Annotated in this window: 42 protein-coding genes; 31 read left to right on the forward strand and 11 right to left on the reverse strand. The window is 55.1% G+C overall.

Translation table 11 applies throughout. The annotated features are described in order from the left end of the window. Positions 1-255: 255 nt before the first annotated feature. Both RDV48_26065 and RDV48_26070 read right to left on the reverse strand, forming a co-directional pair. Positions 256-1416, reverse strand: a complete 1161-nt coding sequence (locus RDV48_26065) for a SpoIIE family protein phosphatase (protein MDQ7826295.1) — start codon at positions 1414-1416, stop codon at positions 256-258. Between the two features lie 143 nt (positions 1417-1559). Continuing rightward, positions 1560-1910: an STAS domain-containing protein gene (locus tag RDV48_26070; protein MDQ7826296.1), complete on the reverse strand. Its 351-nt coding sequence runs from the start codon at positions 1908-1910 to the stop codon at positions 1560-1562. A 274-nt stretch (positions 1911-2184) separates the two neighbouring features. On the opposite strand from RDV48_26070, the gene RDV48_26075 reads away from it, so the two are divergent. Together RDV48_26075 and efp are read left to right on the forward strand one after the other, a co-directional pair. Next, positions 2185-3183 (forward strand): ATP-binding protein, encoded by a 999-nt coding sequence (locus tag RDV48_26075; protein ID MDQ7826297.1) that lies wholly within the window; start codon positions 2185-2187, stop codon positions 3181-3183. Positions 3184-3303: 120 nt separating this feature from the next. Continuing rightward, entirely contained in the window at positions 3304-3861 is a 558-nt protein-coding gene (efp, locus tag RDV48_26080) for an elongation factor P (protein MDQ7826298.1), read from the forward strand. On the opposite strand, the gene RDV48_26085 is transcribed toward efp, so the two are convergent. After that, positions 3838-5850, reverse strand: a complete 2013-nt coding sequence (locus RDV48_26085; GenBank protein MDQ7826299.1) for a hypothetical protein — start codon at positions 5848-5850, stop codon at positions 3838-3840. The genes efp and RDV48_26085 overlap by 24 nt on opposite strands. 230 nt (positions 5851-6080) lie before the next feature. On the opposite strand from RDV48_26085, the gene RDV48_26090 reads away from it, so the two are divergent. From RDV48_26090 to RDV48_26100, 3 genes are all read left to right on the forward strand, one after another. Next, positions 6081-6296, forward strand: coding sequence for a hypothetical protein (locus tag RDV48_26090; GenBank protein MDQ7826300.1), 216 nt, complete (start codon positions 6081-6083; stop codon positions 6294-6296). A 186-nt stretch (positions 6297-6482) separates the two neighbouring features. Beyond that, complete coding sequence (locus tag RDV48_26095; protein ID MDQ7826301.1) at positions 6483-7610, forward strand: protein kinase; 1128 nt, start codon at positions 6483-6485, stop codon at positions 7608-7610. Positions 7611-7641: 31 nt separating this feature from the next. Continuing rightward, entirely contained in the window at positions 7642-8259 is a 618-nt protein-coding gene (locus RDV48_26100) for a hypothetical protein (GenBank protein MDQ7826302.1), read from the forward strand. Here the strand turns inward: RDV48_26100 and RDV48_26105 are convergent. After that, positions 8256-8894, reverse strand: coding sequence for a methyltransferase domain-containing protein (locus RDV48_26105; protein ID MDQ7826303.1), 639 nt, complete (start codon positions 8892-8894; stop codon positions 8256-8258). The two genes, RDV48_26100 and RDV48_26105, sit on opposite strands and share 4 nt — an antisense overlap. A gap of 128 nt (positions 8895-9022) precedes the next feature. Between RDV48_26105 and RDV48_26110 the strand changes: the two genes are divergently transcribed. Together RDV48_26110 and RDV48_26115 are read left to right on the forward strand one after the other, a co-directional pair. After that, positions 9023-9655, forward strand: coding sequence for a helix-hairpin-helix domain-containing protein (locus RDV48_26110; GenBank protein MDQ7826304.1), 633 nt, complete (start codon positions 9023-9025; stop codon positions 9653-9655). A gap of 83 nt (positions 9656-9738) precedes the next feature. Further along, on the forward strand, positions 9739-10452 hold the full coding sequence (locus tag RDV48_26115; protein ID MDQ7826305.1) for a hypothetical protein: 714 nt from the start codon (positions 9739-9741) through the stop codon (positions 10450-10452). Between the two features lie 7 nt (positions 10453-10459). On the opposite strand, the gene nrdD is transcribed toward RDV48_26115, so the two are convergent. Further along, the gene (nrdD, locus tag RDV48_26120) at positions 10460-12466 is read right to left on the reverse strand and encodes an anaerobic ribonucleoside-triphosphate reductase (GenBank protein MDQ7826306.1); all 2007 of its coding nucleotides are present in this window, start codon (positions 12464-12466) and stop codon (positions 10460-10462) included. A 162-nt stretch (positions 12467-12628) separates the two neighbouring features. Between nrdD and RDV48_26125 the strand changes: the two genes are divergently transcribed. After that, positions 12629-14239, forward strand: coding sequence for a peptide-binding protein (locus RDV48_26125; GenBank protein ID MDQ7826307.1), 1611 nt, complete (start codon positions 12629-12631; stop codon positions 14237-14239). 11 nt (positions 14240-14250) lie between these two features. Here RDV48_26125 and RDV48_26130 read toward each other — a convergent pair whose 3' ends face one another. After that, complete coding sequence (locus RDV48_26130) at positions 14251-15234, reverse strand: alpha/beta hydrolase-fold protein (GenBank protein ID MDQ7826308.1); 984 nt, start codon at positions 15232-15234, stop codon at positions 14251-14253. A 175-nt stretch (positions 15235-15409) separates the two neighbouring features. On the opposite strand from RDV48_26130, the gene RDV48_26135 reads away from it, so the two are divergent. The 19 genes from RDV48_26135 to RDV48_26225 all read left to right on the forward strand — a co-directional run bounded on the left by RDV48_26135 (position 15410) and on the right by RDV48_26225 (position 33383). Then, positions 15410-15628 (forward strand): hypothetical protein, encoded by a 219-nt coding sequence (locus tag RDV48_26135; protein ID MDQ7826309.1) that lies wholly within the window; start codon positions 15410-15412, stop codon positions 15626-15628. 4 nt (positions 15629-15632) lie between these two features. Next, positions 15633-16451: a site-specific DNA-methyltransferase gene (locus tag RDV48_26140; GenBank protein ID MDQ7826310.1), complete on the forward strand. Its 819-nt coding sequence runs from the start codon at positions 15633-15635 to the stop codon at positions 16449-16451. A gap of 137 nt (positions 16452-16588) precedes the next feature. Further along, positions 16589-16993 (forward strand): 4Fe-4S dicluster domain-containing protein, encoded by a 405-nt coding sequence (locus RDV48_26145; GenBank protein ID MDQ7826311.1) that lies wholly within the window; start codon positions 16589-16591, stop codon positions 16991-16993. A gap of 3 nt (positions 16994-16996) precedes the next feature. After that, positions 16997-18736 (forward strand): aldehyde ferredoxin oxidoreductase N-terminal domain-containing protein, encoded by a 1740-nt coding sequence (locus RDV48_26150; GenBank protein MDQ7826312.1) that lies wholly within the window; start codon positions 16997-16999, stop codon positions 18734-18736. A 59-nt stretch (positions 18737-18795) separates the two neighbouring features. After that, positions 18796-20103 carry a glutamate-1-semialdehyde 2,1-aminomutase gene (gene hemL, locus RDV48_26155; GenBank protein ID MDQ7826313.1) on the forward strand — a complete coding sequence of 436 codons (1308 nt, stop codon included), beginning with the start codon at positions 18796-18798 and terminating at the stop codon, positions 20101-20103. Then, positions 20094-21071, forward strand: a complete 978-nt coding sequence (locus tag RDV48_26160) for a polyprenyl synthetase family protein (GenBank protein ID MDQ7826314.1) — start codon at positions 20094-20096, stop codon at positions 21069-21071. The genes hemL and RDV48_26160 overlap by 10 nt, the downstream gene beginning before the upstream one ends. 8 nt (positions 21072-21079) lie before the next feature. Next, positions 21080-21445 carry an NADH-quinone oxidoreductase subunit A gene (locus RDV48_26165; protein MDQ7826315.1) on the forward strand — a complete coding sequence of 122 codons (366 nt, stop codon included), beginning with the start codon at positions 21080-21082 and terminating at the stop codon, positions 21443-21445. Further along, positions 21436-21963, forward strand: coding sequence for an NADH-quinone oxidoreductase subunit B family protein (locus RDV48_26170; protein ID MDQ7826316.1), 528 nt, complete (start codon positions 21436-21438; stop codon positions 21961-21963). Before RDV48_26165 ends, RDV48_26170 begins: the two co-directional genes overlap by 10 nt. Next, positions 21960-22421 carry an NADH-quinone oxidoreductase subunit C gene (locus tag RDV48_26175; GenBank protein MDQ7826317.1) on the forward strand — a complete coding sequence of 154 codons (462 nt, stop codon included), beginning with the start codon at positions 21960-21962 and terminating at the stop codon, positions 22419-22421. Before RDV48_26170 ends, RDV48_26175 begins: the two co-directional genes overlap by 4 nt. Further along, entirely contained in the window at positions 22421-23518 is a 1098-nt protein-coding gene (locus RDV48_26180) for an NADH-quinone oxidoreductase subunit D (protein ID MDQ7826318.1), read from the forward strand. The genes RDV48_26175 and RDV48_26180 overlap by 1 nt, the downstream gene beginning before the upstream one ends. Before the next feature lie 11 nt (positions 23519-23529). Further along, a complete protein-coding gene (gene nuoH, locus RDV48_26185; GenBank protein MDQ7826319.1) occupies positions 23530-24723 on the forward strand; it encodes an NADH-quinone oxidoreductase subunit NuoH in 1194 nt (397 codons plus the stop codon). 10 nt (positions 24724-24733) lie between these two features. Next, positions 24734-26164 (forward strand): FAD-dependent oxidoreductase, encoded by a 1431-nt coding sequence (locus tag RDV48_26190; protein ID MDQ7826320.1) that lies wholly within the window; start codon positions 24734-24736, stop codon positions 26162-26164. Between the two features lie 16 nt (positions 26165-26180). Continuing rightward, entirely contained in the window at positions 26181-26600 is a 420-nt protein-coding gene (locus RDV48_26195; protein ID MDQ7826321.1) for a 4Fe-4S dicluster domain-containing protein, read from the forward strand. Next, a complete protein-coding gene (locus tag RDV48_26200) occupies positions 26600-27124 on the forward strand; it encodes an NADH-quinone oxidoreductase subunit J (protein ID MDQ7826322.1) in 525 nt (174 codons plus the stop codon). Before RDV48_26195 ends, RDV48_26200 begins: the two co-directional genes overlap by 1 nt. Beyond that, on the forward strand, positions 27111-27413 hold the full coding sequence (gene nuoK, locus RDV48_26205) for an NADH-quinone oxidoreductase subunit NuoK (GenBank protein MDQ7826323.1): 303 nt from the start codon (positions 27111-27113) through the stop codon (positions 27411-27413). Before RDV48_26200 ends, nuoK begins: the two co-directional genes overlap by 14 nt. Positions 27414-27426: 13 nt before the next feature. Continuing rightward, positions 27427-29397 (forward strand): NADH-quinone oxidoreductase subunit L, encoded by a 1971-nt coding sequence (gene nuoL / locus RDV48_26210; GenBank protein MDQ7826324.1) that lies wholly within the window; start codon positions 27427-27429, stop codon positions 29395-29397. Between the two features lie 16 nt (positions 29398-29413). Then, complete coding sequence (locus RDV48_26215) at positions 29414-30931, forward strand: NADH-quinone oxidoreductase subunit M (GenBank protein MDQ7826325.1); 1518 nt, start codon at positions 29414-29416, stop codon at positions 30929-30931. A gap of 14 nt (positions 30932-30945) precedes the next feature. Next, a complete protein-coding gene (locus RDV48_26220; GenBank protein MDQ7826326.1) occupies positions 30946-32454 on the forward strand; it encodes an NADH-quinone oxidoreductase subunit N in 1509 nt (502 codons plus the stop codon). An 11-nt stretch (positions 32455-32465) separates the two neighbouring features. Further along, positions 32466-33383, forward strand: a complete 918-nt coding sequence (locus tag RDV48_26225; protein MDQ7826327.1) for an amidohydrolase family protein — start codon at positions 32466-32468, stop codon at positions 33381-33383. A 17-nt stretch (positions 33384-33400) separates the two neighbouring features. Here RDV48_26225 and RDV48_26230 read toward each other — a convergent pair whose 3' ends face one another. Beyond that, positions 33401-33583 carry a hypothetical protein gene (locus RDV48_26230; GenBank protein MDQ7826328.1) on the reverse strand — a complete coding sequence of 61 codons (183 nt, stop codon included), beginning with the start codon at positions 33581-33583 and terminating at the stop codon, positions 33401-33403. On the opposite strand from RDV48_26230, the gene RDV48_26235 reads away from it, so the two are divergent. Beyond that, a complete protein-coding gene (locus RDV48_26235; protein MDQ7826329.1) occupies positions 33572-34054 on the forward strand; it encodes a hypothetical protein in 483 nt (160 codons plus the stop codon). The genes RDV48_26230 and RDV48_26235 overlap by 12 nt on opposite strands. Before the next feature lie 59 nt (positions 34055-34113). Here the strand turns inward: RDV48_26235 and RDV48_26240 are convergent, their stop codons facing one another. Beyond that, positions 34114-34593, reverse strand: a complete 480-nt coding sequence (locus RDV48_26240) for a hypothetical protein (protein ID MDQ7826330.1) — start codon at positions 34591-34593, stop codon at positions 34114-34116. Continuing rightward, positions 34571-35056: a nucleotidyltransferase domain-containing protein gene (locus RDV48_26245; GenBank protein ID MDQ7826331.1), complete on the reverse strand. Its 486-nt coding sequence runs from the start codon at positions 35054-35056 to the stop codon at positions 34571-34573. Before RDV48_26245 ends, RDV48_26240 begins: the two co-directional genes overlap by 23 nt. Before the next feature lie 444 nt (positions 35057-35500). Between RDV48_26245 and RDV48_26250 the strand changes: the two genes are divergently transcribed. Then, entirely contained in the window at positions 35501-36340 is an 840-nt protein-coding gene (locus RDV48_26250; protein MDQ7826332.1) for an SUMF1/EgtB/PvdO family nonheme iron enzyme, read from the forward strand. 267 nt (positions 36341-36607) lie between these two features. Then, on the forward strand, positions 36608-37285 hold the full coding sequence (locus RDV48_26255; GenBank protein ID MDQ7826333.1) for an isoprenylcysteine carboxylmethyltransferase family protein: 678 nt from the start codon (positions 36608-36610) through the stop codon (positions 37283-37285). A 31-nt stretch (positions 37286-37316) separates the two neighbouring features. Here the strand turns inward: RDV48_26255 and RDV48_26260 are convergent, their stop codons facing one another. After that, positions 37317-38531, reverse strand: coding sequence for a pentapeptide repeat-containing protein (locus RDV48_26260; protein ID MDQ7826334.1), 1215 nt, complete (start codon positions 38529-38531; stop codon positions 37317-37319). 9 nt (positions 38532-38540) lie between these two features. Further along, a complete protein-coding gene (gene ccsB / locus RDV48_26265; protein ID MDQ7826335.1) occupies positions 38541-39371 on the reverse strand; it encodes a c-type cytochrome biogenesis protein CcsB in 831 nt (276 codons plus the stop codon). A 160-nt stretch (positions 39372-39531) separates the two neighbouring features. On the opposite strand from ccsB, the gene RDV48_26270 reads away from it, so the two are divergent. Further along, on the forward strand, positions 39532-41799 hold the full coding sequence (locus RDV48_26270) for a DUF3352 domain-containing protein (GenBank protein MDQ7826336.1): 2268 nt from the start codon (positions 39532-39534) through the stop codon (positions 41797-41799). Positions 41800-42179 lie beyond the last annotated feature (380 nt).

Below are 42179 nucleotides of genomic sequence, written 5' to 3' on the forward strand. Positions count from 1 at the left end.
CTGCCGAAGCGCCTGCTGCCGAAGCGCCTGCTGCCGAAGCGCCTGCTGCCGAAGCGCCTGCTGCCGAAGCACCACCTGTTGAAGCGCCTGCTGCCGAAACACCCGTGCCCGATACGCCTTCCCCGGAACCTGAGGAAGTCCCCGTGGAAAAGGCTGAAGGAACTGCATCTTCCTAGAGTGAAGAGGCTGCCAGATAGCCTGGAGATGAGGAAGGCGAGGTTTCATCCCGCAGGAAGAGTCGGGAAGGCAGGGATCCTAGAGGAACTCCAGGACAAGAAAGGTGAGATCGTCCAGCAAAAAGAAGTTACCGCCAAGGAAAGCTTCAACCTTGTGCATAAGAAGCGTTGACAGGTCCTTCACGGGGCATTCCATGTTTTTGAGGAGCAACCGGTAGAGGCGCTTGATGCCGAAATTCTTGCCCGCCTTGTTTTTCGCCTCGATGAGACCGTCGGTATAGAGGATAAGCCTGTCGCCTTCCTCATATTTTGCCACGTTCTCAGTGTATTCAGGCTCGGTGTACATGCCTATGAACACGCCCGTGGTCTTGAGAAGCTCATGCTTCCTGGTGTTCCGGTGGATAATGATGGGAGGGAAGCTTCCGGCGTTGCAGTAAGTGAATTCGCGCTTCTCCTTATCAATGACGCCGACAAATACGGTGACAAAGCCCTTCTGAACGCTTCTGAGGCTCTCCAGCATTATCCTGTTAGCCTCTGAGACTATCGTCATGGGGGAGTCATGCTCCCTGGCCAGCGTGTCAAGGATTCCAAAGGTAGATGCCATCAGGAGCGCCGCCTTCAATCCTTTGCCGACGGTATCGCCAAGTATGACCATTATCCTGTTCTGGTCCTTCTCGATGAGCTGGCAGAAGTCGCCGCCTATTTTGCCCGAAGGAATGAACTGGAATCCCACGTTGAAATGAGAGGCATCAAAGCTCGCAACACGGGGCTGGTTCTCCTCGAAAAGCCTGAATCCCTCGTTTATTTCGTCCCACTTATTGTCGATGATATGCTTTATCTGATCCTTTGTAGTCTCAACGCGCCTGAGCTGGGCACCGAGCCTGGCAAGAAGCTCTTCCATATCAAAAGGCTTGCAGACATAGTCATCGGCGCCGCACTCAAGACCCTCAACGCGGTCGTGTACCTGCGTCCTTGCCGTGAGCATGATTACAGGCATGGTAAATCCCTGGCTGCGGATTTTTTTGCAGACAGTGTAGCCGTCCATCTTGGGCATGCTCACGTCCAGAATCACCAGGTCCGGGTTCTCCGAGACTGCCTTTGCAAGGGCTTCTTCGCCGTCCTGGGCCGTAATCACGTTGAAGTTCTCAATCTCCAGGTTGATCTTGAGAATGTTCCTGAGGTGCATCTCGTCATCAGCGACAAGAATTCTGGGTCTTTCTGCTTCTTCACTGCCCGGCATACTTACCTCTCCAGCCCGCTATGGGGAGAATACAAAACAAAAATCCCCCACAGATCAAATCAATCCCGGAGCCCATGGAGCCGCCATGAGCCCCGGAGTTTTTTGTCAAAGAGAGAGTTCTCTCTCATCTGGAAGGATCGTATTTACTTTTCGCCAACCTGCTCAACGGCTTTTTCGCGCGTCTCAAAAATCTTGATGTATTCATCCAGGCCGGTGATATCAAAGATCTTTCTGATGTTCATATCAGAGCATATCAGATAGACATCGCCCTGGTGAAACCGGGCCTTGCTCTGCGTGGAAGTAAGCGCTTCCAGGCCTGAGCTGTCTATGTACCTGACCTTGCTGAGATCAATTATGAGCTTTGATTTCCCGCGGTTGACAAGCCCTATGAGCTCCTCTTTCAGTTTCTGGGAGATTGAAAAATCTATATCCCCTTCTACTTCTATGAGCGCAACCTTTGCCGAAATCTCTTTCATGTTAGAAACGATTCCCAACTAATTCACCCCCTCCTCCCGTCACACTGTGGAAATTTTCATCTTTCATTCACGAAATCCTCTTTTGATCAATCATACAGATGACAGAACAAATTCTTTTATTTAATTTTATACACTTTTTCCGAAATTCCTGCAAAGAGAAACGAGCCAATTTTCCCCCTTCAGCTTTTGAAATCCCTCAATCGGAAAATGGCTCATGAAGGTATTTTCCCTTTTATGGAAGAACTTTAATCTCCTTATATTCTGTAAGTCGCCGCAGAGAACCTGGACAACCATGGAAAGCACCAACGCCTCCTGCCCTGCAACGCAAGCATTTCTCCACGAGCGGGGAACGATTCTCCTCGCTGGAAGTGAATACTACGACATATCACCTATTATTGCAGCCATTGAGAGCGGGGGGTATCAACTTTTGCTGGTGAAAGACAATTCCGGGGCTGCTGTTGCTGCTGCAGAAACCTGCCCTGACTTGGTGCTCCTTGATTTCGCCACCGAACTCGGCGGGCATTTCACCTCCCTGAAGAAGCTGAAGCCCCCGGATACAGAAGAATACCTCCCTGTCATCCTCATCTCACACACCGAGGAGTTCATTGAAAGGCTCCTTGTATTCAATGAGGGCGCTGATGACCTTTTTTTTACACCGCTCCCTTTCGCGGCCTTTCTCTCCAGGATAGAGGTTCTGATCCACATCAGGAAGCTTATTCACCTCGTGGGAAAATGCGAGAACATCAGGTCCCCCAGGTGGTGCTCCGCCCAAGGGGATGCAAAAGTCACCTCTCTCCATGAAAAGATTTTTACCTGTGTAAGAAATGATCTTTCCGTGCTCTCGGGAAGGAAGCTGTCCCTTGTAATGGAGAGGGGCGAACTCGACAGCACGCTGAAAGGCACGGCGCTCACCAGGGAATACATCGGCGATCTTGCTGACATGAAAAAGATGAAGGCCCTCCTTTCCCACCTTTCGAAAGACCTCCGCATAGGAAGCGAGAAGTGGAACAGCATCATTGTGGCCACTTCGGAAGCCCTCTCGAACGTGATAAAATACGCGGGGAAAGGCTCCGTGGCGCTCTGGAAAAACAACAGCACGCTCAGCGTCAGGATTGATGACGAGGGGCCGGGAGTACGCCTCAAGGACATTCTCAGGTCCGTCTTTATAAAATGCCACTCGCGCCAGAGGATTCACAAGCTGGGATATCCTCTCATGATGGAGCTGGCCGACGAGCTGATCATCTATACCGGCACGGAAGGCACCTCTCTGGTGCTTCATTTCTCGCTCTAGAAAAAATGCCCGATTCCTATAAAAGGAAAAGCTCAGCTCTTGTCCAATAAAGTTATGGCATGCCAAGGCTTGAGAAAAGACAGGGAAGAGAGGGAGCCTTGAAAAGATAAGGAGGAAGCAATGATAACCTCAAACGACTTCAAGAACGGGATGACCATCGAGCTGGACGGCCAGCTCATGACCATCGTGGAGTTTCTCCATGTAAAGCCCGGCAAAGGCTCCGCCTTTGTGAGGACGAAGCTCAAGAATCTCAGGACAGGCTATACCGTTGAGAAAACCTTCAGGGCGGGGGAAAAGCTTATGAGGGCTCACATCGAGAAGCGCACCATGCAGTTTCTTTACTCCCAGGGCACTGATTACGTCTTCATGGATAGCGAAAATTACGAGCAGATAACTCTGCAGGGTGATCTCGTAGGTGACGGCACCAAGTGGCTCAAGGACGGCATGGAGGTCTCGATCCTTTTCCACGACACGACAGCACTGGGCGTAGAAGTGCCCAATTTTGTGGAGCTCGTCGTGACTGAGACTGAGCCTGGATTCAAGGGCGATACCGCCACCGGGGGAACAAAGCCGGCAACCCTTGAGACCGGCACCGTCATTCAGGTGCCCCTTTTCATTGAAGTGAACGACAAGCTCCAGATCGACACAAGGTCCTCACAGTACCTGAGAAGAGTATGAGAGCGGGGCCTTTTTACTTTTCCCTTCATCCTGCACAGGATAATCCGGATAATATTGATAGAGATCCCTTGTATTCCCTTCTGCCAGGAGAAAGAGAACCGTTTTGCCGTCGGGGCTCAGGACAGGGAAGACTTTTGCTCCCTCAAGAGGTAAGGGCATTTTCACCGGAGCGTCATCGCCGTCAATGGACCAGAGCTCATTGTTTCTTGTGAACACCAGCCTGCCGCCCCCTGCGCTCAGTGAGGGCGGCCTCTCCCCTGCCCTGCTGTTCGCCACCCTCTCTCTCTTCCCTGTCCTTATGTCAAGGCGCCAGATCTCCTCCCTGTCCTCAGGGCAGGCAGCATAGTAAAGCGTTGAAATGCCCTGAAAACAGAGGGAAGAGCACAGAAGCGCCTCAGAGCGTAGAAGGAGCGCCGCGCTTCCTTTCTTCACCTCAAAAAGCTTCAGCAGCCATTCTTTCCCCTTCCTGTCCACAAGGGCGATCTGCTCACCGTCAGGTGACCAGCAGGGGGCATGCAGGAGCTCATACTCGTCTGAATCAAGAATGAAGGAGCTGTCTTTCCCGCCATGCCATATATGGAGCGCCGTTCGCCCCTTTTCCTTGGCGATAAAAGCAAGGGACTCACCACGGGGTGCCCACACAGGCATTGCGGGAAGGGAATCGCCTCTGGTCAGCTCCACTGCCGCTCCTTTCTGGAAGTCCCCTTTCATGAGGGTCAGGATGTCTCCTTTTTTTGCCATGAATGCCAGCGACATCCCGTCGGGGCTGAAGGCCGGGCAGAACTGCTCGTCACCGGAGGACTCAAAGCGGAGCCCGCCCTCGCCGCTTCCGGCATCAATTATTTTTATGTGCCTCTTTCCATTGACATTCCAGGTGACTGCCGCAGGGCTGCCTGAAGGCCCCACGGCGGGATAATAATCCGCGGCCTCGGTGTCGATCAGTGAATGCTCTTCAGCGCTCTCTGCCCTGGTGATAATTATGGAAAAGATGCTGTCAAGATAGGATACCCACGAGACAATGCCCGACGGCATCCATTTCAGGCCGAAAAGGCTGCCGTGCTGATCGGAGAGCTGCGTGGCCGACTGGCCCTGCCGGTCCATGGACCAGACGTTCATCGCTCCCGAGCGGCTTGACAGAAAGGCAATCCTCCCTCCCGAAGGAGACCACTTCGGAAGAGTATTGATGCCCGGGGATGCGGTAAGGTCCCGCACCTTACCGCTGGTGAGGTGCATGGTCTCCACCGATGAGCTCATGGACCCTCCCCGTACAAAGGCTATCTCCGACCCGTCGGGGGAGGGGGCGGGAAGAAGGCATATTCCTTCATCGCCCGTAAGGCGGCTTTCGCCGGTCCCGTCGGCGTTCATAAGGCAGACATAAGACCTCCCCAGGTCGGTAGAGGCAAAGAGAATCTTGTTCCCATGGTCCATCCATGAGCAGGCCAGCTCCTTCCTGTCATCGTGGGTGAGCCTGAGGGCGTTCCTGCCATCCCTGCCGAGAAGCCAGAGGTCCCACGTGCTGCCCTTGAAAGAGCTCACGATGAGCTTGGAGCTGTCAGGTGACCATACGGGCTCAGTGGTGAGAGGCGTCACGGTTATCACAGGGAAGATCTTCTTCTGTGAAGAGCCGTCGCTCTTCATCACGTAGAGGCTCCATTCACCGTCACCGTTGGAAAGGTAGGAGATATAACGGCCGTCAGGCGACCACGAGGGGAGAATGTCCTGGCCGGGGCCTGCCGTGAGCCTCCTGAGATCGCTCCCGTCCCTGGCGGCGCTCCAGATATCCGTGTTCCCCCCCGTCTCCAGCACGAAAGCAACGCGTTCTTCGCCGGGGGAAAAGGAGTAGAGGTAATAACCATTGAGCCAGCGGCTCTCGCAGAGCCTCTTGAGGCCGGCAGGCTTCGATGCCCTCTCTGCGGCCGCTCCGGAAAAAGATCCGCAGGGGGCAGCGAGAAGAAGGGCAATAACTACGACCATGAGCTGTCTTTTCACAGGATTGCCAGGGTACCTCCTGATCTACCCGTCTTGTTGCTTTCCGCAGGAATCCTGATGGTAGTTCTCCCTCGGCTCTTTCTTCTCCTATCAGGCGCTCCCGTCATTTGTTACCATCCGTTAAAGAAAGTTAACATTCTGTTCGCATAGTTCTTCTGGATCGCTTTGACTTCCCATGGCGCCTGCCTTATACTATTCTTAGAATACCCATATTGTGAGGAGGCATCATCATGTCTGACGAGATTAAGGGCATCCAGGCCATGGACAAAGCGAATGAAAAGGGCTTCAACGAGGTCATGTCAAGCCAGAATGAGAGCGAGAAGGCCCGGGACAAGTTTGCGAAAGAAACAAGCGAGCAGATAAAGGGTGACGGTGCTGCGGCCAAGGACCCCGTGGACAAGGCAGGTCTTTCCGACGAGGCCAAGGAAGAGAAGAAGGCCCAATAGAAGCCGGGGTCAGGAAATTATCACCGCCGGGCAGTGCCTCTTTAAACAGAGAGGCACTGCCTTTATTATTCTCATGCGAAATTTTTTCCCCTGCGGAAGGTTTTTTCTTTCCCATACCTAAAGAGTATTTCGTGGGCTCTTTGCGGAAAGTGCCCTGATTTGGCTGAGATGCCGTGACAGGTGACCATGAAAAAGTATACCAAGGGAACGGTCCTCAAGAACCGCTACTCTATCGTAAAAGCCATAGGTGAAGGCTCCTTCGGCGTGGTATATCTCGCTGACGACACCGCGCAAAAAGGGAAAAAGAGGGCAATAAAGGAGTTCACCAGGGAGGCCATACCGCCGGGAAAAGAAGAGCTCCTCCTTCGCGAGACGAAATTCCTTGCAGGCCTTTCACACCCAGGCCTTCCCCAGGTAGTTGACCAGTTCTTCCATGAGGACAGCTATTACATGGTGATGGACTACATCGAGGGCGACACTCTGGACTCCCTGATGATAGTAATGGATGATCCGTTCCAGGAAGAGGATGTCGTTCCCTGGATGATCAAACTCTGCGAGATCCTGGAGTATCTCCATGGCCTTGACCCGCCCGTCATCTACCGGGACCTGAAGCCGTCAAACATAATCCTCTGCCCCGACGGCGACGTGAAGCTCATTGATTTCGGCACGGCCCGCTTTTTCAACCCCGTGAAGGTCAAGGATACCTTCATCATGGGCACGCCCGGCTTTGCCTCTCCGGAGCAGTACGGCTCGGAGCAGTCCGATGCGCGGAGCGATATTTATTCCCTGGGGGCCACATTCTATTTTCTTCTTACCAAGAAAAACATGGAAAATGCGAAATTCACTTTCCCTCCCCTGCGGAGGCTCAACCCGAAAGTGTCTCCCGCCCTCGACGAGATTATCATGAAGTGCATCAATATCGTACCAAAGCTCCGTTTCGAATCGGCCGCTGAATTGAAGGAGGCCCTGAAGACCAACTGCAGCGAGAGCGCGACCCCGCCCCACCCGCCTCACCTTCATCATCAAAAGCAGGCCGCAGAGGAGCACGAGGCTCCGTCTCAGGAGCGTCCATGGCTTCTCTCGCTGCCCGTTGCCGCTCTTGTGCTGCTGATACTGAACGTCGCACTCCGTCCCGCGGGCTTCCCGGGCTGGGCCCTCTTCATTGCCTCATTCATTGCAGCAGGTGCCGGCCTCGTTCTGTCGATTCTTCCGGTTATCACAAGGAAAGACAAACTCGGGAAAACCGGCCTGATAGTATTTGTGGCCTCAGCGGTTCTTTGGATATGCTCCATGATATTCGGAGCAGCGAGATGACTGCCGCAGTTCACTAGGAGGAGAGCACGCCATGGACTTCCTTAACAAGATGAAATGGAACCTCAGGAACACCATAGACGAGGTGAAGCTGAACGTGAAGCACAACCAGCTTGCCGTGGAGAGAAGGTCCATCCTGAGCGAGATCGGGATGCTCTACATCAGGAAAGGGAAAAATCTTGGCTTTAGCGACGCCGAGATCGAAGAGCTCGTGAAAAAAGTGGTGATGTTAAGCACCGAGATCAAGGTAGTGGGAAAACAGCTCAAGATGAACGAGGAAGTGGACTTTTCCGCCATACAGGGCAGCAATGCCGTGACGACAAAATTCAACCAGGCCATGATGAAGATCACCCAGTCCTCTGAAAAATATGATCTCAAGGGCAGGTATGACTCCCTGGTGGAAAAGGCCGTCGAAGCGCTTGCAGGCGTCGGTCACATGTGCATGTGCGCCAAGAACAAGAACTTCGAAGCGCTCCCCGAATACAGGGAGATCATAAAAAGGTTTGAAATGGTCCATGCCGAGTATTCAAAGACGGGAAAAGAGTTAAGGGAGACGCAGGTCCTCGCGAGGGAAAAGAGCGAGTGGCTCATTCCCTTCCTCACTTTTCTCTATTCATTGAAAGAATTTGCAGGCTCAAAGAAAAGAAACTAGACCTTCTTCCCTGATACGATATAAATAAGCCCCCCGTGATGCCATGTCACCTTTACCTCCCCTCCGGCCTTCCTGAGGTACCTGATTATCTGCCTGGAATAGTTGACCCAGCCGTGCCGGAGAAGCCAGGGCCCCATGATGAGAGGCCCTGCGAACCAGCCTGCAGGGAGGATGTCATCGGCAAGCACAAAGGTCCCCCCCTGTTTCAGGGAGCCTAAAAAATGCTCTAGAGCCTGCTGGTAATCGGGAATTGTGGAGAAAAGATACGTAGCCACTATGGCGTCAAAGAATCTGCGGGGCATGACCACCTCGGAAACGTCGCCGGCGATGAGATGGGCATTTCCCATGGAGCACTTCTTTGCGGCCTCCCTGGCTTTTCTGAGCATGCCAAGGCTTGAGTCTATTCCCACGATGAGCCCATTTTCACCCACCTTGGCATGGATAAGGCCGAAATTGAGCCCTGTTCCGCATCCCAGGTCAAGCACCCTGTCGCCCTTTTTCAGGTTGAGGCGGCTCACGGCTTCAGCCCTGTAGCGGTGGTCCTGCCCACAGGAGAGCAGATTAACAAGTCTGTTGTAATAGGGGGCGCGCCTGTCATAGACTGCCCTGATGAGAGCGTGCTCGTCTTCGTTCATAGCTTTGGCTCCGGTCTACCCTGGGTACAAAAATTTAACATTTTTTCCTTTCCCGGCAGAAAAATTTCATACTTTTGCAATAACAATCGGCTATCATGAGAGCAGAACCTGAAAAGGAGCTTCCTGCCATGGCAGATCCGGGAAAAGAGCACTCCACTCTGGCTGTAGCCCTGGCTGTAACGATAGCCGTGCTGGGAGGATATATCCTTTATTACCTGGAGAGAAGGGATGTTCCTCCCACAATTTCAATAGTGGCTGCCGGAGGCAGCAGCGCCGAAGAGGCAGAGACCATGAATCCATGGGTAAAGGGGAATAAAAGCAGTTCAATCTGCGTCCATGTATGTGGTGAGGTGAACAATCCCGGCGTCTATATGCTCCCTGAGGGAAGCATAGTGGTGAGAGCCATAGAGGCAGCGGGAGGAGTCACCGCCGGGGCGGACTGCAGGGGAATAAACCTGGCGCAGAAGCTCTCGGACCAGGCAAAAATCCTTGTACCTGCCATACCGCAGCAGGAAGTTCTCAAGCAGGGTGAGCCGGGAGCCTGCGGGAAGCCTGCTCCCGGAGCGCCGGCCAGGGTGAATATCAACAGCGCCTCCCTGGAGGAGCTCGACAGGCTTCCAGGAGTAGGCGCCGCCACGGCGTCCAGGATAATAGAGTACCGCAGGGAAAACGGTTCATTCAGCGGCATCGAGGAGCTAAAGAACATCCCTGGAATAAGGAAAAAGGTTGTGGAGCAGTGGGAGCCCTACCTGGAGTTCTGAATGGGCGCCGATCCATGCCGGGGGGCTGTTGCAAAAAGACCTCCCATCCTGTAAAATAATAGTAAGAGGAGAGGTGGAATGAAATGACAAGAAAAGGCAGTTCAGGCCTCAGCACCATATATTTCCTGGTCTTCGGGATCATAATCGGGGTGATAATCGTCATCACTTCGGCATCGTTGATCAGGATGAAGGCATCGGCGAAATCAGTGCCGGCGCCTTCTGCACCGTCCACGGCGGCAGGCCTGCAGCCGGCCTCCCAGGAGTCCGGGGCACCGGCAGCAGGCGGCGATTCAAAGGATCCGGCCCGCGTGGACCTCGTCGAATGCCCTGTCTGCAAGAAGCTGGTAAATCCCAGCACCGATTATGTTTACAGCATCGACAAGAAGAAGTTTTATTTCGACAACGAGATCTGCATGAGGACCTTTGAGGATGATCCCCTCAGGTATGCCGACTTTCAGATGAAGATAAATATCAATATTATCCGGAGCCCCGAGGAGGGCTCAGGATCCGAGCCTCCCTCAGAAGAGTTGCCGTCGGTAAAGGCCACCAACGAGATGGCCCCTCCGTCCGACACTGAAGCGACAAAGCAGGCTCCCAAGGCCCCGACGATTGAGATGGTCCCCACGGGAGAAGGCCCGGGGGGAGGGAAGGCAACAAAAAAGCCGCCGGCTGAGCCAATCATTGAGACCCTGGCACCGCCGCCGGTGAAGACGAAACCCGCACCGCCGCCGAAAGCGCCGCCCAAGGCGACAGGAGCCCCGCAGGAGCTTCAGATCGAGGAGATCCCCCTCGAGTAGGATCGCCCTATTCGCCTCCCCCGCAGGCAAATTCCTGAGGGCAGAGCCTGGAGATGCTTCTGCGTATCTTCCTTATTCTCGAGCTGCCGCAGGAGGGGCATTCCCCTTTTTCAGCGAGGGCGCCGCACTCCCTGCACTCGTCGAGGGGGAAGGAGATGCCTCCGAAACCGATTCCCGCCTCCTTCATCTTCCTCACCGCTTTTTCAACTTCATCATAACGGGGAGGCGCCGCAAGCTTTATGAATGAATAATGGCCGCCCTGGCAGAGGCTGTGGTATGGCCCGTCAATGGAAAGCTTCTGTTCGATGGTGAGCTTCGCAGTGTGGGGAAATTCAAAGCCGTTCGAGTAGCAGGGCATTTCGGTGATGCGGGGGACCACGCCGAATTCCTGCCTGTCCAGCAGGGCAAACTCCGCAGCGATTCTCTCCGTGGAAGGGGCGGCAAGGACCAGGTTGAGGTTGTGCTCTTCGGCGCACTCGTCAACCCTGCTTTTCATAAACTCCACGATCTCGACGCCATGGGCCTGAACGCCGGGATCCTCGCCATGGTGGCGCCCGTATAGGATCAGGAGCGCCTCGGCAAGGCCCACGAAACCTATGGCAAGCGTGCCGTTCCTGAGGGAAGGCTTGATCTCCTCATTTTCATTCAGTGACTCGGAGCCGAGGTAGATCTTTTCCCCCATGACAAAGGGCATCTCTTTCGCCTTGAGGTGGCCGAGAGTCTCAAAACGGAGGAGGAGCTGCTGCACGGCCAGGTTGATGACCCGCTGGAGCTCACTGTAAAAGGAGGTGAGAAGAAATTCACTCCTCTTGTGCGATATGAAAAGAGCAACCCTTGGAAGGTTTATGGTGATGGCGGCAACTGTCCCTCTCCTGCGGGGAGTGACCTCCCCCGCCCTGTTTTCCGCAATCCTTGACCCGCCTCCCCAGTAGGCAGCCTTTGATGCGGCGTTGAAAGGGGCATCCATGAAGGAAAAGGTGGGATTCATGCGGCGCGAGGCGACTTCAAGGGCGAGGCGGAAAAGATCGAAGTTGGGATCACCCTCATTGAAATTAACTCCTTCTTTCACTGAAAAGATCACTTCGGGGAAAAGGGGCGTCTCACCGCGGCCCAGGCCTTTCCTGAGAGCCTCAAGAAGCGTCTTTGCGACTATTCTTCCCGCCTGCGAAGTGGCAAGGCCTATTGAGATGGAGCTCTGGGGCACCTGGGCTCCCACCTTTGAATAGAGGGTATTCAGGTTGTACACAAGACCTTCCATCGCCTGGAAGCACTGCTCCTCGTCAGGCGCGAGGTTTGACGTGATATAGTGTCCCAGCTCGCTGTCGAAATCGGAGAGTGCCTGCTCGCCATGCAGGTCGTTCTGGCAGCTCTGGAGAATTATGGCCGCGTGGGCCGCGATAGTGGAGTATCTTCTGGGCGGCCGAAGAAACCCGTATCCTCCTGAAAACCCTTTTTCCAGCAGGGTACAGAGGGGGATCTGGAGGCTGTCGGCCGTCTTGCTGTAATATTCCAGCGCATGGATGTAAATCTCCCCCTTGCGGTGTGCATCGGCATACTGGCTCGGGATAATCCTGGAGAGGTAAAAGTTGCAGCTCGCGGCGCTCGCCACTTTCATCATCTTTGCCCTCGGCGAGAGGGAGGAAAAGGGGATTTCCCTGTGGGCCTCTTTCAGGATCTCCTCCATGGTATCCATGAGCTCCGATTTTCCCTCGCGGATGCTTGTCCTCTTTGCGCGGTAAAGTATATACGCTTTGGCCGTCGAGAGGTGGCCCTCCTGGATCAGGACCTTTTCCACCATATCCTGTATCTCCTCGACCTGGGGAAGGGTCCCCGCGTGTGACCTGGAAAGCTCCTTGACCACTATGGTGCTCAGGTGCTCGGCCTTTTCCCTGGAATCTACCCCCGTGGCGTAAAGGGCCTTGAAGATGGCCTCGGTGATCTTCTTCTTCTCAAACTTGCAGAGTCTGCCATCCCGTTTCCTTAAAATGGGAAAAGAAGCTGTTGTTTTCTGCATAGAACCTCCTTGGGGGGAAGGGGTGTTTATATGTTCCCGTCAATATTCCCCCCGGGAAGGCCCTTATCCTTTCAAAGGCAGAACTCAGTCCGCCCCGCTTGGAGGCTGGATGACGGGTTAAAAGAGGAATAAAAAGAAAGGAGGAAGAAAGGGTAAACCACCATGGAGCTCTCATTCATCAGGATACCGCAGGCTTCCCGCCGATCTTTCTCCATGGTTTTATTTCTCCTGGTTCTTTTTGCATGCGCACTCCTCTCCGGGTGCAGGAGGCCCGCCCTTCCCCACGATATCCTCTTCGTGGCCCTCAGGTCAGATCCCATGTACCTCAACCCTGTCATTGCCTCTGAGATGTCTTCAATGACGGTGAATTCCCTCGTTTTCAACACCCTTGTGAAGTACAATGAGAAGATGGAGATCGTCCCCGACCTCGCCGAGTCATGGGAGTCCTCGCCCGACGGCACGCGGTGGACCTTCAGGCTGAGAGAGGGCGTCACCTGGCATGACGGAGCCCCCTTTACCTCTGAAGACGTGAGGTTCACCTTTGAAAAACTCTACGAGCCTTCTACCAACACCTTCAACAGGGGGCTCTTCCAGGTTGACGGGAAAGACCCGGTCGTTGAGGCGCCTGACAGCCGCACCATAAAGTTCACCCTCCCTGCGCCCTTTTCGCCCTTTTTCGCCAATCTCACCCAGATGGGCATCGTGCCTGCCCATGTCCTCAAGGGCCAGGACATCAACAGGTGCGCCTTCAACTGGCATCCAGTGGGGACAGGCCCCTTCAGGTTCAAGGAATGGCGTTCATCGGAGAGGATATACCTTGAGGCACACAAAGGCTACTTCCTTGGGTGCCCGCGTCTGCGCGGCATGGTGTTCTCCATCATCCCCTCGGCTGAAAGCCGCCGTATCGCCCTGATGACCGGCACCGTCGATATCAGCAACCTCTCCACCGAGGACCTGAGGGCCGTGAAGGATATGAAGAATATCACCCTGTACCAATGGGAGCAGTTCGTCTATTACTACGTGGGATTTGACCTCACCAAGGAGATCTTCCAGGACGTAAAGGTGAGAAAAGCCATTAATTACGCCATAGACAAGGAGAAGATAGTGAAAGCCGTTCTCCAGGGCACGGGGAGGGCAGCGACAGGCCCCATCCCTCTTCCCTCATGGGCCTATTCCGACAGGGTGGAGCGCTACGGATACGACCCCGCAAAAGCAGGGAGGCTCCTTGACGAGGCGGGATGGAAAAAGGGAAAGGACGGCATTCGCTCCCGTGAGGGCATGAAGCTGGAATTCAAGCTATATTACCCTTCGGGGAACCCTCTTTGCGAGAAAGCAGCGGTCTTCATCCAGGCCTTCCTTCATGACGCCGGCATCAAGGCCGATCTCCGCGCCACCGAGTTCTCCGCCCTCATCAACCTCTGCAACCCCGGCCAGTTTGACGCTGTCATCCTGGACTGGGTGGAGAACTTCGACCCTGACTGCTACACCGAGTGGCACTCCTCCCAGATGGGCGACAAGGGGATGAACTTCATGAGCTATTCCAATCCTTCAGTGGACAAGGTGCTGGAAGAGGCAAGGAAGACGGCGGACCAGGCAAGGAGAAAAGAGCTCTACAGGCAGTTCCAGGAAAAGATTGTGGAAGACGCCCCATACGTGTTTCTCTGGAACCCTTACGGGATAGTGGCTGTCAGCAACAGGGTGAGAGGCCTTACAGAGCCCGGCCCGGCAGGGTATCTCATTGACCCGGAAAAAGTGTACATCACCGTTGAATAGACCGCTGCGGATCAGGCGAAGCGCTGGAAGCTCCACCAGTGAAACTGCAGCGCCCCCGTGTAGTTGAGCTTCCAGTAGTCCCAGTCGTGGTGTCCCGGGTTTTCGTAATGCTCCACGTAGAAGCCTAGCTGGCCGAGGGTGAAGGCCATGTCCCTCACCGAGTCCTTGAGGCTGTCGCTCTGGCCGCATGAGAGGAAGAACCGCACGTCATTCCTTCTCAGGTATTCCTGGTTCTCACGGATGAGCTCGTAGGAAAACTCTGTGAAATATGCGCTCATGGCGCCGACGGAGCTGTACCTGTCGTGGTAGAGCGCACCGAGGTAGAAGGCGTTATAGCCTCCCGTAGCAATCCCGTCTATCCCCCTGTGAAACTTGGAGGGGATGGTGCGGAACTCAAAGTCGATGTGGCCCAGGAGGTTCTGGGCAATGGCGCTGCCGTAGCGGTGGTCACCCTTGAAGAGATCACCGTTCTCCCTGGCCATCACCACGATGAACTCCCCGATAAGACCCTCATGAATAAGGGCATCCATTATGCCGTTTAGAGAAGCCTTCTCAAGCCAGGCCCACTCCCAGTCCTGGGCCCCGTGCATGAGGTAGAGGGTGCTGTGCCTTTTCGGAGTATAAAAATAATAAGGAGGAAGGTAGATGAGGTATCCCCTGTCGGTCCCCAGAGCGGGGCAGTAGAAGGTGAAGTGGTGGAGGCTCCCCTTCTCGGCGCCCACATGGATGATGGATTTCATGCCGCCGAACCCGTCATCGCCTGACAGGGCGTTATGAGGATCGCGGAACCACTCACCGTCGGCGTGAAACTTGTATCCGTAATCTCCCGGGGGAAGGGGTGCCGTCCTCAGCTCCCAGCCCTCCTCCACCTTGTAGAGGGGCCAGCCGGGCTCTTCCCACCCGTTGAAATCCCCCGACACGTGGACCTTTTCCTTGTCAGGATATGGGAAGAAAAAAGTGATGGCGTTGTCGCCCTGGGGACATGTATAGCGCATGGCCTCTCCTTCTGCCTGCCGGGGCTTCCGCCTGCGGAAACAGGCCGCCTCAGGCATTATGAATATGCCATCTTTTCTCTGGAACGTGCCCCTCTTCCTGCCCCCCGTAAAAAAGGGACCGGGCCCCGGGGCGCTGAATTCATCAGGAGGGAAAACTCACTTGAAGGAGCGCTCCATGAACTGCTGGCACTGTGAAAGACCGGCCCACGGCGTGTGCGTGTTCTACGGGAGGGCCGTATGCAGGGACCACATAAAGACTATGCCCTTTCTCCTCTCAATATACCGCCATAATGACACGAAGCTCCGCGCCATCGCCGTTGACGACACCCTCCACTGCGGGGTCTGCAGGCCCAGGGAGACGCCGCTCCTGATGGAAGAGCTTGACGGGGACTGACACCATGGAGGGAAGGAAATCCTCAAAGAATACCCTTAACGACCTCACGGGAAAGCAGTGGATCACCTTTACGCGGTCATGGTTCATCCATAATCCCCCGCCGCGCTCGCCTAAACAGATCACCCATCCTGCCAAGTTCCCCGAGGGGATGATCAGGGAGTTCATTGAGTTCTTCACCAAGAAAGGCGAGCTCGTCCTCGATCCCTTCATGGGCGTGGGATCGACCCTCATAGCAGCTTCGCTGGCAGGGAGGAAATCTGCCGGATTTGAGCTCAACAGCACCTATTACTCCATAGCGATGGACCATGCTCCCGAAAAAAGCATACTTGTCAATGGCGATGCACGCACTATCGCTCAGATCTGGAAAAAGCGCTCTCTCCCCCCGGCGGACTTCGCCATCACCTCTCCCCCTTACTGGGACATGCTTGCCCACAGCAGGGGAAATGTCTTCAGCACCCAGAAGAGACGCAAGGCACAAGGCCTTGACACAGTCTATTCCCGCGACGACAGCAACGACCTTGGCAATATCGGCGATTATCAGCAGTTCCTCGACGAGCTCACCATGATTTTCAAGGGAGTGCGGAAGGTTCTCGCACACGGCAGGTATCTCGTTATCATCCTGCAGAATCTCCGGTCACCCCAGGGAAAGATGATCCCCCTCGCCTGGGACCTCACCGCGCGCCTTGAGGATCTGTTCACCTTCAAGGGGGAAAGGATCTGGTGCCAGGACAACAAGAGGCTGGGAATCTGGGGATATCCCCGTGAGTTTGTGACGAACGTGCACCACCATTACTGCCTTATCTTCAAGAAGGAAAAGCGGTAGGAATCATTTCCCGAAGCGGCGAATATCTTCTCACATTTCCCATGGCGGGCAGAATCACAGAAGACAGAAGGCCTGCCAGTCCTGCATAAGCCTCAAGTCCATAGAATAATTCCCTGAGGGAAGACAGGAGAGACCGCATGGCAAAGGTTTTAAAGATCACCGATATATACAAGTGCATAGGGTGCTTCTGCTGTATGGAAGCCTGTGCGAGGCAGTGGTATAAAAGCCTCTCCCTCCACAGGTCGGCCATCCAGATAAAGACGGCAGGGGGCATCAAGAACCAGATGTTCGCTGTCATCTGCCAGGGGTGCAGCGATCCTCCCTGCGCCCTCTCGTGCCCCACGGGAGCCCTCGTGCCCCGCAAAGGGGGCGGTGTCATATACATGAAAAAGAAATGCACCGGATGCAGGCGCTGCGAAGCATCATGCCCCGTTCACGCCATCGGCTTCGACGAGTCGCTGAACGAGATTGTCGTATGCCGTCACTGCGGCTACTGTGTGCAGTTCTGCCCTCACAACGTCATTGCCATGGGGGAGGTATAGCTTATGTTCAATGAGAAGACCCTGAGCATTCTCCAGATAGATCTTGAGAAAAAGCGCTTCTCAATCGCTATGAGAGAGGACCTCTATGACGACTATCTTGGCGGCACAGGCCTTGCCACCAAGCTCCTGGAAGAGAACGTGGCGGCCTCGGCAGATCCTCTTGACCCGGCACAGCCCGTCATTTTCGCCATAGGCCCCCTCACGTTCATGTTCCCCATGGTCACCAAGACCGTGGCGATGTTCAAATCGCCCCTTACGGGCGAGCTTGGCGAGACCCACGCGGGCCTCCGCATGGCAATGACCATGAGAATGGCCGGTTATGACGCCATAGTGATCAGGGGCAAAAGCCCGCGTCCCGTGTATCTCTCCATCACGGGACGCGAGGTGCAGTTCAGGGAGGCTGAGCCCTTCTGGGGCATGGACGTTGACACCGCAGGCCTCTACATGCGGCAGGCAGTATCGGGAGGCGGCAAGAGGAGCATCATCAGGATAGGCCCGGCGGGAGAGAAGCTTGTGGGCTATTCCTGCGTGACAGTCGATGACTTCAGGCATTTCGGGAGGCTAGGCCTCGGAAGCCTCATGGGAAGCAAGCTCCTCAAGGGCTTCGTCATATCAGCCGACAAGAGCTACGGCTTTCCCGACATAAACGGGTATAAAGCCCTTTACGAAGAGATATACAAGAAGTGCACCGAGACGCAGATGCTCCAGAAATACCATGATCTGGGCACTCCGGAGAATGTGATCCCCCTCAACGTCATAGGGGCCCTCCCCACGAGGAACCTCCTCTCCGGCCATTTTGACGACGCAAAATCCATCAGCGGGGAATCCTTTGCCGAGGAGGTCCTCGCGAAAAAGCTCTCATGCTCGGGGTGCCCCGTGGGCTGCATCCATATCGCCTCCCTCAGGCACATGTTCTCCTCCGAGCATGAATTCGAGACCGTCTCGGTCTGCTATGATTTCGAGCTGATCTTCGCCCTTGGGTCGCTCCTGGGCATAGCAGACAAAAAAGGCATCCTGCTCCTCATCTTCGGTATCGAGCAGCTGGGCCTCGACGCCATGATGACGGGCGTCGTGCTGGCCTGGCTTACCGAGGGCATACAGACCGGTGTGCTCAAGGAGGAGGATGTGATGGCCCGCCCCTCCTTCGGCGATACCGATGAGTATATCAAAATCCTGAGTATGCTCGTCAGCCAGCCGAATGATTTCTATAAATCCCTGGCGGCGAATCCGGAGAAGTGCGCAGACCATTACGGAGGCCGGGAGTTCCTTCTCACCCTCAAGGGGAACGGCATGGCAGGCTATCATACCGGTTATGCCCATCTCTTCGGGCAGACCACGGGGAGCCGCCACTCCCACCTTGACAATGCCGGCTATTCAATCGACCAGCAGAAGCAGACTTACTCCCCCGCCGAGATGGTGGAGAAAATCATCAAGGAGGAAAAGGAGCGCTGCCTCCTCACGAGCCTTGTCATCTGCCTGTTCGGCCGGAAGTTCTACGATCTCGATCTCGTGGTAAGGGCTTTCAAGTCAATCGGCATTGAGAAGACAAGGGAAGAGCTCCTCGCCATAGGCGAAAGGATCTACCACAAGAGAATAGAGCTTAAAAAGTCCTTCGGCTATGACTTCCACAATCTGAACATCCCCGAGCGCTTCTTCCAGACCGAGAGCGCCAGGGGAAAACTGGAGAAGAAGGTAATCGAGGAGATGAATGGAATTTATCTCCAGAAAATAGGAATCTCGTGATCTCCCGGCCCGCCGGGGATCACCCTGCAATGAATGCCGCCTGGCAGGAGAAGCACCATATGCCGAAAACCTTGACGCGATCCTCGGCTCTTTATCAAGAGGCCCTCACCTGTTTTCCCGCAGGGGTGAACAGCCCTGTGCGCGCTTTCAAAGCCGTGGGAGGGCAGCCCCTCTTCATAAGGGAAGGCAAAGGCTCAAAAGTTACCGATGCCGACGGCAATGAGTACATTGATTACCTCGGCTCGTGGGGTCCCCTTATCCTGGGCCATGCACACCCGGAGGTAGTCAGGAAGACCGCGGCAGCAATTGAAAAAGGCACAAGCTTCGGCACCCCCCACGAGGGGGAAGTCGCCCTTGCACGCCTCGTCAAGGAGTGCTTCCCTTCAATGGAGCTCCTCAGGTTCGTCAACTCAGGCACCGAGGCCACGATGAGCGCCATACGCCTCGCGAGAGGCTTTACCGGCAGGGATATAGTCCTGAAATTTGAAGGCTGCTACCACGGGCACAGCGACAGCCTCCTCGCGAAGGCCGGCTCGGGCGCGATGACATTCGGCGTGCCGGACAGCGCCGGTGTACCGGGCGACATTACCAGGAAAACCCTCACGGTCCCTTACAACGATACCGCGGCATTTACCGCGATCATGGAAAAGGAAGGCCCCCGCATCGCCGCAGTGATAGTGGAGCCTGTGGCGGGAAACATGGGGCTCGTGCTCCCCCGTGAGGGCTTCCTTGAGGCCCTCAGGGCATCTACGGCCGAACATGGCGCGGTGCTTATCTTTGACGAGGTCATCACGGGCTTCAGAGTGGCAAAAGGAGGAGCCCAGGAGCGCTGCGGCATCAGGCCTGACCTCACGACGCTGGGGAAAGTGCTTGGTGGGGGATTCCCCCTGGCGGCATACGGCGGGAAAAAGGAGATAATGGAGCAGGTCGCTCCCCTGGGAAGCGTGTACCAGGCAGGCACCCTCTCGGGAAACCCCGTGGCAGTGGCGGCGGGAAGGGCCACGCTTGAGGCGATCCTCTCGGAGCAGAATTTTTATGATACCCTCGCCGCGAAGACAGATCTGCTGGTCCGCACAGTGGGTGAAATTTTTACCAGGAGGGGAATACCCCACGTAATCAACCATTTCGCCTCAATGTTCACCATTTTTTTCACCGGGGGAGAAGTTTTTGATTACCAGAGCGCAAAGAAGGCACAGGCCGACCGTTATGGGCCTTTCTTCCACCATATGCTTGAGAGGGGAATCTACTTTCCCCCCTCGCAGTTTGAGACGGCTTTTGTCTCTTCGGCACATACGGAAAAGGATATTGAAGCTACTGCGGCTGCCGCCGAAAAAACCTTCACTCTACAGGAAATGACATGGAAGTAATGGGCAAGGAGTCCCTGATCATTGAAAATGAGATGAAAGAGGTCATGGAGTTCATCAACTCCGTGTTCACCTATGATCTTGCCATCCTCAAGGAGATTGTGAACCAGGTCCTCACCCGCGGGGGAAAGCGCATCAGGCCCACGCTGGTGCTCCTTACGGCAGATATCTTCGACGGCATCACCAGGGATGCCACCCTGGCCGCCTCGATAATAGAGGTGGTCCATGCCGCGTCGCTTCTCCATGACGACGTCGTCGATGGCTCACCACAGCGCAGAGGTGCGGAGTCCCTCAACGCCAGGTTCAACAACAAGGTATCCGTGCTTCTCGGCGACTTCCTTTTCACCAAGGCCTATGCACGCCTCAGCCGGATCCATGATCAGAAGGTGACGGCAGCCCTCGCCGACGCCGCTGCCCACATGTCATTGGGCCAGCTCGTCGAGGCGTACTTCCAGGGTGACGGCGAGATCACCAGGGAGGAATACTTCTCCGTCATAGGAGGGAAAACGGCATCGCTCTTTTCAACATGCTGCAGGATAGGCGCGCTCATTGGCCATGCCCCTGAGGAGCAGGTGGAACTTATGGCCCGCTTCGGAAAAAACTACGGCCTGGCCTTCCAGATCACCGACGACTGCCTTGATTACTGGGGTGATGAGAAGCTTCTTGGAAAACCCGTGGGCTCCGATCTCATTGAGAAAAAATACACCTTGCCGGTAATTCATCTTCTTGAGGAAGGCGGGAAGGAAGATCAGCACCTTGTGAGAGAAATATTCTCCATGGCTTCTCCCGGGAGGGAGCATATAAAGCAGATACTTTCCCTCATGGAGAAGCACCGCACCCGTGAGTTCGCTTACGGAATCGCCCGCGAGTTCGGTGAGCGGGCCCTGGCGGAGCTCTCGGGCGTGGCGCCCTGCAGAGCACGGGTTGCGCTGGAAAAAATGGTGCGCGACATCATTACAAGAGACAGGTAGGAGTGAATATGCTCACAGATTACATCTATGTGCTCATGTTCATCCTGGGGGGCCTCTTCATAGTGACGGCAGGCCTTACCCTTTCCAGGCTATTCCGCCCTACTCACCCCACTCCCGACAAGATTTCCACGTACGAGTGCGGCGAGCGCCCCATCGGTGAGGCCCGTGGCCAATACGACGTAAAATATTACCTTTATGCCCTCCTTTTCGTGATTTTTGACATCGAGGCAGTATTCCTGATCCCCTGGGCCGTCTCTTTCAAGTCCATGGGGTCCCTCATGCTTTTCAGCTTCATCGAGATGGTCATATTCATTGCCATCCTCCTTGTGGCCTTACTCTATGCCTGGAAGAAAGGTATCCTCACATGGGAGTAGAAGACGAAAAAAAGGTTTTTATCGAGCGGCTGCCCGGCGTGAGCCTGGCCCTCACGGGAATTGACTACGTGCTGGACAACGCCAGGGCATCTTCGCTCTGGTACCTCCTGTACGGCCTTGCCTGCTGCGCCATTGAGCTCATGGCAACGGGAGCAGCCCGGTACGACTTTGACCGCCTGGGCATGATGTTCAGGGCCACGCCCCGCCAGGTGGATCTCATGATCGTGGCGGGGACCGTCACACTCAAGATGGCACCGAGAGTGAAGCTTATTTACGAGCAGATGGCCGAGCCGCGCTACGTCATTGCCATGGGGGGATGCGCCACAGGCGGGGGCCCCTTCTACTATGATTCCTACTCGGTCCTCAAGGGCATTGACAAGGTAATTCCCGTGGATGTCTATATCCCCGGATGCCCGCCGCGGCCTGAAGCGCTCCAGGAAGGATGCCTGAAGCTCGCCGATAAGGTCCGCCACGAGAGAAGGTTTACCAGCGCCATCAGGGCTTGGAGGAAGAGTTGAAAACCGAGAATATCGTCAGGATTCTGAGGGAAAAGCTCCCTGAAATCGCCATCAGGCAGGAGGAGGACGGCTCGATAAGGATTGAGCCCTCTTCCATAAGGGACCTTGCCCTGCAGCTCCGAAACACGAGGGAGCTCTCCTTCGATTTTCTCGTGTGCTCCTTTGCCATTGACTACCTGGAGAAGATGGAGATCGTCTATATATTCCACAGCTATCTCCACAACCACCAGGTCAAAATAAGAGCCTGGATTGACAGGGGAAATGCCGTAATAGCCACCATAGAGGACCTTTATCCCACGGCGAACTGGCACGAGCGGGAGATGTATGATCTCTTCGGTGTGACCTTCAAAGGCCATCCCGACCTGAGAAGGCTCCTCCTCCCTGACGAATGGGAAGGAGCCCCCATGAGGAAAGACTATACCCATGAGAATCTTGTAAGAAGGCCTGAGAACAAGTAATGCACAAGACAGAGGAATTCTACCTGAACATGGGGCCCCAGCACCCGAGCACCCACGGGGTGCTCAAGCTCGTCCTCACTATTGACGGCGAGCTCGTCAAGGAGGCGCAGCCTGAGATAGGCTTCCTCCACAGGGCCCTGGAGAAAATTGCCGAGAACAGGACTTACCACCAGTATGTCCCTTACACGGACCGCCTTGATTACGTCACGTCCATGACGAGCAATTTTGTCTATGTGCTGGCCGTGGAAAAGCTGGCAGGGATAAAGGTCCCTCCCAGGGCTGAGCATATCAGGATCATCATGGCGGAGCTCAACAGGATTGCGAGCCACCTCCTCTGGCTCGGGGCCATCGGGCTCGAGGCGGGGGCCACCACCCCATTCCTTTACACCTTCAGGGAGAGGGAGTTAATACTGGACCTCTTCGAGATGACCTGCGGCGCCAGGCTCACTTACAATTATATGCGCATCGGCGGTGTCTCCAGGGACATCACACCGACATTTATTGAAAAAACAAAGGAGTTCCTTCAGATCTTCAGGCCCTGCATCAAGGAATACGAGGACCTGCTGATCAAGAACGTAATTTTCCATCACAGGGTGAAGGGAATCGGCGTGCTCACCGCAGGCAAGGCAGTGGCACTGGGCGTCACGGGGCCCAACATCAGGGCTGCCGGCATGAAATGGGATCTCAGGAAAGACATCCCTTATTCCATTTACAGGGACTTCGAGTTCGACATCCCCACGCGCACCGATGGTGACACCCTTGACAGGATCCTGGTGCGCGTCGAGGAGATGAGGCAGAGCTGCCGCATCATCGAGCAGGCCATCGAGAAGCTTCCGAAAGGCGATGTCCAGACCTTTGTGCCCCTCCACCTCGAGCCTCCCGCGGGAGAAGTCTTCATGAGGACCGAGTCACCAAGGGGCGAGCTCTCCTGCTTTATTTTGAGCGACGGATCCGAGAAGCCTTACAGGCTGAAGTTCAGGTCCCCCTCGTTCTCGCACGTGAGCGCCCTTCCCACGGTGCTCAGGGGTCTTTACATGGCAGACGTGGTGATCGTGGGAGGAAGCTTTGACATAGTCCTTCCAGAAACAGACCGTTAAGAGAGGCAAGGATGATCAGGCAAGCCAGTGACATACTCGAGAGGATAACCCGGGGGATTATCCAGGTCATCTGGCCGCAGCATGCGGCGCAGATGACCATCCCCGCCTGGGCGCACTGGGTATATGCAGTGATCTGCATGGCGGTGATGATCGGGTTCATCAGCGCCATGGCTTTTTTCCTCATCTGGCTAGAGAGAAAGATAGCGGGAAGGGTTCAGCGCCGTATGGGGCCCATGGTAACGGGGATCCCGAGGAAATGGAGCGGAGTCATCACCTATCTCGTAAAGCACCCCGGCCTGGGCACCTGGCTTGGCGGGTGGCTCCAGACGCCCATGGACGCCGTGAAGCTTTTCCAGAAAGAGGATCTCATACCGGAAAAGGCCGACAGGGTTACCTTTATCGCAGCGCCTTTCCTTGTCATGACGGCCTGCTTCATGACCTTCGTGATCATTCCCTTCGGGCCGGGCCTCATCGTGAGGGACCTCAACATAGGTATCCTCTATTTCATGGCCATCAGCTCGCTGGCAGTCGTAGCCATCGTGATGGGCGGGTGGGGCTCCAACAACAAGTACTCCCTGCTGGGAGGGCTCCGCTCGGCGGCACAGCTCATCAGCTACGAAGTGCCCATGGTCTTCTCGATCCTCTCAGCAGTGCTGCTGGCAGGCTCCATAAGAATGGGTGACATCGTGGCGGCGCAGCAGAAAGCATTTTTCACGGGATGGTTCATATGCCCGCTCTTCATCGGCTTTGTCGTGTATATCATTGCGGCAATTGCCGAGACAAACCGCCCTCCCTTCGATATCCCCGAGGCCGAGTCCGAGCTTGTGTCAGGCTTCAATATAGAGTACAGCGGCATGCGCTTTGCCATGTTCTACCTGGCGGAGTTCACCAACATGTTTCTCGTTTCGGCCATTGCCACCACTCTTTTCCTGGGAGGATGGACCCTCCCCTTCGGCCTTGGAGCCGCCCTGAGAGACTACCTGGTTTCGCTCCAGGTGCCCCACATCGGTATCCTCGCCGTCATCGGCGGGCTCATTGTCTTTTTTGTGAAAACGGCGGCGCTTGTCTTCTTCATAATGTGGACGCGCTGGACTTTCCCGAGGCTCCGGGCCGACCAGCTCATGGCATTCTGCTGGAAGCTCCTTGTGCCTCTCTCGCTTCTGAATCTCTTGATTGCAAGCCTCTGGGCAATGAAATTTATCTGAACGGTGGACTATGAGTGATATTTTGAAAGAATTCGTAGATGGAGTAGGCAGCCTGCTGACGGGCTACAGGATCACCCTCACGGAGTTCCTGAAGGATCCCGTGACGCTCCAGTACCCATGGGACAAGTGGCCGATCCCCACGAGGTACAGGGGGAAGCTCACCGTCAAGGGCTTCTTTGACGAGGAGACCATCGAGCGCAAGAGCACCTGTTACCCCGAAAAGGATCTGGCGCCCTGCATGAAGACCTGCCCCGCCTTTACCGATGTAAGGGGCTACATCACGGCTATCGCAGAGAAAAACTACCTCGAGGGCATCAGGATCCTGAAGAATACCTATCCCTTTGCAGGGAGCCTCGGAAGAGTCTGCCCTGCTCCATGCGAGGGCCGCTGCACAAGGGGCACGGCCCAGAGGGATCCCCTCACCATAAGGTACCTTAAGAGGTTCCTTGCCGATTACGAGAGAGGCCTTCCTGCCGAGTCGAGAGTGCCCTACGAGAAAAAGGATGGTCCCAAGCCTCACAAGGTGGCCGTTGTGGGCGCGGGCCCCGCGGGGCTCACATGTGCCTGGTACCTTGCTCTCAAGGGCTTTCCCGTGACGGTCTTCGAAAAGCTCCCTGTCGCCGGGGGGTACCTTGCCACGGGAATACCGAAATACCGCCTTCCAAGGGAGATCCTGAAGGAGGAGATCAAGAGCATCACCGATCTTGGCGTTGAGCTGAAGCTCAATACCGCCGTCGGGAAAGATATATCCTATGACGAGCTCTTTTCATCCGGATACAGCGCCGTGTTTATAGGGGCCGGCGCAACAAAGCCCTCGAGGATGGGCTGCGATGGGGAGGAGAGCCCATGTGTTCAGACCGGTGAAGATTTTCTTTACCGTGTGAACCTCAATCTCCCTTACAAGCTGGGAAAGAGAGTCGTCGTCATAGGAGGCGGCAACACGGCCATTGACTGCGCCCGCGTGGCCAAGAGGCTGGGAAGCGACGTGACGATCCTTTACCGTAGAACCATGGCCGAGATGCCTGCCGAAGAGCACGAGATCAATGACTGCATTAACGAAGAGGTGAATCTTGAGATTCTCACGGCGCCTGTAAAGGTCTGCGGCTGCGATGTGCTCGCCGGCATCGAGTGCGTGAGATGCACCCTTGGCGAGCCCGATGCCTCGGGAAGAAGAAAGCCCATGCCCCTCGAGTGCTCGGAGTTCATAGTGGAGTGCGACACCATCATCACTGCCGTGAGCAGGACGCCAGAGCTCCCGGGGCTTCCCGAGAGCGTGAAGCTCACGAAGTGGGGCACCATCCAGACTGACCCCATGACGGGCGCCACCTCAATGAAAGGGGTATACGCTGGCGGTGATGCCGCCCTCGGTGCCGCCACCGTGATCGAAGCCATCGCCACGGCGAAAAAAGCGGCCATGGGTATTGAGAAACTCCTATCCTGACGGTGAGGAACAGAAAATGGAAGGAAAAGTAGAAACCATAAGAGCGTCTATGCCAAAGCTCCCGGCGCGGGAGCGGGCGGCATCATTTGATGAGGTGGAGAAAGGCCTCCCCGAGGATATTGCCGTCTTGGAGGCAATCCGCTGCCTGGGATGCAACGTGGAGCTCTGCGTAGGCTGCAGGATATGCGCCGAGGTGTGCCCTGACGCCTGTATTCACATTAATACGGCCGAGACGCTCTCGGGGAAGCAGTATGTGACCTCCTATGAGGTGGACAGCGCCACATGCATGTTCTGCGGCCTCTGCACAGAGGCTTGCCCTACAAAGACGCTGGTCCACACGGCGGCCTATGAGCTTTCCGTATATGACAAGCAGGAGATGGTCTATCGGGAATCCGTCCCCGCAGCAAAGAAGGCAGGAGGAGAGAAGGAAAAGTGATGCAAGCGATTAACCCGCCGCTTTTCTATGTCCTGGCAGCCCTGGTGATATGCTCAGCTCTTGTGGTGGTAAGAGTCCGGAATATCTTCCATGGCGCTCTCGCCCTGGGTCTCACGTTCCTTGGCGTGGCAGGTCTTTATATCACGCTCCATGCGGAATTCCTCGCAGGAATGCAGGTTCTCATTTATGTGGGAGCTGTTGTTGTCCTTATACTGTTCGGTATCATGCTCACCCAGCAGCTTCACAGGAAGGACATGCCGTCCTTTAACGCCTTGCAGCCCCTGGCGCTTGCAGCGACACTGTTGACTGCAGTGGTGATGGGCTATTTTATCACCAGCCAGAAATGGTCTTCAGGTGAGCCTCTCATCGCGGCCTCTCCGGAATCCCATGTCCGCGAGCTGGGCATTTGCCTGATGAGAGATTACCTCGTTCCCTTCGAGGTGCTCTCAGTGCTCCTTCTGGCCGCCCTGCTGGGTGCCCTTGTCATAGCGCGAAAGGAGGGGAAGCCCGGTGATCGGTCTTAACCACTACCTTATCCTGAGCCTGGCAGTTTTCTCCATCGGAATTTTCGGCGTCCTCACGAGGAGGTCGGCCATAGGGGTCCTGCTGTCCCTCGAGCTCATGTTCAACGCGGTATGTCTGAACTTTGCCGCCTTCTCATATTTTCTCCATACCATCTCGGGGCAGATCATGGTCATTTTCATCATAGCCATAGCCGCTGCCGAGTCCTGCGTGGGAATCGCGCTTGTGCTCAGCATCTACCGGCATTTCAAGGATATCTCGGTCGATAAGGTGAGTGAGCTAAAATGGTAGAAGGGAGATTCCGGTGGAAACCTTGAACGGATCACATCTTCTGATGGACGGGTTCCTGGTGGGCTTTTGCCCCTTTTTCGCCTTCGTCCTCATCTCCATATTTTCCCTGAGAAACAGGGGTGTCTCGGCAGCCATCTCGATCATGGCCATCGCGCTCTCCGCTGTTCTTTCGGGCATAATACTCTTCCACCGTCTTAAAGATCCCTTCTCTGCACCCTTCAACTACGAGATCCCCTGGATCACCATCAATGACTTCACGGTGCCTATCGGCCTCCTCATCAACAACCTCTCGGCGTCGATGATGTTCATCGTAAGCTTTGTCGCCATGCTCATCCAGATTTACTCTGTAAGCTACATGGAGAACGAGGAGGAAACGGTCTTTTCCAAGTACTTTGCTTTCATGTCCCTCTTTGCGGCCTCGATGCTGGGGCTCGTCATGTCGCCCAATTTTTTCCAGATCTATATCTTCTGGGAGCTTGTGGGCCTCTCGTCGTATCTCCTGATAGGATTCTGGTACAGCAAGAAGTCGGCCGCCGACGCGGCGAAAAAGGCCTTTGTCGTCACAAGGTTCGGCGACATGGGATTCCTTCTGGGAATAATACTGCTCTACCTCATCACGGGGAGCTTCTCATTTGACGCCATTCCCGGGCTCCTGGACAAGTATCTCGGCAACCAGGCCCTCACGGGCCATATGGTGGCAGGCATCGTGCTGTCAAAGACCGCCGTGGTGAACTGGGTGATGTTCCTGGTCTTTTGCGGCGCCATAGGGAAAAGTGCCATGTTTCCTCTCCACGTGTGGCTTCCCGACGCAATGGAAGGCCCCACCCCCGTGAGCGCCCTCATCCATGCTGCCACGATGGTGGCAGCAGGCGTGTTCCTTGTCGCTCAGACGCTCCCCATATTCCATAAGGCTCCCGACACCATGGTGGCGATTGCCTATATAGGAGGCTTTACCGCATTCATTGCGGCTACCATGGGCATTGTGCAGGACGACATAAAAAGGGTTCTCGCCTATTCGACGATCAGCCAGCTCGGCATCATGATCATGGCCCTGGGCCTTGGCGGCTACGTGGCCGGTGTGTTCCATCTCTTTACCCATGCCTTTTTCAAGGCCCTCCTGTTCCTCTGCGCCGGCTCGGTAATCCATGCGATCCACTCAAACAACATATGGGAGATGGGCCGCCTCGGGAAGTACATGCCCACGACAGCGGCAACCTTCCTGATAGGTGCCCTTGCCCTTGCGGGCGTGCCGCCCCTTGCGGGCTTCTGGAGCAAGGACGAGATAATGGGTGTGCTGTGGCAGTCAAAACACTACGTGATGATAGTCCTTGGGTTCGGAGTGGCATTCTGCACGGCCTTCTACATGTTCCGGGTCTATTATGTCGCCTTCTGCGGCAGGGAGCGCTCGGGCCACCCGCCTCACGAGTCCTCGCCGTTCATGACGATCCCCCTGGTGATCCTCGCTTTCTTTGCCATCTTCCTCGGGTTCATCGGCGTCCCGGGCCACAGCGCCTTTGCTCCCTTCATCGAGGGAAAGGCGCTTGAAGGCCATGAGGCCTTTTTCCTGGGACCCTTGCTCCTCTCGATGCTGATGGCGGGCCTGGGAATCCTCACCGCATGGCTCCTTTACGGCAAGGAGCCCGAGAAGAGCGAGGAGATGCTCAAGACCCGGTACAGGGCCATTTACACTCTTCTTGTCAACAAGTATTACATGGACGATTTCTGGTCTTTCATAATGCAGCGCCTTGTCTTCGGAGCGGCGAAAGTGGCATCGTTCATCGATGAGAAGATTGTCGACAACGTGGTGAACCTTGCCGGCTGGGCTACCGACGAGAGCGGCAAGATGCTCAGGAAGGAAGAGTCCGGCCTTGTGCAGCAGTATGCCGCGGTCATTGTAATTTCACTGGCGATCATTCTGATGGGTGCCGGTTTCATAGAAGCCATATCGTCGGGAAAAGTATTTCTGCAGATACCCTTCAGATAACAAAGGAGCACGAGCCATGGAGCCCATAATCCTGTCGATAATCACCTTTTCTCCCCTCCTCGGGGCGCTCCTGATCCTTTTCATCCCCCGGGAGGAAGAGTGGGAGATCAAGCTGCTTGCCACTTTCTCCACCTTCTGCTCCTTTATCCTTTCCTTATACCTTTTCGTTACCTTTGACAGGTCCCTGGGGAGCGAGACCCTGCAGTTCGTGGAGAGAATCCCATGGATACCGAAGCTGGGCATTTCCTACATAATGGGCGTTGACGGTTTCAACGCACCCATGGTGCTCCTTTCCGGAATACTGGCCTTTGCCTGCATCCTGGCATCATTCCGGATCACCCACAGGACAAAAGAGTATTTCATTCTCACCCTCGTCTGCCTCACGGGCGTCATAGGTGTCTTCAGCACGCAGGATCTCTTTTTCTTTGTGGTATTTTACGAGATGGCCAGTATCCCGATGTATTTTCTCATCGGCATCTGGGGATCAGATAAATCAGGGAACGGAAAGACGGTGAAAAAGGAATACGCCGCTCTCAAGCTCACCCTCTACCTCCAGCTGGGCGGCGGGCTTGTGCTCCTTGGCATCCTGGGCGTCTATTTCCTCACGGTGCTCCCCCAGGGCATGCAGAGGACCTTCTTCCTCCATGACCTCATCCAGTACGGGAACCTTGCAAAGCATTACCAGATGATCCTCTTCCCTCTCATCTTCCTGGGCTTTGCCATAGAGGCCGGCTTCTGGCCCCTCCACACGTGGCTCCCCGACGGCCATTCGGCAGCGCCGACAGCCCTCTCGATGATCCTTGCCGGCGTCCTCCTCAAGATGGGCGGGTACGGCATGCTCAAGATCGCCATAGGGCTCGCACCGCAGGGCGCGCTTGTATGGCTGGACATCTTTATAGCCTTCGGGGTAATCAACATCATTTATGGCGCTCTCTGTGCCATGAACCAGACTGATATCAAATATATGATTGCCTATTCCAGTGTAAGCCACATGGGTTTCGTCACACTGGGGATCGCGGCGAGAAATACAGCAGGCTTTAACGGAGCCATCTTCCAGATGTTCTCCCATGGCATCATCACGGCCCTCCTCTTCGCCATCGCCGGCCTGCTCTACGAGAAGGCCCATACCCGCTCCATGCCGAAGCTTGGAGGTCTCGCGGTGAAAATGCCATACCTTGCCACATTCTTTATCCTGGGAGGGCTTGCCTCGCTGGGACTCCCCGGTATGAGCGGCTTCGTTGCCGAGTTCCTGGTGTTCATCGCCGTGTTCAAGGCCCACTATATCATTGCCGGCGCCCTGGCCATCACGGGCATCGTGCTCACCGCCATCTACATCCTGAGAGCAGTGCAGCGCATATTTTTCGGAGCCTTGCCCGACGGGTATCTCGATATCAAGGACCTGACAGGCATCGAGGGCTCCCACCTGGTGCTGCTGTCCCTGGTGATGATTGTCTTCGGGGTGTACCCGCGGCTCCTGATAGACGTGATGAGCCCGAGCACGGAATATCTAAGACGGCTCCTTATGGGTCAATAAGAGGGAGGCTCAAGGTGAATCTCGAGTTGCTTTCGATGGAATTGTTCCTCTGCGCCTGGGGGTTGCTCCTCATTATTCTGAACCTGGCAGGCCTGAAAAACAACAGGGTGCTTGGGTACATCACGGCAGCGGGCGTCATTATCGCAAGCGCCATAGGCATTTTCTTCCTTTACGGCAGAAACGAGCCCCTCGCGCGCACGGGGAAAGAGCTCTTCAAAGGCTTCCTGTACTTTACCGATCCTCTCTCGGTGTACTTCAAGATGCTGATCCTGCTCCTCGTCCTTATGGCCGTGCTGCTCTCAATGGACTATTTCCACCGCCACCGCGGGGCTCACGCCGAGTTCTACCCCATCCTCCTCTTCTGCAGCTCGGGGCTTTTGATGATGACTTCGGCAGGCGATTTCCTGCTGCTCTTCGTTGCCATGGAACTGGTGAGCATACCGCTTTACGTGCTTGCCGCCTTCGAGAGGAAAGAGAGAAGGTCCGCGGAGGCCGGCTTCAAATACTTCATGCTCGGCGCATTCTCTTCAGCCCTTTTCCTTTTCGGCGTCAGCATTCTGTACGGCATGACAAACTCGCTGATATTCGTCAACAAGAGCTTCGCCACGCTTCCCACGATTACAGGCACCATGAACAACGAGAGCTTTTTTACCGCCGGCCCGGCCATCAAGGCAGCCCTCTCTCTTGCCATCGTGATGATCGTCGCAGGTCTTGGCTTCAAGATCGCCGCTTCCCCCTTCCACATGTGGGCGCCTGATGTGTATGAAGGCTCGCCGATCCCCGTGACAGCCTTTATCTCCGTGGCTCCCAAGGTTGCGGGGATCGCCGTATTGCTGAGAGTATTCCCCGGCGGCATCGATGCCTGCTCGTCAAACTGGATGCCACTCTTTGCCCTTATCGGCATGCTCTCCATTGTAATTGGAAACCTCACTGCCCTGAGGCAGGATAATATAAAAAGGCTCCTTGCCTATTCAGGCATCTCCCAGGTGGGCTTCATACTCCTTGGCTTCGCAGGGATAAGCGCCAACAGGGATGCCGCCATATCCTACGTGCTCTTCTACACTACCGTGTATGCCCTCACCAACATGGGTGTCTTTGCCGTCGCACAGCTTGCCAGCGAGCATTACGGCACAGAAAAATTCTCAGAGTACAAAGGTCTGGCTGTCATATCGCCAAGCCTCTCTCTCATGGCGGCCCTGGCTCTTCTCTCCCTGGCAGGGATTCCGCCCCTTTCAGGCTTCATGGCAAAGTTCCTTATCTTCGCCAGTATTTTCAACGCCTTCGACCACAGGCTTATGCTCTTTGTCGTGCTGGCTATCATATTCAGCGTCATCTCCCTGTTTTACTATCTCAGGATCCTCAAATACATGTACTACCGTGAGATAGAAAATAGAGCGCCTCTTGTCATCCCTGGCGTGTGCATGGTAGTCCTCTCCATATCCACCCTCGCCACGGTCTTCCTGGGCCTTCTGCCCTCGTTCTTCACGCTCACTGGCTATGTGGCGGAGTATCTCAACAAATAGAGAGGTTTTCCATGCTCTCAGTTCCCTACCCGATCATCGACGCCCATATCCATCTCTTTGTCACGACGCCTCTCACCCATCCCGAGAAATACCGGGACCTTTACACCCCCATGGAAATCAAGATGATGAAGAAGCGCTTTGATAAGAACCTGAAAGAGCGCGGCCAGCCCCCCATTGACACTTCATGCTGCACGGCGAAGGAGAATGCCGACCGCTGGCACGCCCAGTTTGAAAAATGCGGCATCACCCGCGGCGCCTTCATTTCAATGGAAAACGATTACGAGAACCTGCGGGATTTTCTGAGCCTTGGCAGGGAGAGGTTCCTCGGGTACGCCTTTCTCGACCCCCTCAGGGAAGACGGGCCTGCATACCTCGAAAGATCAGTGAAGGAATACGGCCTCAGGGGCCTCAAGCTCATCGCCACCAACCAGAAGTTCCACCCCTATGACGCAAGGATCTATCCCCTCTGGGAAAAAGCCCAGGAGCTTCAGATCCCCGTGCTTATCCACATGGGGGCATCAATAGGTTACTCGGCGGACTTCCGTTTCGCCAATCCCCTCGATCTCCAGCCCGTGCTCCGGGATTTCCCTGACCTTGTTTTCATGCTGGCCCATTTCGGCGTGGGCTTCTTCAGGGAGGCCCTCCTGCTGGGCTACCAGTGCGACAACGTTTACTATGACACGTCCAGCTCCAACATCTGGATGAAATACCAGGGATTCCCCATCACCCTCAAGGACGTCTTCAGGTATGCCCTTGACGCCGTGGGGCCGGGGCGCATCGTGTTCGGCACCGACTCGAGCTACTTTCCCAGGGGATACCGCTTCGACGTGCTTAAGGAGCAGCATGAGGCCCTGGAAGCACTGGGTGTCTCCGAGGAGGACAGAGCGAAGATATTCGGCGGGAACATTGCCAGGCTGATGAAGCTCTAGTGTCGCGGATTTCCCGTTCATCGGGCCGTGAGAAACTTCAGGTCTTCTCGAATGAGGCTGAAGTCATAGCAGCCCTTCCCGGTTTCAAGCTGTTTCCAGGCATAGGTGACCTGGGCGCCCTCGAATGCCTTTACATGGAGAAAAGGTGAGCGGGGGATCGCCTCCCGCTCCATGCAGAAGTAGACATAGTGATGGGCCACCCTGGCGCCGGCTGCTTCAATGAAGACCTCACCATTGCCCCCTGGAATTATTGCTCGAGCAGCACCAGGACCTTCAATGATGTGCTCCTTTTTGAGAGCCTCTCCTCCGCATCGAGGCTCTCGAGGGAATGGAAGCTGAAAGGATCATTCTCAATCTCCCGCGCGGTTCTTCAGAAAGCCCATGGGAAAGAGAGCCTGGGCCCCGATGAGATGATAACGCTGAAGGGATGGATGCTCGAGGCCTTTCCCTCTATATTGCTGCATACCCGGTGGATAACACCTCCCGGAATAAAGGGGCTGCTTGCCGCGGGGGATATGATCCACCAGTTTTTCATGCTCTCCACGGCCATCTCGGCGGTGGTCCTCATGGTATGCTCATCTCTCAGGCGCGAGCGCTTCATGGCCTTCTGGGCATGGGGGCTTGCAGTGTTCTTTTCCCTGCTCTTCCTGTTCTTCGGGTTATGGTGGTAGAGGTTTTTCCTGCTTTTCAGCAGTGCCTATTAAAGGGAGGCTTGTGAAATAGAGCACCCTTACAGAGCTTCCAGAAAACCTATAAAAGCCTCCATATCCTCCTTCACCATTTCAAAGGTTCCCTGGGTTTCTTCAACCAAGAATCTCAGGCGATCATATCTGATTTCAAATCCATACATATTCCTCACCACATGCCTGAAAGCAAGGAACTCCTCAAGACGGGATTCTGTCTCTTTCGAGATTACCGCCGGTCTCTTTCCTTCTATATCCAGCGACATTATCTTGAGAAGCCTTTTATGCCAGTCAAGAGATTTTGGAACTCCGCTGTTTATATCGTCAGCAATTCTTCTGAATATCCTCTCACAGCCCGTGTAGAAATTGTGCAACTTGAGGGTAAGGCTTTCTTTATAAATATTCTTTAAATGCTCTGAGTCGGGTATTTCACTATTTACCGCCTTGATATCTGAAACGAGGGCCTGCAGTGACCCGAGCTCATCCCTTATTTCAGAGATAAGCTCAGGAAGCCTTTCTTTTCTCATAGAGCACTGTTCCTTTCATGATACTGTCCCTGAATGCCTGCTTCACCTCTTCCAGAGGCTTCAAATCAACAGGAAAAGGGCTTTCCATCGTAAGCCTGGCAAGGGCCTTGAAATAAAGCGGCACAGGGAGCCCTTCCACTCCTATATCAATATCGGAATCTTCGCGAAAAGACTTTTCCCTTAGAGCCGATCCGAATAAAAATACCCTTTCAACATCAAACTCATTGACAAGAATATCCTTAATCACCTTTGCAAAATCTATGGCCTGAAGCCGCCTTCTTTCATTCTCTTCATCTTCCCGCAAGGCCAATGCATCCCATTCTTTTCTGTATCTGTCCATATCTATTTTACCAGGCAATTCCCCCCATGCCTCCCCTTGCAGAGGATAGCAGCCAGCTTTGCTGCCTCCCCACAAGTTTAGCAGAAAAAAGTCCTCAAGACAAGAATTTCTTCCGTATTCCACGCTTTCAAGATTTCTCCGTCCCCGAGGGGGGAGCTGTGTCTCTCACCTGTGACAATGTATCATCCGGCGCTGGAGGTGACCCTTTCTGTGCATTGCAGGAAAAGCCTGCATGGGGCCGGTGAGCCCTGAAGACCTGCGTGCTCATACCAGAAGCCTGCATATGTGAAAATACCCGCCCCCGGTTATGGACAAGCCATTTTCCATATGTCAGCATAATGCTATAGTGCACAAGACATATTCATTCTGCCGCATCAGGCTCTCAGAGAAGGCTCAAGGAACCTCGCGCCCGCAGTCAGGCGCATCGCCGGCGGACTCAACTGTAACTGGAGAAACCAATATAAAGGGGGCAGCAATGAAAAGTTTTTTTTTCTCTCTCATATGTGTGATGGCGATATCTCTGGCTCCGCCTGCTCAACGGGAGGATCGTCCGATTCGCCGGCAGTATTGTCAGGTGCCACTGGCGCCGCCACGGAGATGGTCCAGGTCGGGGATGCCGGCAATGGTGCTGACTTCACAGGCTTCGGAGCTGTCAAATATAACTATTCCATAGGAAGGTGCGAGGTAACAATAGGGCAATACACTGCATTCCTGAATGCAGTATCCAGGACTGATACCTATGGACTCTATAACTCCACCATGGCAGGTGATCTCAATGTCGCAGGCATCACCCGGTCAGGCACCCCGGGCGGCTACTCCTATGCTCCACTCAACAACGGCGGCGACAGCACCAACAGGCCGGTCACCTATTTAAGCTGGTTTGACGCGGCGAGGTTCGCCAACTGGATGAGCAACGTTCAGCCCACGGGCGCCCAGGACAGGACAACGACAGAAGATGGCGCCTACAACTTGGCAGTGGAGCCGCAGCGGGTTGAGAGCACGGGGACCGGCGGCTATTACGATTTTCCAACGCGAAGCGACATCCCGCCGGGGAATGTAATCGGCAGTTCACCCAACCAGGGTAACTACGTCAAGTCTGAAGGAAAGTTCTCTGTGACCCAGCAGGTCGTTGCGAGCTCTTCCCAGAACTACCTGACCGATGTCGGCGCCTACACAGACAGCGCAAGCTATTATGGCACTTTTGATCAGCTCGGGAACGTCTATGAATGGAACGATCTCACCGGAGAGTCAGCGGGCGCGCGAGGACTTCGCGGGAGCTGCTGGTTCGGCTCGCTTGTCAAGGCATACGATGTCTCCAAGCTCTCTCGCGGCATGGTTCCTGCCGCATATGAGACAAACAGCATCGGTTTCCGCCTCGCAGGCCGTTATTCCACTATTCGCCGTTGAAGGCCGCGGGAGCGGCGGAGAAACTCATCGATGATTTTTCACAAGCCAGGCTGCCCGGTTTTCAGGAAAACCAAGCTCTGCACCCATACCTGTTCAAGCACGCCGCACATGGTGATGGATGTGCTCCTGTGCCTATTTCAGACGCCAGTATCACGGGGCATTCTTCTCAACTATCACCATGAAGGGTTTTTAAGGGTTTCTTGTAGAAGGTGAATCTTGCCATAAAAACGCGCATTGCAGATTACCCTATGCAAGGCAAAGAAAAATATGAAAGGTCTGAGCAAGAGAGCCTGGTCCGCCTTTGCCCGCCTCGCCCTGGCGATGGGACTCCTGGTGTTTCTCACGGCAGGGTCCCTCCGCTACTTTCAGGCCTGGGGGTTTCTGGCCGTCTTTTTCGGAGCGTCCTTTCTGATTACCCGCTCTCTGCTGAAAAATGACCCCGCCCTGCTTGAGCGGCGCCTCAAAAGCGGGCCTGCCGCCGAAAAGGAGAAGACTCAGAGAATCATCATGCTCTTCGCCTCATTGGGATTCATCGCCCTGCTGGTGGTTCCCGCCCTCGACTTCCGCTTCCATTGGTCACGGGTGCCGCTCTGGCTTGTGATTGCAGGCGACGGGGCAATTGTGCTGGGGTTCCTCATCGTGTTTCGAGTCTTACGGGAGAACCCCTTCACCTCGGCGACCATTGAAATCGCCAGTGACCAGAGAGTGATTTCCACAGGGCCGTACGCGACGGTACGCCACCCCATGTATGCCGGAAGCATGCTCTATCATCTCGGCATGCCCTTTGCGCTCGGGTCATACTGGGGGCTGCTCGCGCTGGCCGGCATGGTTCCATTCCTGATATGGCGCCTCTTCGACGAGGAGCGCTTCCTCTCTGCGAGCCTGCCTGGATACAGGGACTATTGCAGCACGGTGAGATGGAGACTGATACCCGGCATCTTCTGAGAAGCCGAGGGCGGCCGGCACGGGGCCGTGGCTATGGCGTATCGTCTTCTATGATCTCCAGCATGTCGAAATAGGATTCAAGCCAGTCATAGAGCTGCTTTTTCGTTATCCTGGCGTTGATGAGCTGAAGCCCGACATGGGCCTTGAGGAGCGACACTTCCCTCAGGTTGGCACCCATGAAGTTGGTGCCCTCGATATTTGCATATTCAAGCGATGCCCCTATAAGGTTCGTATCCTTCAGGACTGCCGATTTAAAGCTTGCCCCCACGCACCGGGCTCCCATGAGGTTCGCAAAGGTCATCTCAGCCCTCTCCAGATTTGCCCCCTCGAGGTTGGCGCCCTGGAGATCTGCCTTGTCCAGTTTTGCCCCCGTGAGGACCGCCATAGTGAGGTCCGCATTCTTGAGCGTTGCATCCCTGAGGTCCGCGTTGCTCAGGTTCGCCCCCCGGAGGTTCGCTCCCACAAGCTTTGCGCCCGTGAGCTCGGCGCTTGAGAGGTTCACTTTCTCCAGGTCAAAGCCCGTGAGGTCCATATACTTCAGGCTGCTCCCGCTCAGGTTGGACTCGCAGAGCACGGTACCCTTGAGGGTGGCGCCGGCCATCTTGACTCCCTTGAGGTCGCTCCCCTTGAAATTCACCTCGGTGAGATTGGCCCTCACAAAGCTTGAAGCCCTGAGGTCCGCGCCCCTCATGTCGGCTTTTTCAAGGTTCGCCTCCGAGAAATTCGCCTGGAAGAGCGAAGCATTCCTGAACATAGCTCTTATAAGGCTTGCCGAGCGGAAGGTCACCTTCTCAAGCTGTGCCCTCTCGAAATTCGTGCGCTCGCAGTTCGTGCTCGAGAGGTCGGCCTCGTTGAGGCACGCATCCTGCATATCGGCAAGCTCAAGGTCGGCGCGGCCCATCGATGCCTCTTCAAGCTTCGCGCCCTTCAGATTCACGTGCTTCATGGTGGCGCCGCGGAATACCCCCTTCCTGAGAATAGCCGAGGAGAGATCGGCTTCAGTGAAATTGCTGAAGCGGCCGTTCACCCCCGTAAGGTCTGCATTATGGAGTCGGGCTTTGATAAATTTCGTCTCCTTGAGGATCGCTTCCGAGAGGTTTATCTCGTCTAGCTTCACTGCGGTGAAATCATCACCCGAGAAGTCCAGCAGCCTCTCGTTGAATTCAGGGCTTTTGCGCCATTCATTAAAATCCTTGACGGATTTCATCAGGTCGAAGATTTTCTGCTTTTCCTCTGTGCCCATCATATACCTCGCTTATCTGCTCCCGTAGCTGTGAATCCCCGCAAAGACGAGGTTCACCCCCAGGTAGCATATTGCCACTGAGAGAAAGCCGGCCACGGCAATGACGGCCCCTGCCCGGCCTCTCAATTTCTTCACGAACCGCATATGGAAATAGATGGAATATATGAGGACCGTGATGAGGGACCATACTTCCTTGGGATCCCATCTCCAGTAACTGCCCCAGGCATAATCGGCCCATATGGCCCCCGTGATGATAAGGAGCCCCATGAAGGGAAATCCCGTGGAGATGGCCCTGTAAATCATAAAATCAAGCTCATCGAGGGAGGGCAGATCTTTGAGGAGACGGTGGCATGGAAATGCCCTTTCAAGGTAATCTCTTACAAGATAGATGACAGCGAGGCCGAAGGACACGGTGAAAGCGCCGTAGGCCACGATTGCCGTAGATACATGGTATATCATCCAGGGGCTCTTGAGGGCCGGCATGAGATCGGTTATCCTGTTATGAGCTTTGGCTGCCATAAGGAGCAGGACCACCACAAGGGGTGCCACGACGGTCCCCAGCAGAAAAAGCCTTGCCGAGTACTGGTACATGAGAAGAAAGAAGACAATTCCCCAGGTGAAGATGAGGAGCGACTCGTAAAGGTTTGAGAAGGGTGCCCTGCCGCTGGCGATGGTGCGGAGCACAAGGTTTGAGGTGAGAAAGATGAAGCCCAGGGTGAAGAGGCCCGTGCCGAGGTAGCCCCAGAACTCATATCGTGAGAAGGGAAAGAGGAGGTACGAGAGAGTGCCCAGGGAAAAGCATATAAAGAAGAGCATGAATGTGAGAGGCTCATAAGGATGCATGGAATCTCCCCCCTGGCCTCCCTTTTTTTCGACACTGTTACTTCCACTCCTTCACAAAGGAACTCGCCCTTTGCCGTAGAAAGCTATACTCGAGAGCATGCCGACGATCTCATCATGCCCGGCAGCCCGGCCTGCCGGGTATGGCTGCAAGGAAGGTGCTATGAAAAACTTGAGCAAGAAATCATCTGTAATCAACGGGTGCCTGTTCCTGCTGGCTCTTCTGGCGGCATGCACGGTGACGCCTGCCCTGGCTGAAAGCACCGGCTCGGCGGCACTCCTCTTCCCGCGGGACACTGAGGCCCTTTTCACCCTCAAGCTGGCAGAGGGATCGGAAACACCGTTCCCTGCTGATCTCCTGCAGAAAACAAGGAATTTCATCACCTTGAGCCGTTACCTCGATGATTTTCAGAAAAAGATTGACTTTGACATCACCAATGACTTTTTCCCCTGGCAGAAGGGCATTATCCACCTGGCCGCCGTGAAGACGGGCGATGAATCGCCTGTGGCCCGCATGTGCCTTCAGTCCCTGGCGCTTGGCGATCTCACCCTCTGCAAGATCCACCTTCACGAGCTCTCAAGGGCGCTGGACCGCATTTACGAGGAGAGCGGGAAATACCCTCCCTCGCTGGAAGGCAGGAAAATGGGGGAATTTTATGAAATGCCGAAATTCCCCGCGGGATGGGAGCTCTCGTACAGTCCGGCGGCCGACGGCAGAAGCTACACCCTGGTACTGGAAATGAAAGCGCCGGGCCATGGAGGGACCAGAATCGTCTGCACTCCTGAAAAGGGGCTCACCGTCGAGGAGCAGGGCACCAGGGATCAGAGGATAGTCTCCAACATAATCGCCGTGATACCCATCAAGAATCATGATCTGGCCCGGGCATTCCTCTCGAAGGTCATCTCGCGCTTCACCACCAGGGAAAGTGTCTCCTTTGAAGAGTCAACGTACAAGGGATTCGAGCTTTTCGCGCCCAGGAGCAGGATCACCGGCAGCTTCGCTCTCAACAGGAACTACATGCTCATCTCGGACAACGTGGAAGTGCTGAAATCGGTCATCGATACCATCAACGGCAAGGGCGCCTCACTTAAAGAGAATGCCCGCTACCTCTCCCATGCGAGAAGGATGCCTGACACGGCGGTGACGCTCAGCCTCTTCGTGGATTTCCTGTCGATAAACCAGGGAAGCCCTGTGTCCCTGAGCCGCGATGCGGCCCTCATGGAGATCCTCAGGTCATGCGAGTCCCTGTGGCTCTGGTCGTCAATCAGGAAAAAGGAGATCAAGGGCGAGGCCTCGCTGATGCTGGTCCCCGGGAAGATTTCCAGGAACATCGAGACTTTTCTCCACGCCTCGGGAGAGAGCAACCTCTCCACCCTTCTTGCCAGGTTTCCCTCGAATATCTCCACTTTCACTGCCGTGCAGGTCTTTGATCTGCTCTCGCTCTTCGGGTCCCTTGACATGCCGGGAAAAAAGGGAGATCTCAACTCTGTCATAGACGCGATGACTTTGAAAAGCCTGGGCCTCTCCTGGAAGGATGAGATAAAGCCTGCAATAACGGGCCATGCGGGCATCTCTTACGAGATCGGCGAGATTATGATCGATTCTCTCTTCAGGAAGCTGAATATCGACCAGAAGAGCAAGAACTACCAGGAATGCTGCAACAATCTCTCCAATATGGCAATTGCCATGGACATCTACAGGATAGACCACTCGAAAAAGCTTCCCGTCTCCCTTGATGACCTTGTGCCTGATTATCTCCAGGCCCTCCCCCGCTGCCCTGCCGGGGGAGGCTATCTATTCGAGCCGCAGCCTGACGGGGGCTACCTTATAAAATGCCATTCTGATGCCCACAAGAGCTCCGGCATCAAGGGGGACAATCCCTGTTACTCGTCATCGGAGGGCATCGTGGAAAGCGATGAAAAATCCCAGGGCGGGGCCTCGCTCCTGCCTATGGTCCCTTTCCTGGCGGGCTTCCAGGTCCTCGACGCCCGCAGGGCCGATTCGATTGTGCAGAAGCTGCTGAAGAAGCGGGGGGCCTTCCACTTGAAGGACTATAAGGAGAGGAAGGTCTTTGTCTCGGAAGATGAGACATGCGCCTATGCGCTGCTGGATAACTACCTTTTCATAGAGATGGGGGGCAAGGTCCCCAACAAGCTCCAGAAGACCATTGACGCCTTCATCAACAGCAGGAACTCTCTTCACCACGGCAAGAGCTTCAAGAGCTTCGAAACCAGGCTCCAGGGGACTCCCGTCTTCATCCGCTATGAGAAAATCGACTGGGTCACCTCTCTCCTCAAGAGCTTCCTGCTCCTTGCGGGGTATGACTTCAGGGAATGGGCCGCGATGATCGGGGAGTATGAGGACTCCTGGACGGCCCTCACGCTGAGGGAGAGAGAAGTGAGGCTCCTCTTCGAGGTGTCGGGGCCGTAGTATAACGTGAGCCCAGGGGCAATTCTCCCGGCAAACAGAGATTGTCTGTATGCCGTTACACCTGCAGAGACAATCTCAAATGTTTGCTGAAGAGGAGAATGGCCCCTGGGCTCTAAGCATAAAGCGATGCAATAGAATGCTCCCTCGTTTTCGTATCCCACAAAAAACTGCCGCCCTGGCACTTTCCGCTCAGCAAGATTATATCAAGGTGAAAAGTTTTAGGTAGCACTGACGGCCATGTGTCAGTGGAGAATGCTAAGATGAAATGTGAGGAAAGAGAGGGGTTGCCTGAATACCTGTCAAATAATGTGTTTAGATAATCTTAATAACACGACTTACGCACATGAATAATTTTGACGACCAAAAATATTTTTCAGGCA

The organism is Candidatus Eremiobacterota bacterium, from assembly GCA_031082125.1.
GTDB lineage: Bacteria > Vulcanimicrobiota > CADAWZ01 > CADAWZ01 > Ess09-12 > Ess09-12.

Excerpts from the sequence above, each read along its gene's own strand:
- RDV48_26065 (MDQ7826295.1), bottom strand. The coding sequence starts at position 1,416 with ATGCCGGGCAGTGAAGAAGCAGAAAGACCCAGAATTCTTGTCGCTGAT.
- RDV48_26075 (MDQ7826297.1), top strand. The coding sequence starts at position 2,185 with ATGGAAAGCACCAACGCCTCCTGCCCTGCAACGCAAGCATTTCTCCAC.
- efp (MDQ7826298.1), top strand. The coding sequence starts at position 3,304 with ATGATAACCTCAAACGACTTCAAGAACGGGATGACCATCGAGCTGGAC.
- RDV48_26090 (MDQ7826300.1), top strand. The coding sequence starts at position 6,081 with ATGTCTGACGAGATTAAGGGCATCCAGGCCATGGACAAAGCGAATGAA.
- RDV48_26095 (MDQ7826301.1), top strand. The coding sequence starts at position 6,483 with ATGAAAAAGTATACCAAGGGAACGGTCCTCAAGAACCGCTACTCTATC.
- RDV48_26100 (MDQ7826302.1), top strand. The coding sequence starts at position 7,642 with ATGGACTTCCTTAACAAGATGAAATGGAACCTCAGGAACACCATAGAC.
- RDV48_26105 (MDQ7826303.1), bottom strand. The coding sequence starts at position 8,894 with ATGAACGAAGACGAGCACGCTCTCATCAGGGCAGTCTATGACAGGCGC.
- RDV48_26110 (MDQ7826304.1), top strand. The coding sequence starts at position 9,023 with ATGGCAGATCCGGGAAAAGAGCACTCCACTCTGGCTGTAGCCCTGGCT.
- RDV48_26115 (MDQ7826305.1), top strand. The coding sequence starts at position 9,739 with ATGACAAGAAAAGGCAGTTCAGGCCTCAGCACCATATATTTCCTGGTC.
- nrdD (MDQ7826306.1), bottom strand. The coding sequence starts at position 12,466 with ATGCAGAAAACAACAGCTTCTTTTCCCATTTTAAGGAAACGGGATGGC.
- RDV48_26125 (MDQ7826307.1), top strand. The coding sequence starts at position 12,629 with ATGGAGCTCTCATTCATCAGGATACCGCAGGCTTCCCGCCGATCTTTC.
- RDV48_26130 (MDQ7826308.1), bottom strand. The coding sequence starts at position 15,234 with ATGCGCTATACATGTCCCCAGGGCGACAACGCCATCACTTTTTTCTTC.
- RDV48_26135 (MDQ7826309.1), top strand. The coding sequence starts at position 15,410 with ATGAACTGCTGGCACTGTGAAAGACCGGCCCACGGCGTGTGCGTGTTC.
- RDV48_26140 (MDQ7826310.1), top strand. The coding sequence starts at position 15,633 with ATGGAGGGAAGGAAATCCTCAAAGAATACCCTTAACGACCTCACGGGA.
- RDV48_26145 (MDQ7826311.1), top strand. The coding sequence starts at position 16,589 with ATGGCAAAGGTTTTAAAGATCACCGATATATACAAGTGCATAGGGTGC.
- RDV48_26150 (MDQ7826312.1), top strand. The coding sequence starts at position 16,997 with ATGTTCAATGAGAAGACCCTGAGCATTCTCCAGATAGATCTTGAGAAA.
- hemL (MDQ7826313.1), top strand. The coding sequence starts at position 18,796 with ATGCCGAAAACCTTGACGCGATCCTCGGCTCTTTATCAAGAGGCCCTC.
- RDV48_26160 (MDQ7826314.1), top strand. The coding sequence starts at position 20,094 with ATGGAAGTAATGGGCAAGGAGTCCCTGATCATTGAAAATGAGATGAAA.
- RDV48_26165 (MDQ7826315.1), top strand. The coding sequence starts at position 21,080 with ATGCTCACAGATTACATCTATGTGCTCATGTTCATCCTGGGGGGCCTC.
- RDV48_26170 (MDQ7826316.1), top strand. The coding sequence starts at position 21,436 with ATGGGAGTAGAAGACGAAAAAAAGGTTTTTATCGAGCGGCTGCCCGGC.
- RDV48_26180 (MDQ7826318.1), top strand. The coding sequence starts at position 22,421 with ATGCACAAGACAGAGGAATTCTACCTGAACATGGGGCCCCAGCACCCG.
- nuoH (MDQ7826319.1), top strand. The coding sequence starts at position 23,530 with ATGATCAGGCAAGCCAGTGACATACTCGAGAGGATAACCCGGGGGATT.
- RDV48_26190 (MDQ7826320.1), top strand. The coding sequence starts at position 24,734 with ATGAGTGATATTTTGAAAGAATTCGTAGATGGAGTAGGCAGCCTGCTG.
- RDV48_26195 (MDQ7826321.1), top strand. The coding sequence starts at position 26,181 with ATGGAAGGAAAAGTAGAAACCATAAGAGCGTCTATGCCAAAGCTCCCG.
- RDV48_26200 (MDQ7826322.1), top strand. The coding sequence starts at position 26,600 with ATGCAAGCGATTAACCCGCCGCTTTTCTATGTCCTGGCAGCCCTGGTG.
- RDV48_26215 (MDQ7826325.1), top strand. The coding sequence starts at position 29,414 with ATGGAGCCCATAATCCTGTCGATAATCACCTTTTCTCCCCTCCTCGGG.
- RDV48_26225 (MDQ7826327.1), top strand. The coding sequence starts at position 32,466 with ATGCTCTCAGTTCCCTACCCGATCATCGACGCCCATATCCATCTCTTT.
- RDV48_26240 (MDQ7826330.1), bottom strand. The coding sequence starts at position 34,593 with ATGAGAAAAGAAAGGCTTCCTGAGCTTATCTCTGAAATAAGGGATGAG.
- RDV48_26255 (MDQ7826333.1), top strand. The coding sequence starts at position 36,608 with ATGAAAGGTCTGAGCAAGAGAGCCTGGTCCGCCTTTGCCCGCCTCGCC.
- RDV48_26260 (MDQ7826334.1), bottom strand. The coding sequence starts at position 38,531 with ATGATGGGCACAGAGGAAAAGCAGAAAATCTTCGACCTGATGAAATCC.
- ccsB (MDQ7826335.1), bottom strand. The coding sequence starts at position 39,371 with ATGCATCCTTATGAGCCTCTCACATTCATGCTCTTCTTTATATGCTTT.
- RDV48_26270 (MDQ7826336.1), top strand. The coding sequence starts at position 39,532 with ATGAAAAACTTGAGCAAGAAATCATCTGTAATCAACGGGTGCCTGTTC.